The sequence below is a fragment of the Ruegeria sp. AM9 genome (assembly GCF_056540565.1).
The window spans coordinates 1-52516 of the sequence record NZ_JBQFWY010000018.1 but is presented as its reverse complement, the minus strand read 5'-3'; the positions used below and the strand labels follow the sequence as shown (position 1 = coordinate 52516).

At 58.9% G+C, this 52516-nt stretch carries 66 protein-coding genes and 1 tRNA gene; 52 read left to right on the top strand and 15 right to left on the bottom strand.

Annotation, left to right across the window (positions count from 1 at the left end; all coding sequences use genetic code 11):
• The 46 genes from ACR0DO_RS18670 to ACR0DO_RS18445 all read left to right on the top strand — a co-directional run.
• Positions 1-329, top strand: a 329-nt coding sequence (locus tag ACR0DO_RS18670) for an EF-Tu C-terminal domain-related protein (RefSeq protein WP_480558180.1), incomplete at its 5' end; no start/stop codon positions are given.
• Between the two features lie 232 nt (positions 330-561).
• A complete protein-coding gene (locus ACR0DO_RS18665; protein ID WP_480560965.1) occupies positions 562-2313 on the top strand; it encodes a DMT family transporter in 1752 nt (583 codons plus the stop codon).
• Between the two features lie 169 nt (positions 2314-2482).
• Positions 2483-2797 (top strand): 30S ribosomal protein S10, encoded by a 315-nt coding sequence (gene rpsJ, locus ACR0DO_RS18660; RefSeq protein ID WP_008756422.1) that lies wholly within the window; start codon positions 2483-2485, stop codon positions 2795-2797.
• Between the two features lie 15 nt (positions 2798-2812).
• Entirely contained in the window at positions 2813-3538 is a 726-nt protein-coding gene (gene rplC, locus ACR0DO_RS18655; RefSeq protein ID WP_170328778.1) for a 50S ribosomal protein L3, read from the top strand.
• Entirely contained in the window at positions 3535-4152 is a 618-nt protein-coding gene (gene rplD / locus ACR0DO_RS18650) for a 50S ribosomal protein L4 (protein ID WP_170334382.1), read from the top strand. Before rplC ends, rplD begins: the two co-directional genes overlap by 4 nt.
• Entirely contained in the window at positions 4149-4445 is a 297-nt protein-coding gene (locus ACR0DO_RS18645) for a 50S ribosomal protein L23 (RefSeq protein ID WP_008757532.1), read from the top strand. The genes rplD and ACR0DO_RS18645 overlap by 4 nt, the downstream gene beginning before the upstream one ends.
• 155 nt (positions 4446-4600) lie before the next feature.
• The gene (locus ACR0DO_RS18640; protein ID WP_480560964.1) at positions 4601-5305 is read left to right on the top strand and encodes a class I SAM-dependent methyltransferase; all 705 of its coding nucleotides are present in this window, start codon (positions 4601-4603) and stop codon (positions 5303-5305) included.
• Entirely contained in the window at positions 5302-6222 is a 921-nt protein-coding gene (locus tag ACR0DO_RS18635) for a hypothetical protein (RefSeq protein ID WP_480560963.1), read from the top strand. Before ACR0DO_RS18640 ends, ACR0DO_RS18635 begins: the two co-directional genes overlap by 4 nt.
• Positions 6223-6428: 206 nt before the next feature.
• Positions 6429-7271: a 50S ribosomal protein L2 gene (rplB, locus tag ACR0DO_RS18630; RefSeq protein ID WP_170356688.1), complete on the top strand. Its 843-nt coding sequence runs from the start codon at positions 6429-6431 to the stop codon at positions 7269-7271.
• Between the two features lie 3 nt (positions 7272-7274).
• On the top strand, positions 7275-7553 hold the full coding sequence (gene rpsS, locus ACR0DO_RS18625; protein WP_005980699.1) for a 30S ribosomal protein S19: 279 nt from the start codon (positions 7275-7277) through the stop codon (positions 7551-7553).
• 3 nt (positions 7554-7556) lie between these two features.
• Positions 7557-7937 carry a 50S ribosomal protein L22 gene (gene rplV, locus ACR0DO_RS18620; protein WP_039538267.1) on the top strand — a complete coding sequence of 127 codons (381 nt, stop codon included), beginning with the start codon at positions 7557-7559 and terminating at the stop codon, positions 7935-7937.
• Complete coding sequence (gene rpsC, locus ACR0DO_RS18615) at positions 7937-8647, top strand: 30S ribosomal protein S3 (RefSeq protein ID WP_008758042.1); 711 nt, start codon at positions 7937-7939, stop codon at positions 8645-8647. Before rplV ends, rpsC begins: the two co-directional genes overlap by 1 nt.
• Before the next feature lie 12 nt (positions 8648-8659).
• A complete protein-coding gene (rplP, locus tag ACR0DO_RS18610; protein WP_085823145.1) occupies positions 8660-9073 on the top strand; it encodes a 50S ribosomal protein L16 in 414 nt (137 codons plus the stop codon).
• 231 nt (positions 9074-9304) lie between these two features.
• The gene (locus tag ACR0DO_RS18605; protein WP_480560962.1) at positions 9305-9925 is read left to right on the top strand and encodes a 2OG-Fe(II) oxygenase family protein; all 621 of its coding nucleotides are present in this window, start codon (positions 9305-9307) and stop codon (positions 9923-9925) included.
• A 3-nt stretch (positions 9926-9928) separates the two neighbouring features.
• Positions 9929-10540, top strand: coding sequence for a hypothetical protein (locus ACR0DO_RS18600; protein WP_480560961.1), 612 nt, complete (start codon positions 9929-9931; stop codon positions 10538-10540).
• A gap of 235 nt (positions 10541-10775) precedes the next feature.
• Positions 10776-10982 carry a 50S ribosomal protein L29 gene (rpmC, locus tag ACR0DO_RS18595; RefSeq protein WP_010437082.1) on the top strand — a complete coding sequence of 69 codons (207 nt, stop codon included), beginning with the start codon at positions 10776-10778 and terminating at the stop codon, positions 10980-10982.
• 4 nt (positions 10983-10986) lie between these two features.
• Positions 10987-11217 (top strand): 30S ribosomal protein S17, encoded by a 231-nt coding sequence (gene rpsQ, locus ACR0DO_RS18590; protein ID WP_170440480.1) that lies wholly within the window; start codon positions 10987-10989, stop codon positions 11215-11217.
• Between the two features lie 76 nt (positions 11218-11293).
• Positions 11294-11662 (top strand): 50S ribosomal protein L14, encoded by a 369-nt coding sequence (gene rplN / locus ACR0DO_RS18585; RefSeq protein ID WP_008757934.1) that lies wholly within the window; start codon positions 11294-11296, stop codon positions 11660-11662.
• 2 nt (positions 11663-11664) lie between these two features.
• Positions 11665-11976: a 50S ribosomal protein L24 gene (gene rplX / locus ACR0DO_RS18580; RefSeq protein WP_170440482.1), complete on the top strand. Its 312-nt coding sequence runs from the start codon at positions 11665-11667 to the stop codon at positions 11974-11976.
• Complete coding sequence (gene rplE, locus ACR0DO_RS18575; protein WP_170440483.1) at positions 11969-12529, top strand: 50S ribosomal protein L5; 561 nt, start codon at positions 11969-11971, stop codon at positions 12527-12529. Before rplX ends, rplE begins: the two co-directional genes overlap by 8 nt.
• A 19-nt stretch (positions 12530-12548) precedes the next feature.
• A complete protein-coding gene (rpsN, locus tag ACR0DO_RS18570; protein ID WP_068340744.1) occupies positions 12549-12854 on the top strand; it encodes a 30S ribosomal protein S14 in 306 nt (101 codons plus the stop codon).
• A gap of 13 nt (positions 12855-12867) precedes the next feature.
• Positions 12868-13260: a 30S ribosomal protein S8 gene (gene rpsH / locus ACR0DO_RS18565; protein ID WP_010437099.1), complete on the top strand. Its 393-nt coding sequence runs from the start codon at positions 12868-12870 to the stop codon at positions 13258-13260.
• 11 nt (positions 13261-13271) lie between these two features.
• Positions 13272-13805: a 50S ribosomal protein L6 gene (gene rplF / locus ACR0DO_RS18560; RefSeq protein ID WP_170440485.1), complete on the top strand. Its 534-nt coding sequence runs from the start codon at positions 13272-13274 to the stop codon at positions 13803-13805.
• Positions 13806-13816: 11 nt separating this feature from the next.
• Positions 13817-14176: a 50S ribosomal protein L18 gene (gene rplR, locus ACR0DO_RS18555; protein WP_039523386.1), complete on the top strand. Its 360-nt coding sequence runs from the start codon at positions 13817-13819 to the stop codon at positions 14174-14176.
• 114 nt (positions 14177-14290) lie between these two features.
• Entirely contained in the window at positions 14291-14854 is a 564-nt protein-coding gene (rpsE, locus tag ACR0DO_RS18550; protein ID WP_170440487.1) for a 30S ribosomal protein S5, read from the top strand.
• A gap of 12 nt (positions 14855-14866) precedes the next feature.
• Positions 14867-15055, top strand: coding sequence for a 50S ribosomal protein L30 (rpmD, locus tag ACR0DO_RS18545; protein ID WP_050605831.1), 189 nt, complete (start codon positions 14867-14869; stop codon positions 15053-15055).
• Between the two features lie 114 nt (positions 15056-15169).
• On the top strand, positions 15170-15553 hold the full coding sequence (locus tag ACR0DO_RS18540) for a hypothetical protein (protein WP_480560960.1): 384 nt from the start codon (positions 15170-15172) through the stop codon (positions 15551-15553).
• Positions 15554-15740: 187 nt separating this feature from the next.
• Positions 15741-15956 (top strand): DUF1127 domain-containing protein, encoded by a 216-nt coding sequence (locus ACR0DO_RS18535; protein WP_170440491.1) that lies wholly within the window; start codon positions 15741-15743, stop codon positions 15954-15956.
• Positions 15957-16135: 179 nt separating this feature from the next.
• Entirely contained in the window at positions 16136-16996 is an 861-nt protein-coding gene (locus ACR0DO_RS18530; protein WP_480560959.1) for a hypothetical protein, read from the top strand.
• Between the two features lie 145 nt (positions 16997-17141).
• Positions 17142-17615, top strand: coding sequence for a 50S ribosomal protein L15 (gene rplO, locus ACR0DO_RS18525; RefSeq protein WP_170387765.1), 474 nt, complete (start codon positions 17142-17144; stop codon positions 17613-17615).
• A gap of 109 nt (positions 17616-17724) precedes the next feature.
• Complete coding sequence (secY, locus tag ACR0DO_RS18520; RefSeq protein ID WP_170440495.1) at positions 17725-19089, top strand: preprotein translocase subunit SecY; 1365 nt, start codon at positions 17725-17727, stop codon at positions 19087-19089.
• On the top strand, positions 19086-19730 hold the full coding sequence (locus tag ACR0DO_RS18515) for an adenylate kinase (RefSeq protein ID WP_480560958.1): 645 nt from the start codon (positions 19086-19088) through the stop codon (positions 19728-19730). The genes secY and ACR0DO_RS18515 overlap by 4 nt, the downstream gene beginning before the upstream one ends.
• A gap of 201 nt (positions 19731-19931) precedes the next feature.
• Entirely contained in the window at positions 19932-20300 is a 369-nt protein-coding gene (gene rpsM / locus ACR0DO_RS18510; RefSeq protein WP_170377641.1) for a 30S ribosomal protein S13, read from the top strand.
• A gap of 15 nt (positions 20301-20315) precedes the next feature.
• The gene (rpsK, locus tag ACR0DO_RS18505; RefSeq protein ID WP_008757289.1) at positions 20316-20705 is read left to right on the top strand and encodes a 30S ribosomal protein S11; all 390 of its coding nucleotides are present in this window, start codon (positions 20316-20318) and stop codon (positions 20703-20705) included.
• Between the two features lie 114 nt (positions 20706-20819).
• On the top strand, positions 20820-21836 hold the full coding sequence (locus ACR0DO_RS18500) for a DNA-directed RNA polymerase subunit alpha (protein WP_058276312.1): 1017 nt from the start codon (positions 20820-20822) through the stop codon (positions 21834-21836).
• Positions 21837-21954: 118 nt separating this feature from the next.
• Complete coding sequence (rplQ, locus tag ACR0DO_RS18495; RefSeq protein WP_170334079.1) at positions 21955-22374, top strand: 50S ribosomal protein L17; 420 nt, start codon at positions 21955-21957, stop codon at positions 22372-22374.
• 91 nt (positions 22375-22465) lie between these two features.
• A complete protein-coding gene (locus tag ACR0DO_RS18490) occupies positions 22466-23110 on the top strand; it encodes a YitT family protein (RefSeq protein ID WP_480560957.1) in 645 nt (214 codons plus the stop codon).
• Between the two features lie 60 nt (positions 23111-23170).
• On the top strand, positions 23171-24559 hold the full coding sequence (locus ACR0DO_RS18485; protein WP_480560956.1) for a trypsin-like peptidase domain-containing protein: 1389 nt from the start codon (positions 23171-23173) through the stop codon (positions 24557-24559).
• A gap of 1 nt (position 24560) precedes the next feature.
• Entirely contained in the window at positions 24561-25874 is a 1314-nt protein-coding gene (locus ACR0DO_RS18480; RefSeq protein ID WP_480560955.1) for a replication-associated recombination protein A, read from the top strand.
• 106 nt (positions 25875-25980) lie between these two features.
• On the top strand, positions 25981-27024 hold the full coding sequence (locus ACR0DO_RS18475; RefSeq protein WP_480560954.1) for an RluA family pseudouridine synthase: 1044 nt from the start codon (positions 25981-25983) through the stop codon (positions 27022-27024).
• On the top strand, positions 27021-27692 hold the full coding sequence (locus tag ACR0DO_RS18470) for an HAD-IA family hydrolase (RefSeq protein WP_480560953.1): 672 nt from the start codon (positions 27021-27023) through the stop codon (positions 27690-27692). Before ACR0DO_RS18475 ends, ACR0DO_RS18470 begins: the two co-directional genes overlap by 4 nt.
• A gap of 4 nt (positions 27693-27696) precedes the next feature.
• Positions 27697-28404 (top strand): ATP12 family chaperone protein, encoded by a 708-nt coding sequence (locus ACR0DO_RS18465; protein WP_480560952.1) that lies wholly within the window; start codon positions 27697-27699, stop codon positions 28402-28404.
• A 207-nt stretch (positions 28405-28611) separates the two neighbouring features.
• On the top strand, positions 28612-29628 hold the full coding sequence (locus ACR0DO_RS18460) for an amino acid ABC transporter substrate-binding protein (protein ID WP_170440508.1): 1017 nt from the start codon (positions 28612-28614) through the stop codon (positions 29626-29628).
• Positions 29629-29755: 127 nt separating this feature from the next.
• Positions 29756-31024, top strand: coding sequence for an ABC transporter permease subunit (locus ACR0DO_RS18455; RefSeq protein ID WP_170440510.1), 1269 nt, complete (start codon positions 29756-29758; stop codon positions 31022-31024).
• A 1-nt stretch (position 31025) separates the two neighbouring features.
• Positions 31026-32450, top strand: coding sequence for an amino acid ABC transporter permease (locus tag ACR0DO_RS18450; RefSeq protein WP_480560951.1), 1425 nt, complete (start codon positions 31026-31028; stop codon positions 32448-32450).
• Between the two features lie 12 nt (positions 32451-32462).
• The gene (locus ACR0DO_RS18445) at positions 32463-33254 is read left to right on the top strand and encodes an amino acid ABC transporter ATP-binding protein (protein WP_421596689.1); all 792 of its coding nucleotides are present in this window, start codon (positions 32463-32465) and stop codon (positions 33252-33254) included.
• A 45-nt stretch (positions 33255-33299) separates the two neighbouring features.
• Here the strand turns inward: ACR0DO_RS18445 and ACR0DO_RS18440 are convergent, their stop codons facing one another.
• The 12 genes from ACR0DO_RS18440 to rpmH form a co-directional block, all read right to left on the bottom strand.
• Entirely contained in the window at positions 33300-33797 is a 498-nt protein-coding gene (locus ACR0DO_RS18440) for a SixA phosphatase family protein (RefSeq protein ID WP_480560950.1), read from the bottom strand.
• Positions 33794-34480 (bottom strand): ferredoxin, encoded by a 687-nt coding sequence (locus ACR0DO_RS18435; protein ID WP_480560949.1) that lies wholly within the window; start codon positions 34478-34480, stop codon positions 33794-33796. The genes ACR0DO_RS18440 and ACR0DO_RS18435 overlap by 4 nt, the downstream gene beginning before the upstream one ends.
• A gap of 19 nt (positions 34481-34499) precedes the next feature.
• Positions 34500-35363: an acetylglutamate kinase gene (gene argB / locus ACR0DO_RS18430; protein ID WP_480560948.1), complete on the bottom strand. Its 864-nt coding sequence runs from the start codon at positions 35361-35363 to the stop codon at positions 34500-34502.
• Positions 35364-35423: 60 nt separating this feature from the next.
• On the bottom strand, positions 35424-36077 hold the full coding sequence (yihA, locus tag ACR0DO_RS18425) for a ribosome biogenesis GTP-binding protein YihA/YsxC (RefSeq protein ID WP_480560947.1): 654 nt from the start codon (positions 36075-36077) through the stop codon (positions 35424-35426).
• On the bottom strand, positions 36074-36811 hold the full coding sequence (locus ACR0DO_RS18420) for an MOSC domain-containing protein (RefSeq protein WP_480560946.1): 738 nt from the start codon (positions 36809-36811) through the stop codon (positions 36074-36076). Before ACR0DO_RS18420 ends, yihA begins: the two co-directional genes overlap by 4 nt.
• Positions 36808-38637, bottom strand: a complete 1830-nt coding sequence (gene yidC / locus ACR0DO_RS18415; RefSeq protein WP_480560945.1) for a membrane protein insertase YidC — start codon at positions 38635-38637, stop codon at positions 36808-36810. The genes ACR0DO_RS18420 and yidC overlap by 4 nt, the downstream gene beginning before the upstream one ends.
• Before the next feature lie 123 nt (positions 38638-38760).
• Positions 38761-40305: a putative bifunctional diguanylate cyclase/phosphodiesterase gene (locus tag ACR0DO_RS18410; protein WP_480560944.1), complete on the bottom strand. Its 1545-nt coding sequence runs from the start codon at positions 40303-40305 to the stop codon at positions 38761-38763.
• 72 nt (positions 40306-40377) lie between these two features.
• Complete coding sequence (gene ttcA, locus ACR0DO_RS18405; RefSeq protein ID WP_480560943.1) at positions 40378-41271, bottom strand: tRNA 2-thiocytidine(32) synthetase TtcA; 894 nt, start codon at positions 41269-41271, stop codon at positions 40378-40380.
• Positions 41272-41315: 44 nt separating this feature from the next.
• Entirely contained in the window at positions 41316-42932 is a 1617-nt protein-coding gene (locus ACR0DO_RS18400; protein ID WP_480560942.1) for an acyl-CoA dehydrogenase family protein, read from the bottom strand.
• Positions 42933-42999: 67 nt separating this feature from the next.
• A complete protein-coding gene (yidD, locus tag ACR0DO_RS18395; RefSeq protein ID WP_480560941.1) occupies positions 43000-43242 on the bottom strand; it encodes a membrane protein insertion efficiency factor YidD in 243 nt (80 codons plus the stop codon).
• Positions 43239-43664, bottom strand: coding sequence for a ribonuclease P protein component (rnpA, locus tag ACR0DO_RS18390; RefSeq protein WP_480560940.1), 426 nt, complete (start codon positions 43662-43664; stop codon positions 43239-43241). The genes yidD and rnpA overlap by 4 nt, the downstream gene beginning before the upstream one ends.
• A 25-nt stretch (positions 43665-43689) precedes the next feature.
• Complete coding sequence (gene rpmH, locus ACR0DO_RS18385) at positions 43690-43824, bottom strand: 50S ribosomal protein L34 (protein ID WP_005980833.1); 135 nt, start codon at positions 43822-43824, stop codon at positions 43690-43692.
• A 297-nt stretch (positions 43825-44121) separates the two neighbouring features.
• Between rpmH and ACR0DO_RS18380 the strand changes: the two genes are divergently transcribed.
• The 4 genes from ACR0DO_RS18380 (at position 44122) to ACR0DO_RS18365 (ending at position 47818) form a co-directional block, all read left to right on the top strand.
• Positions 44122-44853, top strand: coding sequence for a TVP38/TMEM64 family protein (locus ACR0DO_RS18380; RefSeq protein ID WP_480560939.1), 732 nt, complete (start codon positions 44122-44124; stop codon positions 44851-44853).
• Between the two features lie 4 nt (positions 44854-44857).
• Positions 44858-46276, top strand: coding sequence for a dihydrolipoyl dehydrogenase family protein (locus tag ACR0DO_RS18375; RefSeq protein ID WP_480560938.1), 1419 nt, complete (start codon positions 44858-44860; stop codon positions 46274-46276).
• An 18-nt stretch (positions 46277-46294) separates the two neighbouring features.
• The gene (locus ACR0DO_RS18370) at positions 46295-47677 is read left to right on the top strand and encodes an ATP-binding protein (protein WP_480560937.1); all 1383 of its coding nucleotides are present in this window, start codon (positions 46295-46297) and stop codon (positions 47675-47677) included.
• 64 nt (positions 47678-47741) lie between these two features.
• Positions 47742-47818 (top strand) — tRNA-Arg (locus tag ACR0DO_RS18365).
• 119 nt (positions 47819-47937) lie between these two features.
• Here the strand turns inward: ACR0DO_RS18365 and ACR0DO_RS18360 are convergent.
• Together ACR0DO_RS18360 and ACR0DO_RS18355 are read right to left on the bottom strand one after the other, a co-directional pair.
• Complete coding sequence (locus ACR0DO_RS18360; RefSeq protein ID WP_480560936.1) at positions 47938-48600, bottom strand: hypothetical protein; 663 nt, start codon at positions 48598-48600, stop codon at positions 47938-47940.
• 226 nt (positions 48601-48826) lie between these two features.
• Positions 48827-49762: a LysR family transcriptional regulator gene (locus ACR0DO_RS18355; protein ID WP_480560935.1), complete on the bottom strand. Its 936-nt coding sequence runs from the start codon at positions 49760-49762 to the stop codon at positions 48827-48829.
• Between the two features lie 153 nt (positions 49763-49915).
• Here ACR0DO_RS18355 and ACR0DO_RS18350 point away from each other — a divergent pair, with 153 nt between their 5' ends.
• On the top strand, positions 49916-50935 hold the full coding sequence (locus ACR0DO_RS18350) for an alpha/beta hydrolase (RefSeq protein ID WP_480560934.1): 1020 nt from the start codon (positions 49916-49918) through the stop codon (positions 50933-50935).
• Between the two features lie 97 nt (positions 50936-51032).
• Positions 51033-51911 carry a hypothetical protein gene (locus ACR0DO_RS18345; RefSeq protein ID WP_480560933.1) on the top strand — a complete coding sequence of 293 codons (879 nt, stop codon included), beginning with the start codon at positions 51033-51035 and terminating at the stop codon, positions 51909-51911.
• A 250-nt stretch (positions 51912-52161) separates the two neighbouring features.
• On the opposite strand, the gene ACR0DO_RS18340 is transcribed toward ACR0DO_RS18345, so the two are convergent.
• On the bottom strand, positions 52162-52516 hold a 355-nt coding region (locus ACR0DO_RS18340; protein ID WP_480560932.1), incomplete at its 5' end, for a TetR family transcriptional regulator C-terminal domain-containing protein.

Genomic DNA, 52516 nt, shown 5'->3' with positions numbered 1-52516 from the left:
GCGTTGAGCGTGGCCAGGTTCTGTGTAAGCCGGGTTCGGTTACACCGCACACCAAGTTCGAAGCCGAAGCCTACATCCTGACCAAGGAAGAAGGCGGCCGTCACACTCCGTTCTTCGCGAACTACCGTCCGCAGTTCTACTTCCGTACGACTGACGTGACCGGCACCGTGACCCTGGCCGAAGGCACCGAGATGGTCATGCCCGGCGACAACGTGTCGTTCGGCGTTGAGTTGATCGCGCCGATCGCGATGGAAAACGGTCTGCGTTTCGCGATCCGCGAAGGCGGCCGCACCGTCGGCGCCGGCGTTGTGTCGAAAATCATCGAGTAAGGCGCGCTTGCCGCGCCTGGTTGCGGCAGGCGGTTTTCCGACGGAAAATCCGCCGGGAGCAACTCGGTGAAGAGTAAAGAAGGGCGCCCCTCGGGGCGCCCTTTTTCGTGCGGCGAAGTTTTCAATCCTTGCCTGCAAAGTGTCAGCTTGCGGTTGAAAGAAAATGCGAAGAAAGTGGGCGCGTTTAGCAATCACTCTATAAGGTCAGCAGCCAGCTGGTGTCGGAACCACAATGAAATCGATTCTTCTGGCCTTGGTGGCCGTTGCAGTCTGGAGTACAGCTGCACCTGTAGCCGTTGGCGCATCAGTTTCAGTGAATTCACTTGAATTTGTGGCAATCATCCTTGTCGGAGCGGTGGTGTCGTTATCCATCCAATTGGCACCGCAAGGCCGCGCGTCCTGGCAGAGACTCGTCAGCTTGCCGCTTGACGCGAAACTCAAGGTTCTTCTCTTTGGTTGCCTTGTATCTCTGTACTATGTCTGTCTTTACACGGCGCTTTTTTATGCCCCGAGTGTTGAGGCCAATATCATCAATTACTTGTGGCCCGTATTCTACACAATTTTCGCGGGCTTAATGTTCAAGGAACAGTACCCGCTTACGCGCCAAAAAATCGGGTTCATGTTCATCGGCTTTGCCGGCGTGGTTTTATTGATGTTTGGCGGTAACGACGACCTTGGCTTCGATGTCTTCAATCCGTGGTATCTGGTCGCGCTCGCTGCGGCTGTCTTTGCAGGTTTGTACTTTGTGATCGTCCACCAGTTAGAGCCTTACAACATCGGAAACAGAGAGCTGTATCTATGGGGATTGGCGTTACCTGCAATCCTGACTGCTGCAGCAGTGGCCTGGATCGGGAAACCGGATACAAGCGGGCTGCTAGAGGCTGCGCCGTTTGCTTTGTATCTTGGAATGTTCGTAATCCCTGTTGGTCAAACGGCGTGGACCAGAGCGATCCGGCTGTTCACTCATCCCTCGATGAGTGCGTTGTCCTTCTTGACGCCAATTCTCAGTACGATTCTGCTGTTCATTTTTTTCAAGGAGCATTTTACTCTTTATGGCCTTGCAGGGGCGTGCCTGATTATTCTCTCGGCCCTGTTGGTCAGCAGCCGCCAAGTCCACACGACCGCGCAACTCGGTGCATCGATAGTGGCGATGCTGGCGGCCATTGCGATGCTGGTGAAGCCGGATGCGGAACTTGTCAGAATTGATCCGACAACGGTCGGGTCACTAGGTACCATTTTCAGCGTTTTGGCCGGTTTCACAATTTTTCGACTTGCTGACCGGGTTCACGAAAGAGAGGCGGCGCTCGTTCGGGTCGGGCACGTCTTTCGAAAGTTGGAGCAATTGGTTCCGGATGAGCCTGACATCCAGGAAAAAATGGCGAGCTTTCGGGATGCAGTCCTAATTGCGGATGGTTGTGGCGCAGACGATGAGTGCGCTTTGAATGACATTTTCCATATGGGTGACAATCACAAGGACCTTCCCCCCGAGGTTCTCGGAACGCTTGAGACGCTCGATAAAGAAACGCGGCTCTGGCTGACGATTCACCACAGTAAGGCAAATACCGGAGAGCTTGCCGTCATCGCTTCAATTGGTGGGCTTAGCATTCTTTTGGGCGCGCTAGGCGCACCAAAAGGATTCATCGAGACCATAGTCGTTTCCGCCAGTGCTGCCGCGGTGAGCTACATAGTTATGCTGGTAAGAGACTACGAAAACCTCAGAGCGGAACGCAATTTTCCGAAGATTAAAGCGATATATGGCTCTTTCTTCAAAGGTAATGCCGTTGTTTGGCCCTCTCGTGTCATTGAATCTCCGTTTTTGCCGCTCCCCTTGGATGACATCGCCGTTAACGTCTCGGAACATGGCGAAGTAAAACAAACGCGCCTGGATGGGATCGGCAGATTTGGAAAGAAATTCCTCTTGGTTTTCGTTTTTCTGTTTGTTGCTCTGGTGGCAACCGCAGTTGCGTATTCAGGCGCCAACTGAACCGCCGGAATATTTTGTCCCTTGCCAAACCCCACCAACCCCACTAATACGCGCGAGTTCTCAACAAGAACATCAAGGCGGGGTGATTCCCGCCTTTTGGGTTCGAAGAGGGTTGGCGATGCGCGTCTGTCCTCCTCTCAACCTCAACGCCTGATAAAAGGCTGTTAATATGCAAAGCCAAAACATCCGTATTCGGCTGAAGGCATTTGACTATCGCGTTCTGGATGCCAGCACGCAAGAGATCGTCAACACTGCCAAGCGGACCGGCGCGAACGTGCGCGGCCCCATCCCGCTGCCGAACAAGATTGAGAAGTTCACGGTTCTCCGTGGCCCTCACGTTGACAAAAAATCCCGCGACCAGTTCGAGATCCGCACGCACAAGCGTCTGCTCGACATCGTTGATCCGACCCCCCAGACCGTTGACGCGCTGATGAAGCTCGACCTCGCTGCTGGTGTGGACGTCGAGATCAAGCTGCAGTCGTAATCGGAGGGTATGAGAATGCGCTCTGGTATTATCGCAAAAAAAGTTGGCATGACCCGCCTGTTCATGGAAGACGGCAAGCAGATCCCTGTGACCGTTCTTCACCTGGACAACCTGCAGGTCGTTGCACAGCGTACCGCTGACAAAGACGGCTACACCGCCGTTCAGCTGGGCGCCGGTGCTGCCAAGGCAAAACGCACCTCGAAGGCCATGCGCGGTCACTACGCCGCTGCCAAGGTCGAGCCCAAGCGTAAGCTGGCCGAGTTCCGCGTCTCCGAAGATGGCCTGATTGATGTGGGCGCCGAGATTTCGGCAGAACACTTCCTGGAAGGTCAGAAAGTTGACGTTTCGGGTACCTCGATCGGTAAAGGCTTTGCCGGTGCGATGAAGCGCCACAACTTCGGTGGTCTGCGCGCTTCGCATGGTGTTTCGATCAGCCACCGTTCGCACGGTTCGACCGGTCAGTGTCAGGACCCGGGCAAGGTGTTCAAAGGCAAGAAGATGGCCGGTCACATGGGTGCTGCCCGTGTAACCACCCAGAACCTGGAAGTCGTCAAAACCGACGCCGACCGGAACCTGGTCTTCATCAAAGGCGCCGTTCCCGGACCGAAATCGGGCTGGGTCACCGTCAAGGACGCCGTCAAGAAGAAAGCACCGGAAGGCCTGCCTTTCCCGGCTGCTGTGAAATCGGCTGCAACCGAAGCACCTGCGGAAGAAGCTCCCGCGGAAGGTGGTGAAGCATGAAACTTGATGTAATCAAACTGGACGGCGGCAAAGCCGGCAACATCGAGCTGGATGCGGACCTGTTCGGCCTGGAGCCGCGCGCGGACATCCTGCACCGTGTGGTTCGTTGGCAGCGCAACAACGCGCAGGCCGGCACCCACAAGGTCAAGACTCGCTCGGAAACCAGCTACTCGACCAAGAAGATCTATCGCCAGAAGGGCACCGGTGGCGCACGCCATGGTGACCGTAACGCACCGATCTTCCGCAAGGGTGGTATCTACAAGGGCCCGACCCCTCGTTCGCACGGCCACGACCTGCCGAAGAAGTTCCGCAAGCTTGGCCTGCGCCACGCTCTGTCGGCCAAAGCCAAGGCAGGTGAACTGGTTGTGATCGAGAACGCCGAAGCCGAAGGCAAGACCGCCGCTCTGGCCAAACAGGTTGCAAACCTGGGCTGGAAACGCGCTCTGGTCATCGACGGCGCGACCGTGAACGAAGGTTTCCTGAAGGCGTCGCGCAACATCGAAGGTCTGGATATCCTGCCGTCGATGGGTGCAAACGTTTATGACATCCTCAAGCGTGACACCCTGGTGCTCACCAAAGCGGCTGTCGAAGCACTGGAGGCTCGTCTGAAATGAGCGCGAAGGCAGAACACTACGACGTGATCCGCAAGCCGATCATCACCGAAAAGTCGACCATGGCGTCCGAAAACGGCGCGGTTGTCTTTGAAGTGGCGATCGACAGCAACAAGCCGCAGATCAAAGAGGCCGTTGAGGCACTGTTTGGTGTGAAGGTCAAAGCGGTGAACACCACCGTGACCAAAGGCAAGGTCAAGCGGTTCCGCGGCCAGCTGGGCCGTCGGAAAGACGTCAAAAAAGCATATGTGACCCTGGAAGAGGGTAACACCATCGACGTGTCCACCGGTCTCTGATCGAACCCGTCTTTGGCGCAAGATAAAGGCCCCCGCGAAAGCGGGGGTTTTTTTATTCAAAGGCCAAAATTAACCAGCTGCACATAAAGGTGCCCGAAACTGATGCGCAAAGAAGCGATTGCAGTTGAGTTTGAGGTCTGACAGATTTCGCCTCAGTGCCGTTTAACCGTCTTGCGAAAGAAAAAATACCAATGATCCCCAAACCATCTCAGCAGGCCCGGTCGGACGGTCGCCGCGATTTTTGGAACCAGTTCTACGAGAATTCTGCCGAGTCGTGGGAATTGTCGCTGCCATCACAGTTTGCCGCGTTTGTGGCCAATGAAATTGATCGGAAGGCGCATGTAGTTGACATCGGGTGCGGCAACGCCCGTGACAGTTTCTTCTTTTCGCGGCACGGGTTCCTTGTGACCGGACTGGATGCATCAGAAGCCGCCGTTGCGTCAGCCAGAAAACACACAAAGACGCAGGGCGGGGATGGTCTTGAATTTGCCAGAACAAACCTCAAGGACGGGGTGGTTCAACAGGTGCTGTCCAATCGACGCGCGAAGGTGGTCTGTGTCTATGCGCGCTTCTTTTTGCACGCGATCACTGATGACGAAGAAGATGCCTTGATCGATGCCCTGCATGAGGGGTGCCAGCCGGGTGACATTGTTGCGTTCGAATACCGGACATTGGCGGACCGCGACACAACAAAAATAGCACCGCCGCATTTCCGGCGCTATCTGTGCGCGGCGGAGCTGGACGAAAAAATGAAGCAGTTTCAGTTCGCCAAACGATACGGTGTCGAAGGGGTAGGGTTCGCAAAATACAAGACAGAGGATGCGATCGTCGCCCGGGCAATCTATGAAAAAGACCTATGACCGAAACAGAAATCATCAAAAAGCTGGCGTCGCTTCGTGCTGTTGTGTTTGAACATGCAACGGCCCAGACTGCCCTGCCGCGTCCGCGCAAAACCCGTCTGGCTGTGCAGGCATTGCAAGATCCTGTTCGGGACTTGAACAACCCGGCATTGTTTGACGATTGGGAAGAAATCGATCTTCTGCTTTGTTGCCACCGGCGATCAAGGGCCGCGCGAACGCATGGCAGGCTCAAGCGGATGGAAAGGCGCTATGCGCGCAAAGGGCAGGAAGCGCGGTTTGCAGCGTTTTTCGAATGTGTCAAACAGGCTCTTCACCCCGATTTCATCACGCCGCATGGCTATAACAGAACCTTCGGTGAAATGAATGCCGACGATATTTTCCAGAAGCTCGAAGCTGAGTTGGCACCCGTCATCCAACTTGGCAAACCGATATTCCTGTATGCCGGTGCGTTGTTGGGCTACGTGCGTGATGGTCGGTTGATCGACCATGACGATGACGTGGATTTTGCGGTGCACATGGGTGAGTCCACGCTTGAAGAAATACCCGAGAAATGGGCCATGTACCAAAAAGCCCTGTTGGAAAGTGGCTGTCTGGAAGTCAGGCCATCGACCCGAAGCTCTCCGATATTCAAGTTAAAAAACGGCCTGGGGATTGATATAGACCTATTTCCTGCCTGGACTGAAAACGGGCGTTTCAATGTCTACCCATACTCTTTCAACGGCGTGCCCGACAGTTCGATCTTTCCGCTCAGGGCGTTGAATGACGGGCAGATTATGCTGCCTCAGGACCCGCCGGCCCTGCTGGCCCAGAGTTATGGGGAAAACTGGCGCATACCGGACCCGCTTTTTCACTTTGACTGGTCAGGCGCACGCCGCACGTTCGCGCCCTTGGTCCAACATGATTTCAGTATCAAGTGACTGTGCCCGCCAAGAGAATGTGCCGCACCCTATAGACACCCACCCCCAACCCTGTTACACGCTCCCAATCTTGCGGCCCCGGATTCGTTCCGGGGCCTCTGATATTTGTAACCGGGGACCTTCGGGGCCCTATACCCTTGGCACCTACGGGGGCCTATCACATAGCGGGGAAACTCCCTGCACTTGCTAAACGGAAGACAGAAAGCATGGCACTCAAGTCGTACAAGCCGACGACGCCGGGCCAGCGCGGGCTGGTGCTGATCGACCGTTCGGAGCTTTGGAAAGGACGTCCGGTCAAGTCTCTCACTGAGGGTTTGACCAAATCGGGCGGCCGGAACAACACCGGACGGATCACTTCACGCCGCCGCGGCGGTGGCGCAAAGCGTCTCTACCGGATCGTTGACTTCAAACGGAACAAATTTGATGTCGCGGCAACCGTCGAGCGGATCGAATATGACCCGAACCGGACCGCATTCATCGCACTGGTAAAATACGAAGACGGCGAGCAGGCATATATCCTGGCTCCGCAGCGTCTGGCTGTTGGTGACAAGGTCATCGCGTCGGCAAAAGCTGACATCAAGCCGGGCAACGCAATGCCGTTCTCGGGCATGCCCATTGGTACCATCGTCCACAACATCGAGATGAAGCCTGGTAAAGGCGGTCAGATCGCACGTGCGGCCGGTACTTACGCTCAGTTCGTTGGTCGCGATGGCGGCTACGCTCAGATCCGTCTGAGCTCGGGCGAGCTGCGCATGGTTCGTCAGGAATGCATGGCCACCGTTGGTGCCGTGTCCAACCCCGACAACTCGAACCAGAACCTCGGTAAAGCCGGTCGTATGCGCCACAAAGGCGTTCGTCCGTCGGTTCGTGGTGTTGCAATGAACCCGATCGATCACCCGCACGGTGGTGGTGAAGGTCGTACCTCGGGTGGCCGTACACCGGTTACTCCGTGGGGTAAGGACACCAAGGGTAAGCGTACCCGCAACAAGAACAAAGCGTCCCAGAAGCTGATCATCCGCTCGCGGCACGCCAAGAAGAAGGGACGTTAATCCATGTCTCGCTCTGTTTGGAAGGGTCCTTTCGTCGATGCTTACGTGCTGAAAAAAGCCGAAGCAGCGCGCGAGTCGGGCCGCAACGAAGTCATCAAAATCTGGTCGCGTCGTTCCACCATTCTGCCCCAGTTCGTGGGTCTGACCTTTGGTGTGTACAACGGCCAGAAGCATATCCCCGTAAACGTCTCGGAAGACATGATCGGTCAGAAGTTCGGTGAATACTCGCCGACCCGCACCTATTATGGCCACGCCGCAGACAAAAAAGCGAAGCGGAAGTAAGTCATGGGCAAGGAAAAGAACCCCCGCCGCGTGGCTGAAAACGAAGCAATGGCGAAAACCCGCATGCTTCGCACCAGCCCGCAGAAACTGAACCTGGTTGCGCAAATGATCCGCGGCAAGAAAGTCGAGAAGGCTCTGACCGACCTGACTTTCTCGAACAAGCGTGTCGCGCAGGACGTCAAGAAGTGCCTGCAGTCCGCAATCGCGAATGCCGAAAACAACCACAACCTGGACGTTGACGAGCTGATCGTCGCCGAAGCTTGGGTTGGCAAGAACCTGGTCATGAAGCGCGGTCGCCCGCGTGCCCGTGGCCGTTTCGGCAAGATCATGAAGCCGTTCTCGGAGATCACCATCAAGGTGCGTCAAGTTGAGGAGCAAGCCTAATGGGTCATAAAGTAAATCCGATCGGCATGCGCCTGCAGGTCAACCGCACCTGGGACAGCCGCTGGTACGCCGACACCAAGGACTACGGTGATCTTCTGCTGGAAGACCTCAAGATCCGTGAGTTCATCAACAAAGAGTGCAAGCAGGCCGGTGTTGCCCGTGTGATCATCGAACGTCCGCACAAGAAGTGCCGCGTTACGATCCACACTGCACGTCCCGGTGTCATCATCGGCAAGAAAGGTGCAGACATCGAAGTTCTGCGCAAAAAGCTTGCTCGTATGACCGACAGCGAACTGCACCTGAACATCGTCGAAGTGCGCAAGCCCGAGCTTGACGCGCAGCTGGTTGCCGAGTCCATCGCTCAGCAGCTGGAACGTCGTGTTTCGTTCCGCCGCGCAATGAAGCGGTCGGTTCAGAACGCCATGCGCATGGGCGCCCTGGGTATCCGGGTGAACGTCGCTGGTCGTCTGGGCGGCGCCGAAATCGCACGGACCGAGTGGTATCGCGAAGGCCGCGTGCCTCTGCACACCCTGCGTGCCGACATCGATTACGCACATGCCGAAGCGATGACCCCCTACGGGATCATCGGGATCAAGGTCTGGATCTTCAAAGGTGAGATCATGGAGCACGATCCGCAGGCACGTGACCGTAAAGCACAGGAACTCCAGGACGGCCCTGCACCTCGTGGTGCTGGTGGCGGTCGTCGCTAAGGAGGGAAAGATATGCTTCAACCAAAGCGTACTAAATTCCGCAAGATGCACAAAGGCCGGATCAAGGGTGAAGCCAAAGGCGGCTCTGATCTGAACTTTGGCACCTATGGTCTGAAAGCTCTTGAGCCTGAGCGTGTAACCGCACGCCAGATCGAAGCTGCACGTCGTGCCATGACGCGTCACATGAAGCGTCAGGGTCGTGTCTGGATCCGCATCTTCCCCGACACTCCGGTCACGGCTAAGCCGATCGAAGTTCGTATGGGTAAAGGTAAAGGTTCGGTCGACCGCTGGGCCTGCAAGGTCAAGCCTGGCCGCGTGATGTTCGAGATCGACGGCGTCAATGACGACATCGCCCGCGAGGCCCTGCGCCTGGCTGCGATGAAGCTGCCGATCAAGACCCGCGTCGTGGTTCGCGAAGACTGGTAAGCGATCCGGGGGCAACCCCGTTCGTGATAAGATTGACCCCCGTCGGGAAACCGGCGGGGGTTTTCGTTTGGGGGCGCTGCCCCCGCCGCCTCCGGCGACTCCCCCGAGATATTTATAGACAGATGAAGCGGGGGATCCGGTCTTCATCTGTCTATAAATATCCCGGAGCGCGAGGCAGAGCCTCGCAAAAGAGCCATCGCAATCGCGATGAGGCTGCGTTAAGAGGGCGCCATGGCACAGATTGAATCACTCTTCGTTACCCGTCTTTATCGCGCAGCTTTGTCCGAGTTCGACCCCAAGATCGACGCGGAAGAACTGGAAAATTCCTGCCTTGTCATCGCCGAGGATGATGAGGCCGGGCAGGAATGGTGCGAAGAGAACGGCTATCCCGGCTATACCAGCTATGCCTCGCTGACCGATCTGCCCTGGCGCTTCCCGATCTTTGCGGATCTGGTCACTGCGCTGGATCAGCACGTCGCGGCCTTTGCCAAGGATCTGGAGTTCGATCTGGGCGAGGGCGAATTGAAGCTTGAGGATCTGTGGATCAACATCCTGCCCGAAGGCGGCATGCACTCCAGCCACCTGCACCCGCACAGCGTCATCTCGGGCACAACCTATGTGGCGATGCCAGAAGGCGCGAGCGCGTTGAAGCTGGAAGACCCCCGCTCGGGCCGCATGATGGCCGCGCCGACGCGGCTGAAAGGCGGGCGGCGGGATTTGCAGCCGTTCATCTATATGAAACCACAGGTAGGGGACGTCCTGCTGTGGGAAAGCTGGCTACGCCACGAGGTGCCGATGAACATGGCCGAGGAAGAGCGGATTTCGGTAAGCTTCAACTACAAGTGGGAGTAAACCGTGTTCGCGCTATTTCCGGCCAAGGTCACGCAAGCATTTACGCTGTTCTTTGCGATAGCAGCCATGCCCGCACTTGCAAACTGTCCCACTCAAGGGGATGTTTCTAGTGGCATCTGGCTGAAGAATGGGGAAACGTGGCTGTTGCGAGAGCAAAGTCTTGTTGAGACGGGGATTGTCGTTGAGATGAAATCCCAGGACACCAGACGCATAGGTTTCGCTAACCACTACGCTCACCCTGTGTTGTTTAGTGAGCTCTTCATGAGCTTCACTTCTTCCAAACGTGCATATGAGCAGCCTGTCGCCCCTCTGGATGACCTAGAGAGCCTAAAAAAGTGGCAATCGGATTTTACTGTCACGGATGGTAGGAACGAACCTGAAATCGGCACTGTGTCGGTCGAGTTCGAGAAAAATCGCATAGAGCGGGTTGGAAGCTGCAAGTACAAAGTTTGGGAGGTTCTTGTCCGCGAGCATCTGGCGGGAACCGAAGACAGAGTTCAGAAAGTCTTGTACTCTCCAGAGCTCAAGATTGTTCTTAAGCGCTCTTTCACAATGCATAATTCTGCTTTGGTGTGGGATAGGGGCTATGATGGTATACGAACCAATAGCGAGTAAGCCTACTGTTTTGCGCCAATCTGAAGCCCCCATCAAAGATAGAGAAAAAGATCACACCAGGCAGGCTGCACTCTTCCAGAGCTTTCCTCTTGCCACCCACCCCCCAAACCCTTATACGGCGGCATCCTGCGGTCTCCCGGCGTTGTCGGGCGATTCGTATGTCTATCATTCATCCACCAGGTCCAAGGTGACCCTGTCAGGGGGCCTTCTGGTGTTTTGAGCAAAGGAAAAGGCGATGAACGCCCAAGAACTGCGTGACAAGACCCCGGACCAGCTCCGCGAGGAACTGGCCAACCTGAAGAAAGAAAGCTTTAACCTGCGCTTTCAACAGGCCACCGGTCAGCTGGAAAACACTGCCGGCATCAAAGCGGCCCGCCGCAATGCTGCCCGCGTCAAAACCATTCTGAACGAAAAGGCCGCTGCTGCGGCATCGGAGGAGTAATCCCATGCCCAAGCGTATCCTGTCCGGAATCGTAACCAGCGACGCCAACGAGCAAACCGTGACTGTTTCGGTTGAACGCCGTTTCAAGCACCCGCTGCTGCACAAAACCGTTCGTAAGTCCAAGAAGTACCGGGCTCACGACGAAAAGAACGCCTTCAAGGTCGGCGACTCTGTACGCATCATCGAATGCGCGCCGAAATCGAAGACGAAACGTTGGGAAGTTCTGGAAGCGTAAGCTTCCGGGATTTTCCCATTTGTCGAAACCCTGGGGGATCTAATCAGACCAGCCCCCACAGGTCGGGAGAAACCACATGATCCAGATGCAGACCAATCTGGATGTCGCTGACAACTCCGGCGCACGCCGAGTTCAGTGCATCAAGGTCCTGGGTGGTTCCAAGCGTAAATACGCCTCCGTCGGCGACATCATTGTCGTCTCGGTGAAGGAAGCCATCCCGCGCGGCCGCGTAAAGAAAGGGGACGTCCGTAAGGCCGTCGTCGTACGCACCGCCAAGGAAGTCCGTCGCGAAGACGGCACCGCGATCCGTTTCGATCGCAACGCCGCCGTCATCCTGAACAACAACAACGAGCCCGTAGGTACCCGTATCTTTGGCCCCGTTGTTCGTGAACTGCGTGGCAAGAACTTCATGAAAATCATCTCGCTGGCTCCGGAGGTGCTGTAATCATGGCTGCTAAACTCCGCAAAGGCGACAAGGTCGTCGTGCTGGCCGGTAAGGACAAGGGCAAAGAGGGAACGATTACCTCGGTTGACCCCAAAGCCGGCAAAGCTGTTGTCGACGGCATCAACATCGCCATCCGCCACACCCGCCAGACCCAGAACAGCCAAGGCGGCCGTTTGCCTCAGGCAAACCCGATCGAGCTGTCGAACCTGGCTCTGCTGGACAAGAACGGCAAAGCAACCCGCGTTGGCTTCCGCATGGAAGGCGACAAGAAGGTTCGTTTCGCCAAGACCACAGGGGACGTGATCGATGCTTGATTCCGCAACCTACACCCCGCGTCTGAAAGCTCAGTACGTTGAAACCATCCGTGCCGCTCTGAAAGAAGAGTTCGGCTACAAGAACGACATGCAGCTGCCCAAGCTGGAAAAAATCGTTCTGAACATCGGGTGCGGTGCTGAGGCCGTCAAGGACTCGAAGAAAGCGAAAGCTGCTGTCGAGGATCTGACCGCGATTGCTGGCCAACAGGCCGTTTCGACCAAGGCGAAGAAGTCGATCGCGGGTTTCCGCGTCCGTGAAGACATGCCGCTGGGCGCGAAAGTGACCCTGCGCGGTGACCGGATGTACGAATTCCTGGATCGTCTGATCACCATCGCGATGCCGCGCGTTCGTGACTTCCGCGGTGTGAAGCCGTCTTTCGATGGTCAGGGCAACTTTGCCATGGGCATGAAAGAGCACATCGTGTTCCCGGAAATCGACTTCGACAAAGTCGATGAGGTCTGGGGCATGGACATCGTAATTGCCACCACAGCGAAAACCGACGCTGAAGCAAAGGCACTGTTGAAAGCGTTCAACATGCCGTTCAACGCGTAAGCGCCGGAAGGATAGAGACATGGCTAAAAAAGCAATGATCGAACGCGAGAAGAAGCGCGAACGCCTGGTGGCCAAATATGCCGCAAAGCGTGCCGAGCTGAAAGAAATCGCGAATGACGAGAGCCGCCCGATGGAAGAGCGTTTCAAAGCGCGTCTGAAACTGGCGAAACTGCCGCGCAACAGCTCGGCTACCCGTCTGCACAACCGCTGTCAGCTGACCGGTCGTCCCCATGCTTACTACCGTAAGCTGAAGGTCAGCCGTATCGCGCTGCGCGAGCTGGGTTCTGCTGGTCAGATCCCCGGCATGGTGAAATCGAGCTGGTAAGGGAGACATAGATATGAATGATCCTATCGGCGATATGCTCACCCGTATCCGCAACGCGCAAATGCGCGGCAAGTCCACCGTTTCCACCCCGGCTTCCAAGCTGCGCGGTTGGGTTCTGGACGTGCTGGCGGACGAAGGTTACATCCGTGGCTACGAAGCGACGACCGGTGAAAACGGTCATCCGGCCATCGAAATCAGCCTGAAATACTACGAAGGCACCCCTGTCATTCGCGAACTGAAGCGGGTCTCGAAGCCTGGCCGTCGCGTCTACATGGGCGTCAATGACATCCCGCAGGTCCGTCAGGGTCTGGGCGTGTCGATTGTCAGCACTCCGAAAGGTGTGATGTCGGACGCAAACGCTCGCTCCAACAATGTTGGCGGCGAAGTGCTCTGCACCGTCTTCTAAGGAGGTCTGCAATGTCTCGTATTGGTAAAAAACCGGTCGAGCTGCCCAGCGGCGTTTCCGCCTCTGTGTCGGGTCAGACCATCGAAGTGAAAGGTCCGAAAGGCACCCGCAGCTTCACCGCAACCGATGACGTAACGCTGTCGGTCGAAGACAACGTCGTGCAAATCAACCCTCGTGGGATGTCCAAGCGTGCCCGCCAGCAGTGGGGCATGAGCCGCACCATGGTTGCCAACCTGGTAACCGGTGTGACCGAAGGCTTCAAAAAAGAGCTGGAGATCCAGGGTGTTGGTTACCGGGCGCAGATGCAGGGCAACACCCTGAAGCTGAACCTGGGCTACAGCCACGACGTTGATTTCACCGCTCCGGAGGGTGTCACCATCACCGCGCCGAAGCAGACCGAGATCGTTGTGGAAGGTATCGACCAGCAGCAGGTGGGCGAAGTCGCGGCCAAAATCCGCGAATGGCGCCGTCCCGAGCCGTACAAAGGCAAGGGCATCCGCTACAAGGGCGAGTTCATCTTCCGCAAGGAAGGCAAGAAGAAGTAAGGACGCAGACAATGGCAAACAGCAAAAGAACCCTGTTTCTGAAGCGCCGCCTGCGCGTTCGGAACAAACTTCGCAAAGTCAACGCCGGCCGTGTACGCCTGTCGGTTCACCGTTCGAACAAGAACATCAGCGTTCAGCTGATCGACGACGTTCGTGGCGTGACCCTGGCCTCGGCCTCGACCCTGGAAAAAGATCTGGGTGTTGTTGGCAAGAACAACGTCGAAGCGGCCACCAAAGTGGGCGCGGCCATCGCCGAGCGTGCCAAGAAGGCAGGCGTCGAAGAGGCCTATTTCGATCGTGGTGGCTTCCTGTTCCACGGCAAGGTGAAGGCAGTAGCCGACGCCGCGCGTGAAGGTGGTCTGAAGATCTAAGACCTGCGGGCAGCTTTGCGGCTGTCCCGATGATCCGGGAGCCCTGGCGTCAGTCGGGGCTCACTTGGATTGAACTAAACGGCGCCATGCGCCACATGAGAAAAGGGATGCCAAATGGCAGAACGTGAAAACCGTCGGGGCCGTGGCCGCGACCGTGAAGAAACACCGGAATTTGCCGATCGTCTGGTCGCAATCAACCGCGTGTCGAAAACCGTAAAAGGTGGTAAGCGCTTTGGCTTCGCCGCTCTGGTGGTTGTCGGCGATCAGAAAGGCCGCGTCGGCTTTGGCAAAGGTAAAGCGAAAGAAGTACCTGAAGCCATCCGCAAGGCGACCGAACAAGCCAAGCGTCAGATGATCCGCGTGCAACTGCGCGAAGGTCGGACCCTGCACCACGACATCGAAGGCCGTCACGGCGCCGGTAAAGTGGTTATGCGCACCGCACCTGAAGGTACCGGTATCATCGCCGGTGGTCCGATGCGTGCTGTGTTCGAAATGCTGGGCGTCAAGGACGTTGTGTCCAAGTCGCTGGGCTCGCAGAACCCGTACAACATGATCCGCGCCACCATCAACGGCCTGCAAAAAGAGCAGAGCCCGCGTTCGGTTGCCGCACGTCGTGGTAAAAAAGTTGCCGACATCCTGCCCAAGCGGGACGAAGCACCGGCTGAAGCCGAAGCGTAAGGAGAGCGAGCAATGGCAAAAACCATCGTCGTCAAGCAGATCGGTTCCCCGATCCGCCGCCCCGCCGAACAGCGCGCAACCCTGATCGGTCTGGGCCTGAACAAGATGCACAAGACCCGTGAGCTGGAGGATACTCCTTCGGTCCGCGGCATGATCCGCAAGATCCCGCATCTGGTAGAGATCGTCGAAGAGCGCGGCTAAGCGCACTTCCAACGAACAAAGAGACGCCTCCGATCCGTTCGGGGGCGTTTTTTTATTGCCATTTGAATAAGCCGGGGTACACGTTGATCGTGTTTTTTTGAATGGATGTTGAGTATGAAACTGTTTTTCGCTGCGCTTTGCGTATCTGCAATTGCTACGGCCACCTATGCCGAATGCCCGGCCAAATCTCCGAAGTTTTCGAAAAGCTATTTTTCCGATGGCGATCAGAAAGTGAATGCGGCCTGGCTTGAAAAGAAACTTTCCGGGCGCAAGGTCGTATATCCCGGGAAAGAATTTGAGACCTACTTTGCCAACGGGTCCTATTCTTACGCGGCCAACGGGCAAGCGTGGGACGCGAATTCCTACAGGTTCTACTACAACGGGGTGCGGTGCATCGGTTATGACAAGCCCCGATTTGATCTGTACGTTGTGAACAACGGCAAACTGGTCTTGGTGAACCAGCAAAAGCAACGCTACGTTGGAGAAATCCGGAAGTAGTTTGCAGATGCCCGAATAGCGTCAGCCTGTTTGGTGCAGCAGAATACACCCATGCATTATTTGCAAAGCGGCTAGACCGAAACTTCGGTTGTTAGCGCAATGTGCCCAGCCTATCTGAGCCCTGTCCCAAACAGGAACAGAACAAAGTCATCGGGGAATGCGCCCCGATCAGAAAAGGAATTCAGATATGGCTTACACAGCAACAACCACGCATGGCGGCATCAACCTGATCGCACGCGTCGCAGAATTCGCCGCAAAGGTGAAACAGGCCTATGCCCTACGTGCGATGTACAACCGGACCTATTCGGAACTGCAAGGTCTGACCGACCGCGAGCTGAACGACATCGGCGTACGCCGTTGCGATATCAAGGATATCGCGCATGATCACGTTTACTGCGCCTAAGCGCATTCCCTGACGCAGTCAGCCCGAGGCGCCAATTGGCGCCTCTTTTGGTTTCAGGGTCTATCCCGCCACAGGCAGCATATATTTGGGCAACAAGCATTGCGACGGTGCCTCTATTGAGTCACATGCGGATTGGACGGCTGTTTGAAGTCGCGACAACTGTGTGGAAAGACGTATTTATGGCGCGCGAATATCAGATCGGAATGCTGTGGGTCGATGGACCGCTGAGCTTTCTCGAGCAGTTATGCATCAAGTCCTATCTGGATGCCGGGCAACATGTACGTCTGTACACTTATGGAACCGTGACAGGTATCCCCGACGGCGTAGAGCAGCGCGATGCACGCGAGGTTCTGCCCGATTCCGAATTCATCACCCATGGCAGAACCGGAAGCCCCGCGCCGCATTCGGACAAGTTCCGGTATCGGATGCTGGCGCAGGAGCCTGACTTGATCTGGGCGGATACGGATGCCTATTGCCTCAAGCCGTTCACAACCGAAAGCGGACATTACTACAGCTATCTCGAGGGAGAGGTGGCCATCGGCGTGCTCGCCCTGCCTCAGGACAGCGACACGCTGGGCAAGTTGATCGAATATACCAACGATCCGTATATTATCCCGCCCTGGCTGCCCCCTCGGCGTCGCAAGCCGCTGGAAGAGGCGCTGGAGAACGGAGAGCCCGTGAACGTGCCCGAAGCGCTTTGGGGCGTTTGGGGGCCGAGCGCATTCACCTGGGCGTTGAAGCAAACGGGCGAGATAAAATATGCGTTGCCAGAGCATGTGTTCTACCCACTCAACTACACGCGCCGGCGGGCGTTGGCCCGGCCCGGGGCCAAAATCGACCATTTCTTCAAGGACGACACGGTTTCCATCCATCTTTATGGCAGACGGATGCGGGCGATCATGCGGGACAAATATGACGGCCAGCCCGATCCTGACAGCTTGGTCGGACGGCTGGTCGAAAAACACGGCATCGATCCGCTTGCCGCGCCTATTGCCAAACAGGTTGCGGATGAAGCCGAGGCACCGCAGGCCGGCAGCTGATCCTGCGCCGATCCACGGGCTTGCCAAGCGGGGGCAACGGGCCTATACGCCTCCGGTGGGTTTATGCCCATGAGAATCAAAACCAAGAAATGCCGTGTTTGGCCCATCACGCTTCGGGGGTCACATCCGGCTTAGGAGAAGCGAAATGAAACTGAATGAACTGCGCGACAATCCCGGCGCCAACCCGAAACGCACCCGCGTTGGTCGTGGTCCTGGCTCGGGCAAAGGTAAAATGGGTGGCCGTGGTATCAAAGGCCAGAAATCCCGTTCGGGTGTGGCTATCAACGGCTATGAAGGCGGCCAGATGCCGCTGTACCAGCGTCTGCCCAAGCGTGGCTTCAACAAGCCGAACCGCAAGGAATTCGCCGTTATCAACCTGGGCCTGATCCAGAAATTCGTCGACGCCGGCAAACTGGACGCCAAAGCTGCGATTACCGAGGACGCACTGGTTGCATCCGGTCTGGTCCGTCGCAAGCTGGACGGTATCCGCGTTCTGGCCAAAGGCGAAATCAGCGCCAAAGTGAACCTGGAAGTAACCGGTGCTTCGAAAGCTGCCGTTGAGGCAGTCGAAAAAGCGGGCGGTTCGCTGACGGTCACAAAAGCCGCTGCGGCAGAGTAAGCGCTTGTGAGCGGGCCAAGACCCGCTTACATAGACCTCAGAGTTTTCCAAGACGCCGCCCGAGCCGGAAAACGGTTCCGGGCGGTGTTTTCATAAGAGAGACCGATTTATGGTATCAGCAGCAGAACAAATGGCAGCCAACACAAGCTGGGCTGCTTTGGGCAAAGCCACCGATCTGCGCAACCGCATCCTGTTCACGCTGGGTTTGCTGATCGTCTATCGTCTGGGCACCTTCATTCCGGTGCCGGGGATCGACGGGCAGGCGCTGCGCGAGTTCATGGAGCAGGCGGGGCAGGGCATCGGCGGCATGGTTTCGATGTTCACCGGCGGGGCGCTGGGGCGGATGGGTATCTTTGCCCTCGGCATCATGCCCTATATTTCGGCCTCGATCATCGTGCAACTGCTGACCTCGATGGTTCCCGCGCTCGAACAGCTCAAGAAAGAGGGCGAGCAGGGCCGCAAGAAGATCAACCAATACACCCGTTTCGGCACCGTGGCGCTGGCTACCGTTCAGGCCTATGGTCTGGCCGTTTCGCTGGAATCGGGCGATCTGGCGACCGATCCGGGCATGTTCTTCCGCATGTCCACCATGATCACGCTGGTCGGTGGCACCATGTTCCTGATGTGGCTGGGCGAGCAGATCACCGCGCGCGGCATCGGCAACGGTATTTCCCTGATCATCTTCGTCGGCATCATCGCCGAGGTTCCGGCCGCGCTGGCGCAGTTCTTCGCCTCTGGCCGCTCGGGCGCGATCAGCCCCGCCGTGATCATCGGTGTGATCGTGATGGTGATCGCCGTGATTACCTTTGTGGTGTTCATGGAACGCGCGCTGCGTAAGATTCACATCCAATACCCGCGCCGTCAGGCCGGTATGAAAATCTATGAGGGCGGCTCTAGCCACCTGCCGGTCAAAGTGAACCCGGCGGGCGTGATTCCGGCGATCTTTGCGAGCTCGCTGCTGTTGCTGCCGGTGACGATCTCGACCTTCTCGTCGGGTGCCACCAGCGGGCCGATCATGTCCTGGCTGCTGGCCAACTTTGGTCCCGGACAGCCGCTGTACCTGCTGTTCTTCGCGGCCATGATCGTGTTCTTCGCCTATTTCTACACGTTCAACGTGTCGTTCAAACCGGACGATGTTGCGGACAACCTGAAAAAGCAGAACGGTTTTGTGCCGGGGATCCGTCCGGGCAAGAAAACCGCCGAATATCTGGAATACGTGGTCAACCGCGTGCTGGTTCTGGGCTCGGCCTATCTGGCGGCGGTTTGTCTTCTGCCTGAGATTCTGCGGAACCAGTTTGCCATCCCGTTCTATTTCGGCGGCACTTCGGTTCTGATTATCGTCTCTGTGACCATGGATACGATCCAACAGGTTCAGAGCCACCTGTTGGCGCATCAATACGAAGGGCTGATCGAAAAGTCCCAGCTACGCGGCAAAGGTAAGAAACGCAGCAGGAAGGGACCCGCTCGTCGATGAACATCATTCTTCTTGGGCCCCCGGGGGCCGGTAAAGGGACGCAGGCGCGTCACCTGGTCGAAACTCGGGGCATGGTTCAGCTGAGCACCGGCGACATGCTGCGCGAGGCCAAGACCTCGGGCACCGAGATGGGCCAGAAGGTTGCGGCGATCATGGACGCGGGCAAGCTGGTCACCGATGAGATCGTGATCGGCCTGATCGAAGAGAAGCTGACCACGGAAACCGGCGCCGGCTTCATCTTTGACGGCTTCCCGCGCACGCTGGCGCAGGCCGATGCGTTGGCGGCCCTGCTGACCAAACTGGGTCAGTCGCTGCATACCGTGATTGAGATGCGCGTTGACGACGAAGCGCTGGTTCAGCGGATCACGGCGCGTTCGACCTGTGGTGGCTGCGGTGAGGTCTATAATGACATCACCAAGCCGATCCCGGCCGATGGCAAATGCACCAATTGCGGCAAGGAAAATGACTTCCAGCGTCGTGCGGATGACAACGAAGACAGCCTGCGCACGCGCTTGATGGAGTACTACAAAAAGACCTCGCCGCTGATTGGGTATTACTATGCCAAAGGCGATCTTCGCCCGGTCAATGGCCTGGCCGAGATCAAGGAAGTCACCGCCTCGATCGAGGCGATTCTGGGCTGACTTCAGGTTGGGGCTTGACGGCCCCACCAAAACCCCATATCGACCCCCATCCCCTTGGGGAATCAAGACCGCAGGCGGGATTCGTCCCAACTGCCCCGACCACCTCGAATAATGCTGAACCCACTGGCGGCACTGCCAAGGTTAAGCGTTGTGAAAAAAGGTTCTGGAGTTACGGAACCGCAACGAAAAGGAAAGTGACACGTGGCACGTATTGCCGGCGTAAACATCCCGACTGCAAAGCGGGTACCTATCGCCCTCACATATATCACCGGTATCGGCAACACCTCGGCCAAAGCGATCTGCGAAGCCGTGGGCATTGAAGCGACCCGTCGCGTCAACGAACTGTCCGACGCCGAAGTTCTGAAAATCCGCGAGTTCATCGACGAAAACTTCACCGTCGAAGGTGACCTGCGTCGTGAAGTTCAGATGAACGTCAAGCGCCTGATGGATCTGGGCTGCTACCGCGGTCTGCGTCACCGTCGCAACCTGCCGGTTCGCGGTCAGCGCACCCACACCAATGCTCGTACCCGCAAAGGCCCCGCAAAGGCCATCGCTGGTAAGAAGAAATAAGGGAGGGTCTGACTGATGGCACGTGACAAGACTCGCGTTAAGCGCAAAGAGCGTAAGAACATCGCATCGGGCGTCGCCCATGTGAACTCGACCTTCAACAACACCAAGATCCTGATCTCGGACGTACAGGGCAACGCCATCTCGTGGTCGTCTGCCGGTACCATGGGCTTCAAGGGTTCGCGGAAATCGACCCCCTACGCCGCTCAGATGGCTGCAGAAGACGCAGGCAAGAAGGCGCAGGAACATGGCGTCAAGACGCTGGAAGTCGAAGTTCAGGGCCCCGGTTCGGGTCGTGAATCGGCTCTGCGCGCACTGGCTGCTGTGGGCTTCAACATCACGTCGATCCGCGACGTGACTCCGATCGCTCACAATGGCTGCCGCCCGCCGAAGCGCCGCCGCGTCTAAGCGATTTTGAATTGAGCTGGGGCTGTGTTTTCGCACGGCCCCAGCACGTCATTTTGAACCTCGGGCGTCTGCACCTTGTTGGTCATGGGGCGCGGACAGGAATGGAGGGATTACATGATCCATAAGAATTGGGCAGAATTGATCAAGCCGACCCAGCTGGAAGGCAAGCCGGGCAACGATCCCGCACGTCAGGCGACCCTGGTTGCCGAACCGCTGGAACGTGGCTTTGGTCTGACCCTGGGCAACGCTCTGCGCCGCGTTCTGATGAGCTCGCTGCAAGGTGCGGCCATCACCAGCGTCCAGATCGACAACGTCCTGCACGAGTTCTCGTCGGTTGCAGGTGTCCGCGAAGACGTCACCGACATCATCCTGAACCTCAAGCAGGTTGCCCTGCGCATGGAAGTCGAAGGCCCCAAGCGTCTGTCGATCAATGCCAAAGGCCCCGCAGTTGTTACCGCTGGTGACATCAGCGAAAGCGCCGGAATCGAGGTTCTGAACCGCGATCACGTCATCTGTCACCTGGATGATGGCGCCGACCTGTTCATGGAACTGACCGTCAACACCGGCAAGGGTTACGTCTCGGCTGAGAAGAACAAGCCGGAAGACGCACCCATCGGCCTGATCCCGATCGACGCGATCTATTCGCCGGTCAAAAAGGTAGCCTATGACGTTCAGCCGACCCGTGAAGGTCAGGTTCTGGACTATGACAAGCTGACCCTGAAGATCGAAACAGACGGTTCGATCACTCCGGAAGACGCGCTGGCCTTTGCCGCGCGCATCCTGCAGGACCAGCTGTCGATCTTCGTCAACTTCGACGAACCGGAATCGGCTGGCCGCCAGGACGAAGACGATGGTCTGGAGTTCAACCCGCTGCTGCTGAAGAAAGTGGACGAGCTGGAACTGTCGGTCCGTTCGGCAAACTGCCTGAAGAACGACAACATCGTTTACATCGGCGACCTGATCCAGAAGACCGAAGCCGAGATGCTGCGCACCCCGAACTTCGGCCGCAAGTCGCTGAACGAGATCAAAGAAGTGCTGTCCGGCATGGGTCTGCACCTTGGCATGGATGTCGAGGACTGGCCGCCCGACAACATCGAAGATCTGGCGAAGAAATTCGAAGACGCGTTCTAAGCGCGTCTTCCCCAATGCCCGGGCTGCCGGGGACCGTATGGGCACTTCCGCCCCAAGGAGAGCCGGTGACACGCATCGCCGGCCAGACAAAGCAAAACGCGAAAGAAGGAACTGAAAAATGCGTCACGCACGTGGTTACCGCCGCCTGAACCGTACTCATGAGCACCGCAAGGCGCTGTTTGCGAACATGGCTGGCTCGCTCATCGAGCATGAGCAAATCAAAACGACCCTGCCCAAGGCAAAAGAACTGCGCCCGATCATCGAAAAGCTGGTCACTCTGGGCAAGCGCGGCGACCTGCACGCCCGCCGTCAGGCCGCAGCACAGCTGAAAGAAGACAAAGACGTCGCAAAGCTGTTCGAAGTTCTGGGTCCCCGCTACGCTGAGCGTCAGGGCGGTTATGTCCGCATCCTGAAAGCTGGCTTCCGCTATGGCGACATGGCACCGATGGCGATCATCGAATTCGTTGATCGTGACGTCGACGCCAAAGGCGCGGCCGACAAAGCCCGCGTTGCTGCGGAAGAAGCTGCAGAAGAATAATTGATCAGGGATACCTGTTCATAGACCCCCGCTCGGTTGAGCGGGGGTTTTTCTTTGCCGACTGTTCAAGGTATGGGACGGCAATGATCTAATGAAGCTCCCGGAGATCCCATTGACCATCCGCATGTCCGTTTTTGATGTTCAGGGCCTTGCCTTCGGCATCGTCATGACAAGCCTGAGCGTCGTATTTCTGAAAGCCGCCGGACTGGTGACGGGGCAAACCGCAGGAATCGCTCTGCTGCTGTCCTATGTCTTGCCGCTTGGGTTCGGTCCGCTGTTTTTTCTGATCGGAATTCCGTTTCTGGTTTTGGCATGGGTCAAACGCGGGCCGGTTTTTGCAATTCGTACAATTGTCGTTGTGGTCGGGATTTCGGTTTTGTCCCAAATTCTCGGAAAGATCGTGTTGTTCGAGCGGCTGGACCCGCTTGTCGCTGCAGTTCTGGGCGGAGCCTGCAGCGGGATGGGGTTGATCGCCATCTTCCGCCACAATGCCTCGGCCGGAGGGATGACCATTCTTGGCATTATTCTGGAACATAAAACCGGATTCAAAGCGGGTTGGTTTCAGCTGTCCGTCGACGCCACGGTCTTTCTCGCCTCGGCCTTTGTGCTCAGCCCCGCGCAATTGTTTTACTCGTTTCTTGGCGCCTTGATCACCAATATGGCAATTGTCTGGAATTTCGACGTCGCCCAGAGCCGAACCGGGCGCCCCGGGTATGGGCGGCCAGCAAACGAATAGCGATCTTGCAAACGGTGTGGCTTGCGGACATATCAATCCTTGAACGTATAAGAGGGTCTCATGTTCCGCACGCTTTTGCTTTGTCTGCCGCTTGCACTCTTGACCGCGCCGGTGATGGCCCAAACGAAAGTACCGCAATCGCAGGCCGAGATTTCGATTGGCTTTGCGCCGGTGGTCAAGCAGGCCTCTCCGGCGGTGGTCAACATCTATGCCAAGATCGTGCGGCAGGGGCGGGCGAATCCGTTTTTCTCGGACCCGTTCTTTCAGGACTTCTTCGGTCGTGGGTTCGGTGAGCCCCGCCCGCGGGTGCAGAACTCTCTGGGGTCGGGCGTGATCCTGTCGGAAGATGGTTTCGTGGTATCGAACTATCATGTGGTGGGTACGGCCACCGAAATCCGGGTCGTGACCACGGACCGGCGCGAGTTTTCGGCGCAGGTGGTTCTGGGCGACAAGGAAAGTGACATCGCCATCCTGCGGCTGAAAGAAGCCGAGGACCTGCCCTACCTGCAGATGCGCGACTCGGACCATGTCGAGGTAGGTGAGTTGGCGCTGGCCATCGGAAATCCGTTCGGGGTGGGGCAGACAGTGTCGTCGGGCATCATCTCGGGGCTGGCGCGGACCGGGGCGGCCACGGGCAATGCGCGGGGCTATTTCATTCAGACGGATGCGGCGATCAACCCCGGGAATTCTGGCGGAGCGCTGATTGATGTGAATGGCGATCTGATCGGGATCAATACCGCGATTCTGACCCGCTCGGGCGGCTCGAACGGCATCGGCTTTGCTATCCCCGCCAATCTGGTGGCCGAATTCCTGCGGCAGGCGCAGGGCGGCAATGACAGTTTCATTAGCCCCTGGGCTGGAATGGCGGGCCAGCACATGAGCGCGGATATCGCCGAGTCTCTGGGTCTGGTGATCCCCCTGGGCGTGGTGATTTCCGACCTGCACCCCCTGAGCCCCTTGGCCAAGGCCGGATTGCGTGTGGGCGACGTGGTGACCCATGTGGACGGGGATGAGGTGAACTCACCCGCCGAGATGAAGTTCCGCATGGCGGTTGCCGGTGTGGGTGGCACATCCAGGGTAACCCGGCTGCGCGGGGAAGAACGCGCCGAGGTGGAAATCGCGCTGATCAAAGCGCCCGGCACCCCGGCGGCCGAGGAAACCACACTGGATGACCAGACCGTGATGCCGGGCCTGACGGTCTCGCGCGTCAACCCGGCGGTGATCGCCAAGATGGGGCTTGTGCTGTCTCAGACTGGTGTCGTTGTGATGGATGCCGGCCCCTATGGTGGCCGATCCGGGCTACGTGCGGGTGATGTGGTCAACAGCATCAATGGCACGCGGGTTGAAACTCCCGGCGACGTGGTCGATGCGCTGACCGACCCGGGGCGCCGGATCAATCTGGATGTTCTCAGAGGGGGCCGTTCGATCTCGCTTCGGTTCCGGTTGTGACGTGAGCGATCTGTTCGATACAGGGGCTGCCCAGCCCGCGCCACCCGCGCACCGCCCGCTGGCCGATCGGCTGCGCCCGCAGACTCTGGCCGAAGTGATCGGGCAAGAGCAGGTGCTGGGCCCCGATGCGCCACTGGGGGTTATGCTGGCCTCGGGCAGCCTGTCCAGTCTGGTGTTCTGGGGGCCTCCGGGTGTCGGCAAGACAACCATCGCGCGGCTGCTGGCGCAGGAGACCGATCTGCATTTTGTTCAGATCAGCGCGATTTTCACCGGTGTGCCTGACCTGAAAAAGGTGTTCGAGGCTGCGAAAATCCGTCGCCAGAATGGGCAGGGCACGCTGTTATTCGTGGACGAGATTCACCGGTTCAATAAAGCCCAGCAAGACGGGTTCCTGCCGCATATGGAAGACGGCACCATCCTGCTGGTCGGGGCCACGACCGAGAATCCGTCCTTCGAGTTGAACGCCGCTGTGCTCAGCCGGGCGCAGGTGCTGGTGCTGGAACGCCTCAGCCTTGTTGATCTGGAACGCCTGACCCAACGGGCCGAGAAAGAGCTGGATCGCGCGCTGCCCCTGACCGGACCTGCACGTGAGGCGTTGCAGGAAATGGCCGATGGCGATGGCCGCGCGCTGTTGAACCTGATCGAACAGATCGCGGCGTGGAAGGTTGATAAACCGCTGGACCCCGATGCGCTGTCGACGCGGTTGATGCGCCGGGCGGCGAAATACGACAAATCTGGCGATGAGCATTACAATTTGATCTCGGCCCTGCATAAATCGGTGCGCGGGTCGGACCCGGATGCGGCGCTTTACTGGTTCGCGCGGATGCTGACGGGGGGCGAGGACCCGCGCTATCTGGCCCGTCGCATCACCCGCATGGCGGTTGAGGATATCGGTCTGGCCGATCCGCAGGCGCAGGCGATCTGCCTGCAATCGTGGCAGACCTATGAACGGCTGGGCAGCCCCGAGGGCGAGCTGGCGCTGGCGCAGGCGCTGGTCTATCTGGCGCTGGCTCCGAAATCGAACGGCGCCTATGTGGGTTACAAGGCGGCGATGCGGCTGGCCAAGCAATCCGGTAGCGAGCCACCGCCCAAGCATATCCTGAATGCCCCGACCTCGCTGATGAAGGACCAGGGTTATGGCGCGGGCTACGCCTATGACCATGACGCCGAGGACGGGTTCTCGGGCCAGAACTACTTCCCCGAAGGCATGGAGCGGCCTGCGCTGTATCAGCCGGTTGAGCGCGGCTTTGAACGCGAGCTGAAAAAGCGGCTGGATTACTTTGCCAAACTGCGGGCGCAGCGGAACAAGGGCTAGCGCTGGCTTGACTCTTTCGGTGCGGCACGCCACAGACGCGCATGTTTTCTAAGGCACCTAAGGGCACACAATCCACGCGGAACCGCCGCGTGAAGGGGATATCGGCATGAGCGGCGTACAAATGATCACCGTGGCAGAGGGGGATGGCGACCAGCGGATCGACCGGTGGCTGCGCCGTCTGTTCCCGCATGTCAGTCAGGGCCGCATCGAAAAGATGTGCCGCAAGGGTGAACTGCGCGTCGAAGGCGGCCGGGTGAAGGCTTCGACCCGGCTTGAGGTTGGGCAGGTCGTGCGCGTGCCGCCCCTGCCCGATGCTGATCACAAGCCCGCCGAGGTCAAGCGGCGCATCTCGGATGCCGATACCAAGATGATCCAATCCTGCGTGATCTATCGCGACGACCACGTGCTGGCCTTGAACAAGCCCCACGGGTTGCCGGTGCAGGGCGGCAGCGGCCAGACCCGCCACGTGGACAGCCTGTCCGAGGCATTGCGCTTTGGCTATGACGAGAACCCCCGCCTGGTGCACCGGCTGGACAAGGATACTTCGGGCGTTCTGTTGCTGGCCCGCACACGTGAGGCCGCGAAGGGGCTGACGGCGGCGTTCCGGCATCGTGACACGCGCAAAATATACTGGGCTTTGGTGGCCGGGGTGCCGACCCCCTATCTGGGTGAGATCAAGACCGGCCTCGTTAAGGCCGCAGGTCACGGCAAGCACGGTGAGGGCGAAAAGATGATCCCCGTCCACGTGAACGAGATCAGCGACAATCCCGGCGCGAAACGGGCGCATACGCTCTATGCGACGCTCTATCGGGTCGCCGGGCGTGCCGCCTGGGTGGCGATGGAGCCGATCACCGGCCGCACCCACCAGTTGCGGGCGCATATGGCGGCAATTGGGCACCCGATCATTGGTGACGGCAAATACGGCGGTTCGGGACAGGAAAACCTGGGTGATGGCTGGGGCGCGCAGCTGGGCGGGATCATCAGCAAAAAGCTGCACCTGCACGCCCGGCAGGCGACGTTCCAGCATCCGATGACGCGCAAGACCATCACCGTCACCGCGCCGCTGCCGGATCACATGACGCACAGCTGGGACACCTTTGGCTGGACCGAGGACCTGGCCGCAGACGACCCGTTCGAGGAACTGCAATGAGCGCACCGCTGCGTCTGGTGCTGTTCGATGTGGACGGCACGCTGGTCGACAGTCAGGGCAGTATCGTTTCGGCGATGACCGCCTGCTTTGACGCTCAATCCCTGCCGGTGCCGGACCGCGATGCGATCCTGTCCATTGTGGGGCTGTCTCTGCCCAATGCCATGGCGCAGCTGGCGCCCCAGCATTCCGACAGCGTGCGGCATCGCTTGGTCGAAGGGTACAAGGAAGCCTATCACGCGCAACGGCTGGAGCAGGGTGCGGCAAGCTCTCCGCTGTATCCGGGCGCGCGCGCCGCCATCGAAGCCCTGCAGGCGGTGCCCGAGGTTCTGCTGGGCGTGGCCACCGGGAAATCGCAGCGCGGTCTGGACGCGCTGATCGAAGCGCACGGGTTGGAGCGTTACTTTGTGACCCGTCAGGTGGCGGATCACCACCCCTCCAAGCCGCACCCGTCGATGATCGACGCGGCGCGCAGTGAAACCGGGGTAGAGGCGGCCCATACGGTAATGATCGGTGACACTCGGTTCGACATGGACATGGCCCGCGCCGCCGGGGTGGCGGGCATCGGCGTGACCTGGGGCTATCATGACCGATCCGCCTTGAACGGCGCCACCTGCATTATTGAAACTTTTGACCAGTTGCCCCGCGCGCTGGACGATATTTGGACCTGACATCATGAGCGACTGGAAACCCAAGCGATTTTGGACCGAAAGCGCGGTGGTCGAAGCCGAGGGCGGCTATACCGTCGAGCTGGATGGCCGCCGTGTGAAAACCCCGGCCAAGGCCGCTTTGGTTTTGCCGACCCGCGCCATGGCCGATGAAGTTGCCGCGGAATGGGACGCTCAGGAGAAGGTGATCGACCCGGCGGTGATGCCGTTCACCCGGTCGGCGAATGCCGCCATCGACAAGGTCTGCCATCAACACGCCGAGGTTGCAGACATGCTGGCCGATTACGGCGATTCGGACCTGCTGTGTTACCGCGCGGTTCACCCGCAGGAGTTGCAGCAGCGTCAGGCCGAACACTGGGACCCGGTGCTGGATTGGGCCGCCGAAACGCTGTCGGCGCGGCTATTGCCTGTGGCCGGTGTGCTACACCAACCGCAGCCGGAGGCGGCGCTGAAAACGCTCAGGCAGCGTGTGCATGGGCTGAACGACTTTCAACTGGCAGCCTTTCACGATCTGGTCAGCCTTTCGGGCTCTCTCATCCTTGGATTTGCAGCGGCGCAAAACCGGGGCGATGCGGAAGAAATCTGGCAGATTTCAAGGCTGGATGAGCAATGGCAGATCGACCAATGGGGCCATGATGATGAGGCCCACGCCGTTGCCGAGACCAAGAAAGCGGCCTTTTTGCACGCCAAACGGTTCTTTGACCTCTCGATTTGATCCCTCAGGGCCTGATTTTCGAATGGTGGGCGAGTCATCTCTGGATTGACCCATCGTTTTCCCTGATCGAACCCTTGACGTTTGTTTATGAATGCGCCCAAACTCGTGGCCACTAAAGGGGAGACACCTTTGGGAAACCTTTCTGGTGCCAGAGGTGCCGGACAGAACCGTCCTTTGATCGGGGCGGAAAATCAGGAAGAGGTAAAAATGAAAAAATCCGTAATCTTGGGCGTGGCAACCATCGCCGGCCTGGCTGCTGGTGCAGCGGCAGCGGGGACTGCCGATGATGTCAAGGCGCGCGGCAAGCTGAACTGCGGCGTGGCGACCGGCGTTCCCGGCTTTGCCAGCCCGGATGCCAACGGTGTATGGCAGGGCTTTGACGTGGCTGTATGCCGCGCAGTTGCAGCCGCTGTTCTGGATGATCCGATGGCTGTTGAATTCATTCCGACCACCGGTAAAACCCGTTTCACCGCGCTGGCTTCGGGCGAGATCGACATGCTGGCCCGTAACACCACCTGGACCTTCAGCCGCGACGTCGACCTGAAGTTCGAATTCGTCGGCATCAACTACTATGATGGTCAGGGTTTCATGGTTCCCAAGGCTCTGGGCGTCAGCTCGGCCAAGGAACTGGACGGCGCCACCGTCTGCATTCAGACCGGCACCACCACCGAGCTCAACCTGGCGGATTTCTTCCGCATCAACAACATGAGCTACGAGCCGGTTCCGATCGAAACCAACGCCGAAGCGCAGCAGCAGTATCTGGCTGGTGCCTGTGACGTCTACACCACCGACGCATCGGGCCTGGCGGCGACCCGCGCCACCTTTGAAAACGCGGGCGACCACGTGATCCTGCCCGAAATCATCTCGAAAGAGCCGCTGGGACCGCTGGTCCGTCACGGCGACCACGAGTGGGGTGATGTTGTACGCTGGACCCTGAACGCACTGATCGCAGCCGAAGAGCTGGGCGTGACCTCGGCAAACATCGACGAGATGTCTGCTGGCACCGACAACCCCGAAGTGAACCGCCTGCTGGGCAGCGAAGGCACTCTGGGTGAGATGCTGGGTCTGGACGCAACCTGGGCACAGCGCGCGATCAAGGCCGGCGGCAACTATGGCGAGGTCTTTGCCAAGAACATCGGTGAGGAAACTCCGATCGGTCTGGCACGCGGTCTGAACGCACAGTGGACCGATGGCGGCCTGCTGTACGCACCGCCGTTCCGCTAAAATCCACGGAAAAGGGCGCAGGGCAACCTGCGCCCTTTTTCAATCAATAAGAAACACGCCCGGAACGTTCTGAGCAGAGACCAACTCTGCCACTGAGAACCGGGATGCACGGGGAAATACTTAGGTCATGACGACACTCACTGACCCGCCGAAGGAGCACTTCCGGCTGTCCATGCTCCTTTACGATACGCGGTATCGATCTGCGACCATTCAGGTCATCGCTTTGATCGGTTTCATGCTTTTGGCAGCCTGGCTGATCAACAACACCATTCAAAACCTGGAAGCGCTGGGTAAAACGGTCGAGTTCGGCTTTTTCGGCGAACCGGCCAGCTATGACATCAACCAGCGCCTGCTGGAATACAACTCGCGCGACAGCCATTTGCGAGCGGCCTTTATCGGGCTGCTGAACACGCTGGTTGTGGCGGTTCTGGGGTGTATCACGGCAACCATCGTCGGCGTCATGGTCGGTGTTCTGCGCCTGTCCAACAACTGGCTGGTCGCCCGGATCATGACCGTCTATGTCGAGATGTTCCGCAACGTGCCGGTGCTGCTGTGGATCGTTCTGGCCATGGCCATTCTGATCGAGGGCCTGCCCGCGCCACGCGCCTTCCGGGGGGAAGACCCCGAGGCGACGATGAAACTGTTCGAATCCGTCGCAGTGACCAACCGCGGGGTCTATATCCCCGAGTTCCTGTTCTCGCGCGGATTGGGTGACATCCACCTGTTCGGCACGTCGAGCCTGCGCTTTGACGTCTCGCTGGATCTGATCGCGTTCCTGATCGTGTTCGGCGGCAGCATCTTTGCCATGCGCAAGGTGACGGCCTGGGCCAACGCCACGCAGGAAAAGTCGGGTGACCGTCCGACCATCTGGTATATCCAGCTGGGTCTGTTCTTTGTGCCGTCGGCGATCCTGCTGGGCGCGCTGGGCTTCCACTTGGGTTACCCCGAGCTGAAGGGCTTTAACTTCAGCGGCGGTACTCACCTTCGGAACTCGCTGATCGCGCTGTGGTTGGCCTTGTCGCTGTATACCGCCGCCTTCATCGCCGAGATCGTGCGCGCCGGTATTCTGGCCATCTCCAAGGGTCAGACCGAGGCCGCATCCGCACTGGGCCTGCGTCCGGGCCGGACCATGCGGCTGGTGATCCTGCCGCAGGCGCTGCGGGTGATTATCCCGCCGATGATCTCGAACTATCTGAACCTGACCAAGAACTCGTCGCTGGCGATCGCGGTTGGATACATGGACATCACGGGGACCCTGGGCGGCATCACCATGAACCAGACCGGCCGCGAGCTGGAATGTGTTCTGCTGCTGATGCTGGTCTATCTGGCCATCTCGCTGAGCGTTTCGGCGGTGATGAACTGGTACAACAACCGTGTCAAACTGGTGGAGCGGTAATATGAGTGATGTTTCATTTGTCCGCACGGAAATGTTGCCCGAAAAGGCACCGCCCGCCTCTGAGGTCGGTGTCGTGGGCTGGGTCAGGCATAATCTGTTCTCAAGCTGGCTGAACTCGATCCTGACGCTCGTGTCGCTTTATGCGATCTGGTACGTGCTGGCTGGTGTTTTGCCGTGGATCTTCGAATCCGTCTGGAACGCCAACTCGCTGAACGAATGCCGCGAGATCATGATGGCCACGTGGGGCTCAACCCACGGTCATGCATGTTGGGGTGTCATCAACGACCGCTGGCTGCAGCTGCTGTTCGGCTTCTACCCGAGCCATCTGTACTGGCGTCCGATCCTGGCGCTGCTCCTGCTGCTGGTGGCTCTGGCGCCGGTGCTCTACTCGGACCGCGTTCCGACCAAGCTGCTGATCCTGACAGCGATCTATCCCTTCCTGATGCCATGGCTGATGTGGGGTGGCAGCATTTGGGGACCGGTTTGTGTCGGGTTGGCGATCGCGGCCTCGTTCTGGATTGCCAACATGCTTTCGGAAAAGCTTGGTAGCCTGATGGGTATCCTTTTGGGCCTCGTGTTCTTTCTGTTCATGTTCCTCGATCCTCTTGGTTTGGTTCTGACCATCATTGGCAAGTTCCTCGGGCTATTTGCCGGAGGGGTTCCCGCTTGGTGGGTCACGCTTCTGGTTTGGTATGAATCGTCGATTGGGAGCATATTCCCGTTCGCCACTAATCTGGCCGGTTGGATACAGGGCATTGTGCCTCTTGGCATCGAACCCGTGCAAAGCCGGGCCTTTGGTGGGTTCATGCTGGCGATCCTGCTGGGGGTTGTGGCCATTGGTGTGTCGCTGCCCATCGGCATCGTTCTGGCACTGGGCCGTCAATCCGATCTGCTGATCGTCAAATACCTGTGCGTGGGCTTTATCGAGTTCATCCGCGGCGTGCCGCTGATCACCTTGCTGTTCGTGGCCTCGCTGCTGCTGAACATCTTCATGCCGCCGGGCACCAATTTTGACATCATCCTGCGGGTGATGATCATGATGACCCTGTTCTCGGCCGCCTATATGGCCGAGGTGATCCGGGGTGGTCTGGCAGCCCTGCCGCGCGGCCAGTACGAAGGGGCCGACAGTCTGGGCCTGAACTATTGGCAGGCACAGCGCTTGATCATCATGCCGCAAGCCCTGAAAATCTCAATTCCGGGCATCGTGAGCACATTCATCGGGATCTTCAAGGATACGACACTGGTGTCAATCATCGGGCTGTTCGACGTGATCGGACTGGCATCTGCCATCCGCGCCGACACCGCCTGGAACGGCGTCTACTGGGAACTGTTCGCGTTCATCGCGGCGCTGTTCTTCGTCGTCTGCTTCTCTATGTCCCGTTATTCCATGTATCTGGAGCGCAAGCTTCAGACTGGCCACCGTTAAGGAGTTCAACACATGTCTGAACTTGCAATTGAACGCGAAATCGACCGCTCCAAGATGCAGGTGAGCGACGAGGTCGCCATCGAAATCACCAACATGAACAAGTGGTACGGGTCCTTCCACGTGCTGCGCGACATCAATCTGACCGTCAATCAGGGCGAGCGGATCGTGATCGCGGGGCCGTCGGGGTCGGGCAAGTCCACCCTGATCCGCTGCCTGAACGCGCTGGAAGAACACCAGCAGGGCACGATCGTGGTGGACGGGACCGAGCTGTCGAATGACCTGAAAAACATCGACAAGATCCGGTCCGAGGTTGGTATGGTGTTCCAGCACTTCAACCTGTTCCCGCATCTGACCATTCTGGAAAACTGTACGCTGGCCCCGATCTGGGTGCGCAAGACGCCCAAGAAAGAGGCCGAAGAGCGCGCGATGCATTTCCTTGAAAAGGTGAAGATTCCTGATCAGGCACTGAAGTATCCCGGTCAGCTTTCGGGTGGTCAGCAGCAGCGTGTGGCGATTGCGCGAAGCTTGTGCATGATGCCGCGGATCATGTTGTTCGATGAACCGACATCGGCGCTGGACCCCGAGATGATCAAAGAGGTGCTCGACACCATGATCGAGCTGGCCGAGGAAGGCATGACCATGCTGTGTGTGACGCACGAGATGGGCTTTGCCCGTCAGGTCGCCAACCGGGTGATCTTTATGGATGCTGGTCAGATCGTGGAGCAGAACGAACCGGAAGAGTTCTTCAACAACCCGCAGAGCGAACGGACCAAGCTGTTCCTGAGCCAAATTCTCGGCCATTAAGCCTAACGAAACAGATCAAAAGGCGGGGTTTTGCCCCGCCTTTTTTCATTCCAGCAGCTCGCGCGGAATGACAAATCCCTGCACGTTACCGCTGTGCCAGCGGACCTGCGCCCAATCGTCGATGTCGAACCGGATCACGGTCGTGGCGCAGGTCGGGTAATCGTGGAATCGCGCGTGGTCCGGGGCGTGCCGGACGATACGATTGGCAAATGCGGCAATGCCAGGGTTGTGGCCCAGCATCAGCACCGTGGGTTCCGTGGCGCCCGACAGCTCGATCAGCATGTCCTCGGGGGCTACGTGATAGAGCGTGCGGTGGAAACAGACCTTGTTCGCGTGCAGCCCCATCCGATCCCAGGTCTCGCGTGTGCGGGTCGAAGTTGAACTCAGCACCTCATCCGGCAGCCAGCCGTTTTCGCTTAGCCAGTTTGCAATGGCCGGGGCCGATTTGCGTCCGCGCTTGTTCAGGGGGCGGTCGTGATCGCTGAGGCCCAGGTTGCTCCAACTGGATTTCGCATGGCGGGTCAGGATCAGGGTGCGGGTCATGACGGGTGAAACGCTCTCATATGGTGGGCGGATTGCTCCGGGTCGCGCCCCGCACCTGCGCTGAGCGGGCAGGACAGCCGCGCGAGGCAGCCTCCGGTCATGCAGGTCTGCCCCTCTGGGGTGGAAAGATGTGCATGGCAGGCGGCTACGTCATAAAAGTCTCGGGTGTTCAGTGCCTGGACCGGGCAGGAGGTTGCACATGGGGCGGGGCAATCCATGCAGGGCGACGCGCTGCTGCCTTCGGGGATGTCGAATTCCCGCGCGAAATGCAGCGCCCCACGAAACGAGATCATCATACCCACGGTGTCATGCACCAAAGCGCCAACCGGGCTGCTGAAGGTGCGCCCGGATTTCAGCGCCCAGTCGATGAAAGGCGCATAGGGTGGTCCGCCAAACGGAAAATGTGCCTGCGCGCCCAGATCCTGCGCCATCTGACCAATGACGCGGCTGGACCAGCGGTCCACCGGGTCAGGCTCCGACCACTCCGGGGATGCCTTCAAGACAGGCCAGAAAGCTGAACCCGCGCCCAAAAGGATCAGAGTTCCCCCATCCAGACCCTTGGCGCCGCTTTTTCGCGGATGAGTCGCGCCCATGACGATCAGACCCGCTTGATACGCCGCGCGCATTACCCAGCCATAACTGATTGCTGCCGCGTACGAGGAGGGTGGGGGATGTCCGGTCATCTCACCTCCGCGGGCTGGGTCAATCGGGGCGGATCAGTGACCCGGCGCCGTGCTCGGTGAACAGCTCCAGCAGCACCGCATTGGGCGCGCGACCGTCCAGAATGACAACCGCCCGCACACCGCTGTGCAGCGCGTCCAGCGCAGTTTCGGTTTTGGGGATCATGCCGCCTGCAATCGTGCCGTCCATCGTCATTTCACGGATTTGACCGGCTTTAAGCTCGGTTACGACCTCTCCGGCGGCGTTCTTGACGCCCGAGACATCGGTCAACAGCAGCAGCCGGTCTGCCTTGAGCGCGGATGCGATGGCGCCCGCCGCCGTATCTCCATTGATGTTGAACGTCTCACCGTTCTTGCCTGCGCCCAGAGGGGCAATTACAGGGATCACATCATGCGCGAACAGGTCGTGCAGAATTTTCGGGTCCATTTTGGACGGAGAACCGACAAATCCCAGCGCCGGATCGGCCTGATCACAGACCATCAGGTTTGCATCCTTGCCCGACAGGCCCACGGCCGTACCGCCCTGTCCATTGATCGCCTGTACGATGCGCTTGTTCACAAGGCCGGACAGGACCATCTCAACCACCTCAACGGTGGCTTTGTCGGTCACCCGCTTGCCGTTCACGAATTCGGACTGGATATCCAACTGATCCAGCATTGCGTTGATCATCGGACCGCCGCCATGCACGATCACCGGGTTCACGCCGACCTGACGCATCAGCACGACGTCGCGGGCAAAGCTCTCCATCGCCTCGTCGCTGCCCATGGCGTGACCGCCCAGTTTGATGACGACAATCGCGCCGTCGTAGCGCTGCAGATAGGGCAAGGCGCTGTTCAAAGTGGCGGCGGTGGCGATCCAGTCCCGGTTCATATCTCTTGTCTTCATGGCTTAGGTCCCTTTGACGTTCCGTGTTAGGGCCTTTGCGCGGTGCTGCCAAGAGGCAAGCTATTCCAGATGCGCGATGATCGAACGTAGTGTCGGAATGCCGTCGCCCTTTTCAGACGAGGTCAGCACGATTTCCGGAAAGGCCGCCGGGTGTTTCGACAACGCTCCGCGCACCTGTTCCAGCACTTTTTCGCGATCCTTCGCCTTGACCTTGTCGGCCTTGGTCATCACGCATTGAAATGTCACGGCGCTGGTGTCCAGCAGCTTCATGATCTCGGCATCGACCGGTTTCACCCCATGGCGTGAGTCTATCAGGACAAAGGCCCTGCGCAGGGTCTGACGACCGCTCAGATACTGTTTCAGCAGCCGCTGCCATTTTTCCACCACCTTCACCGGCGCGTTGGCATAGCCATAGCCGGGCAGGTCGACCAGATAGAGCTCGGGGCCCTGGGTGAAAAAGTTGATTTCCTGCGTGCGACCCGGCGTATTCGACGCGCGCGCCAGCCCCTTGGTTCCGGTCAGTGCGTTGATCAGGCTGGATTTGCCCACGTTCGAGCGACCCGCAAAGCAGACCTCCAACCGGTCGGGCGCGGGCAGACCGTTCATGGCAACCACGCCTTTGACGAATTCGGACTCGCCTGCGAACAGCTTGCGACCACGCTCGGACGCGAATTCATCCGGGTCTTCAGCCAAAGGAAAGGGGAGGGTGCTCATAGCAGTTCTACCTTGTCGCCAACCGAGATTGCGCCGCCTTTGACGACCTCGGCATAGACACCGAAATCCTGATGGCCCCAGGTTTTCAGGGTGCCCAGGGTATCGGCATCACGTATGCCGGTTTCAGGGTTGGCCGTTGTGGCCAGACAGCGGGTGATCCGTTCGCGGACACGGAACACGGCGTCGCCGATCCGGACCTCTTGGCCCAGCCACTCGAATTCTTCCCACAGCGGCATACCATCGAACCAGACATTGCCGCGCCAGCGATGGATCGACAGGTCCTGTCCCAGCTTTTGCCCAACCGCGCGGTGAGACGCCATGTTGCAAAGGCTGATCGAGGGGAAATCGCTGTCGGTCATGCCACGCCCCGGAACCCGGATGATACGCGCCGAGGCGGCCCGGTCTGCGGGCATCAGGGGCTTGACCCAGTCCAGAAACGCCTGCTGTTCGCTGTCCGGGGCAAAGGTCAGGTCCGGGCGGTCCGGATGGGACAACGTCAGGGTCTCGCCGTTGGACAATGCCGAGATTGCCATCAGCTGCGGCGCTTTTGCACCCCGGCTGAAATTGGGGCAGGGGACCCATTCCGAGCCGTCCGCCTTGGATGCCTCATGCGCAACCGCCCAAACGCGATCCCCGGGCATGGTCTGCCCGGGGTTCACGGTTACGGTTTCGACGGCTTCGCGACCGTGGCTTTTGATCGGATGCCGCCAAAGCTGGGTTACTTCTGCTGTCATTTATCATCCGTTTTCGGCGTGCGCTTGAAGCCGGACTTGATGTTGCCGAATACGTCCGGCTTATAGCCTTGGCTGCGCATGATCAGGTATTGTTGGGTGAACGTGATCGTGTTGTTCGCGATCCAGTAAACCACCAGCCCGCTGGCAAAGCTGCCCAGCATGAACATGAACACCCACGGCATCCAGGCAAAGATCATCGCCTGTGTCGCGTCGGTTGGTGCCGGGTTCAGCTTTTGTTGCAGCCACATCGAGATACCCAGCAGCAGCGGCAGGATACCGATGAAGATCAGCGCCATGAGGCTGTCGGGCTGCGGTCCGGCAAAGGGCAGCAGGCCGAACAGGTTCATGATCGAGGTCGGGTCCGGCGCGCTCAGGTCCTGGAACGGGCCAAACCAGGGGGCCTGACGCAGTTCGATGGTGACGAAGATCACCTTGTACAGCGAGAAGAAGATCGGAATCTGCATCAGGATCGGCAAACAGCCCGCGGCGGGGTTCACCTTTTCCTTCTTGTACAGCTCCATCATGCCCTGCTGCATCTTTTGGCGGTCGTCGCCGGCGGCCTCTTTCAGGGCCTCCATCTGCGGCTGCAGCTCCTTCATCTTCGCCATCGAGACGTAGGATTTAAACGCCAGCGGGAACAGGATCGCCTTGATGATCAGCGTCAGGCCGATGATCGACCAACCCATATTGCCGATCAGGGCGTTGATGTTATGCAGCAGCCAGAAGATCGGCTTGGTCAGGAAGAAGAACCAGCCCCAATCGATGCTGTCGATGAACTTTTGCACGCCTTCCTTCTGATATTCACGGATGGTTTCCCATTCCTTGGCACCGGCAAACAGTTGCGTGGTGACCTCTTCCGTTGCGCCGGGGGCAACGGTCAGCGTCGGCAGAACCGTTTCGGTCTGATAAATCTTGCGGCGTGCGTCATATTTCGCGGCGGCCTTGAACGCGGTTCCCGGTTCGGGGATCAGCGTGGTCATCCAATAGTGGTCGGTAAAGCCGATCCAGCCGTCTTCCTTGACCTGATAAACCTCGGCCTGCGCGCGTTCATTCGGATCGATATCGAAATCGCGGACATCGCCGTAATCGATCTCGGCCAGCGTGCCGTCGGCCATGCCGATCACGCCTTCATGCAGGATGAAGAAATTCTTCAAGTCGGGCAGGTCGCCATCCTCGCCAATGCCGTGGCGTGCCAGAATGCCATAGGGCGCCATTCCAACTTCGGATTGCGAGTTGTTCTCGACCGACTGCGTGACCGAGAACATGTAGTTTTCGTCCACCGAGATCGTACGGCGGAAGGACAGCCCCTTGCCGTTATCCCATTTCAGGGTGATCGGAGTATCAACACCCAGCTTTTCACCCTGTTCTACCGTCCAGAGCGTGTTCGGGCCGGGTACGTCTGCACCAGCGACACCAGCGCCCGGAGCCCAGCCGTAAAGGGCGTAATAGGCCGAATCCGATCCAACTGGCGACAGCAGCTCAACAATCGGCGCATCTTCTTCGATCGAGACCTTGTAGTCCTTCAGGAACAGCTCATCGATGCGGCCACCCGACAGCGACAGGTTGCCCTTCAGGCGCGGCGTGTCGATCTCGACCCGCGGGGCCTGTTCTTCGGGCAGGGTTTCCTCGGCGGCGGTTGTCGCTTCACCAACGGTGCCGGTACCTGTGGCGCTTGGGGTTTGAACCTCATTGCCGTCGACGGCGGTAATCTCGGCCTGATCCGGTGTTGGCGCTTGTTCCGGCTGGGGGACCAGCAGGTACCAAACAAAGATCACGAGAAAGCTGAGCACGGTTGCAAGGATGAGATTCTTGTTCTGATCGTCCATCGGGGACAGCCACCTTAAGCAGTGAAACACACCCGGTGGGTTCAACAGAGTGCAGGCCCAAAGGTCAAGTGGAATCGCCTGTCAATTCGTCACGGATCGCCTTTCTGTGGCGTAAATCTGCGATTACGGACCGGTCTTGCGCCCGATTTTCGGCATTCCGTCGACCTTGTTCTGATGTGCCGCAACCCAGTCCAGCGTCTTTTCAAAGGGCATCGGCTTGCCAATCCCGAACCCCTGAACATGATCGCATCCCAACTGCGCCATCAAGGCATGTTCGCCCTGGGTCTCGACCCCTTCGGCCAGCGTTTCGACGTTCAGGCGTTCGGCCATGGTCAGGATGGCACTGACCAGCTGCTGCTGACTGGCGTCGCGATCCGCCTTGGCAACAAAGGACCGGTCGATTTTGATCCGCGAGACATTGAAGCGCTTGATCGATGCAATCGAGGCATGCCCGGTGCCGAAATCATCCAGATCAATGCAGCATCCCAGTTTGGACATGCTGGTCACGTTGCGGGTGATGACATCATCGGGCCGGCGCGAAAATACTGTCTCCAGGATCTCGACCGCAAGCCGGTCGGGCGTCAGGTCATTCTGGTCCAGCTCCCATTTCAGCCGGTCGATCAGGGCCGGATCGCGCAGCTCATCGGACGAGAAATTCACGCCGATGCGGGGTACCACGATCCCGGCGCGGTCCCAGTCGCGCATGGCGGCAAAGGCGTGATGCCGCATCGCCTGACCAAGCTTTTCCATCAATTCGGCCTGCTCGGCGAAGGGCAGGAAGACCTGTGGGCTCAGCACTCCCTTCTGTGGGTGCTCCCAGCGGGCCAGCGCCTCGAACCCCGTAACACGCCCTGTATCGGTCGAAACCTGAGGTTGATACCACGGGCGGATTTCACCATTGTCCAGCGCTGCTTCGAACTCTTTGCGCAGATTGGCGCGAATGCGCGAGCGGCGCTGTGTTTCGCTGGAAAAGGCGCGAATGGTCGATGGTCCGTTCCTTTGCGCTTCGCCCAATGCGGCCGAGGCGGCGTCGATCCAATCCTCGTACCGGCCATCTGCCGCGCTGGACAACTGGCTGAACCCGATCGAGCAGGACACATACACCCCGGTACCGTTGAGCGTGAAGGGCTCCTCAACAACGGACTGAATGCGCCCGGCCATCTGAATGCAGGCCTCAAGATCCAACTGGCTTGAAGGCTGCAGGCCGATTGCGATCTTGTTCTGGTCCAGCCGGGTCACGATGTCCTGCGTGCGGATGGCCGAAAGGATGCGGTGGCCGAACTGTTGGGACAGATGGTCGGCCGCGGCGTTGCCGTGAAGGTCCAGAAAATTCGGGTAATCATCCAGCGCAACCAGGATGCAGGCCGAATCTGCCCCACCGGGCGTGAATGTCTTGAAAACACCTTCCAGTTCGGTGGCGAAGGCGTCGATTGCCATCATGCCAACAGGCAGGTTGCGCCGCTGGCGCTGCCGGTCGGATCGGGCGTCAAAGGCGGCAGCACCTATGAATACCAGCGGCAAACAAAGGGCGGTGACCACCAATGCCCGCTCTCCGCCAATCCAGAACGCGGCCAGGCTGATCGCCGGGACAAAGGCCAAGGCGGCTGGGCCGCTCAGAACGGAAGTAAGAACATCGAGAACGCGTTCGACTGTGAGACGTTTCCACATCGGTTTTCTGGGCCTCTACGTTTAGGCATAGCACGTATTGGGCAACCGTAGAAAACCAATCTGAGTCAGACGTTAACGCAACTGTGGAATTTCACCCGAATTTTCGTCTTTTTTGCCGGGGTTTAGCGCGAGGCCCTGGAAATCGAACAGTTTCGGGTCCAGCAGGTGCGAGGGCCGCGCGTTGGTCAGGGCCCGGAACATCACCTGACGCCGACCGGGGCTGTTCTTTTCCCACTGGTCCAGAATCTGTTTCACCTGCTGGCGCTGCAGCCCGTCCTGACTGCCGCACAGGTCGCAGGGGATGATGGGATAGCTCATCGAGGTGGCGAATTTCTCGCAGTCGGCCTCGGCCACATGGGCCAGCGGGCGGAAGACGAACAGATCGCCTTCTTCGTTCACCAGTTTCGGCGGCATTGTCGCCAGACGACCGCCGTGGAACAGGTTCATGAAGAACGTCTCGAGGATATCGTCCCGGTGATGGCCCAGCACCACGGCGGAACATCCCTCTTCGCGCGCGATGCGGTACAGGTTGCCCCGGCGCAGGCGCGAACACAGGGCGCAATAGGTGCGGCCCTGCGGAACCTTGTCCATCACGACGGAATAGGTGTCCTGATACTCGATCCGGTGGGGCACGCCCATCCGTTCAAGGAATTCGGGCAGGACGGTGGCGGGAAAGCCGGGCTGGCCCTGATCCAGATTGCAAGCCAGCAGGTCGACAGGCAGAAGCCCGCGCCATTTCAGCTCATATAGCACCGCCAGCAGGGTATAGCTGTCCTTGCCGCCCGACAGGCAGACCAGCCAGCGGGGCGGTTTGCCGTCCTTGTCATGCGCCGACGGGTCCACCATCCCGTACTGCTCAATGGCTTCGCGGGTCTGGCGCACGATGCGTTTGCGCAGCTTCTTGAACTCGGTGGTCGAGGGCGCGCCGGCAAAGAGCGGGTGGATATCGTCAGCTTCGTCAAACATGCGCAGCCCCTACAGCAGTTGACGCAACCGGGCAAGGGGACGGGTCAGCCTAGGCGGGCCAGCAGGGCGTCCGTGTCCAGCCCGGCCACCGACCCGGGGATGCGCCCGCTGTCGCCCGAAAGACGCGTGGCGATGAACCCATCGGCAACCGCGCCGGGTGCATGGCGCAGAAGCTGCGAGGCAGTGAGCAGCAGCGCTGTGCGTTCGGCAAACCAGCGCGCCTCGGCCTCGGGTGGCCGGTTGGGCCAGCGGTCGCGATGCTCCTTTAGGGCCGCGTCAAAGGCGCGATCTACGCCCGTTGCGGCAGCCAGTTCTGCCTGCAGCACGTCCGCGGCCAGCGGCTCACGGGCAAGGGTGCGCAGGATATCCAGGCAGATGACGTTGCCTGACCCCTCCCAGATGCCGTTCAGCGGGGCCTCGCGGTAGAGCAGGGGCAGCGGGGTGTCCTCGACATAGCCCATGCCGCCCAACACCTCCATCGCCTCGGCCACAACCACGGGGCAGCGTTTGTTGTTCAGGAATTTGGCCAGGGCGACGCTGATCCGGGCAAAGGCCTTGTCCTCAGCGGTTTGCCCGTCGAACGCCTGCGACACGCGCATCCCCAGCGTCACCGCGCCTTCCCAGTCCAATACTAGATCGGCCAGAACTGCACGCATCAAGGGCTGGTCGATCAACCGGCGCTGAAAGGCGCTGCGATGGGTGACCCAGTGATTGGCCTCGGACAAAGCGGCGCGCATCAGGCCCGCCGGGGCCATAGCTGTATCGAGCCGCGTGTGGTGCACCATTTCAATGATCGTGTGCACACCAGCGCCTTCGTCGCCCAACTGATAGGCCAGCGCGTCGTGGTACTCGATCTCGGCCGAGGCATTGGACCTGTTGCCCAACTTGTCCTTCAACCGCATCAGGTGGATGGCGTTTCGCTCGCCTTCCAGCCAGCGAGGAACAAGGAAACAGGTCAGTCCGCCCGGTGCCTGCGCCAGCGTCAGAAACCCATCCGACATCGAAGCCGAGCAAAACCATTTATGCCCGCGCAGCCGCCAGTGATCGCCGTCTCGGGTGGCCGTTGTGGTATTGGCGCGCAGGTCCGAGCCGCCCTGTTTCTCGGTCATCGCCATGCCTAAGGTGGCGCTGGTTTTCTCGGCGACCGGCCTTGTCGACGGGTCGTATATGCGTGCCGTCAGCTTAGGCTGCCAGATGGCGGCGATATCCGCATTGACGTCCAGTACCGGAAAGGCCGCGTAGGTCATGGTCAGTGGGCAGCAATGGCCGGGTTCGACTTGACTGGCCATATAGTTCATCGCGGCATGAGTTACATGGCCACCCGGCTGCCCGTCCCATGGCAGGGCAGCGTATCCGGCGGATTGGCTGATCTGCATCATCTGATGGTAGGCGGGGTGAAAGCGAACCTCGTCCAAGCGTCGACCGCCCGAGTCGAACAGCTTCAGTTCCGGCGGGTGCCGGTTCGCTTCTCGCCCCAATTTCCGAGTTTCAGCGCGTCCCAGATGTGTGCCATATTCCTCCAGTGGCGCGGAGCGCCCTGCGGCGAAGCCAACCGCGTTGCGCAGCACCGGGTCCGCGCTACAAAGGTTGCAATCCCCGCGCGCGGACGGTTGATTAAAGACTTCATGCGTGGGCAGCGTTTGGCGCGCGTCGGATGTCATCTGGACCTCGGGCTGTGTGGGCCCAAGTGTTCAGCGCAGAATGTGATGGGTCAAGTCTGACCGGGGGTCACGCGGAATCGTCGCATTTACATTCGGGCACCGGATCGTAGCCATCACCACCCCACGGGTGACAGCGCCCGATCCGCCGGGCTGCCAGCCAAGCCCCTTTGACGGCATCGTGTTTTTCCAACGCCTCCAGCGCATAAGCCGAGCACGTGGGCTGATAGCGGCAGTTGAACCCGACCCAGGGGCTGAAGACCAGCCGATAGGCCCGGACGGGCAGGGCAAGGATATGCGCCAATAGGGTCACTTCCGCGGCCCGTGCACTTTGCGTAGGGCATAGCGCAGGTCATCCAACAGCGCCTCGAATGGGCGTGCGGCGGTAACCTCGGCGCGGCCGATTAGAACGTAATCCCACCCGTCCTGCCCTTGAACAGGCAGCACCGCACGGGCCGCTTCACGCAGACGCCGTTTGGCGCGGTTGCGGGCCACGGCGTTGCCGACCTTCTTGGAGCAGGTGAAACCGACGCGAATCCCAGACGCTTCGTCCGGGGCGCGTTTGCGGGCCTGCACCATCATCGATGCGGTGCCCTGCCGGCGTGCGCGCGCGGCTTTCAGGAAATCCGACCGTTTCTTCAGCACGGTCAAAGTTTCAGGCGCGCAAACGGACGCCGCCGGGGGCTTGACCCTCGGCTGGTTCCTACCATCCTCAGGGGCCTCCGGCGGCGTCATGTTCATAACCTGATCGGTGAGCGGTTTACGCGCTCAGCGATTTGCGGCCACGTGCGCGGCGCGCGTTCAGGATTTTGCGGCCGGCCTTGGTGGCCATGCGCGCGCGGAAACCGTGGCGGCGTTTGCGAACCAGGTTCGAAGGCTGATAGGTGCGTTTCATCGCTCCGTCTCCAATCAATAGCGGTGGGGTGCGGCGCGGATTCGCCTGGCCCTAGTGTTCGAAGCCCGTCCTCTACTGGGAAGCGGGGGGTAAGTCAAACCCCTAGGTGGGGGTTTTATCCCCTTTTGCAACAATTCTGTAACCGCAGCGGGCAAAAGGTTTCAAAATCGCTGTTTTGACGCCCGAAACCCTCACATTAACTGCCAATAACATCAAGGCCGCGTGAGGTCTCTGTTGTGCAGCCCTTTGGCGGCGCATGTTGGGGGCAGAATGAAACGAACGAAACCGGACAGCCTCATGAGCGATACAACTCAGGCGCCGCGCAGCGGGCTTGCGCGCCATATTCCATTGCTGGTGATTCTCGCCGTGGCTGCGGTGGGGTTCTTCACGCTGGGCGATTACCTGACCTTCGAGACCCTGCGCGACAACCGCGAGGCGCTGCTGGCGTGGCGGGATGCCAATTACTGGTCCATGGCAGCGGCTTTTGTGGCGATATATATCGTCATCGTCGCCTTTTCGCTGCCGGGTGCTGCCGTAGCCTCGATGACCGGAGGGTTTTTGTTCGGCCTGTTTGCGGGCACCGTCTTTAACGTCTTTGCCGCCACCATCGGCGCCTCGGCCATCTTTCTGGCAGCGCGCTGGGGGTTGGGAGAATCCCTGACGGCGCGGCTGGAATCCTCGGAAGGGGCGATCAAAAAGCTGAAAGACGGGCTGCGCGAGAATGAAATCTCGGTGCTGTTCCTGTTGCGCCTTGTGCCGGTCGTGCCCTTCTTTGTGGCCAATCTGGTGCCTGCGCTGGTGGGTGTGAAGTTCCGCAATTTCCTGATCACCACGGCGCTGGGCATCATCCCCGGTGGCATCGTCTATACGTGGATCGGCGTCGGGCTGGGTGGTGTGTTCGACCGGGGTGAAACGCCTGACGTCTCGCTGCTGTGGGAACCTTTCGTCATCGGCCCGATCATCGGCTTGTGCGTGCTGGCGGCATTGCCAATAGTGATCAAAGCCCTGCGTGGCCGAAAGGACGGCTGAGTTCATGCAAGAGTTAAAAACCGATATCCTGGTGATCGGAGCCGGGTCGGGCGGCTTGTCCGTGGCCGCCGGGGCCAGCCAGATGGGCGCCGATGTCATCCTGCTTGAAGGGCACAAGATGGGCGGCGATTGCCTGAACTTCGGCTGCGTGCCCTCCAAGGCGCTGATCGCCAGCGGCAAAGCGGCCTATAGGCAGGCCCATTCCGCCGCGCTGGGCGTGGCTGATGTGGTGCCGCAAGTGGATTATGCCGCCGCCAAGGATCATGTGCATGACGTGATCGCCCAGATCGAACCTATGGACAGTCAGGATCGGTTCGAGGGCTTCGGCGTCAAGGTGATCCGCGAATATGGTAGCTTTGTCTCTCCGACCCAGGTGCAGGCGGGCGATCACCTGATCACCGCGCGGCGGGTGGTGATTGCGACGGGCTCGTCGCCCTTGGTGCCGCCGATCCCCGGACTGGATCAGGTACCGTATTACACCAACGAAACCCTCTTTGATCTGCGCGAAAAGCCCGAGCATCTGCTGATCATCGGCGGCGGCCCCATCGGCATGGAGATGGCGCAGGCCCATGTCCGCCTGGGCTGCGAGGTGACGGTGATCGAGGGCCTGCAGGCGCTGGGCAAGGACGACCCCGAAGCGGCAGAAATCGTGCTGGACACGCTGCGTGCCGAAGGCGTGGCGATCCACGAACAGGCGATGGTCGCCCAGATTCGCAACAATAAGGGCCTGGTCGAGGTCGTGACCGAAAATGGCGACATCTATACCGGCTCGCACCTGTTGCTGGCCGCCGGGCGCAAGGCAAATACCGACCGCCTGAACCTGAAGGCTGCCGGGATCGAGCCGACCCGCACCGGGATCAAGGTGGATGACTCACTACGCACCACAAACCGCAAGGTCTATGCCATTGGCGACGTTGCAGGCGGGATGCAGTTCACCCATGTGGCCGGATATCACGCCGGGATCATCATCCGCTCCGCCCTGTTCGGCCTGCCGTCCAAGGCGAAAACGGCGCATATCCCCTGGGCCACCTATACCGACCCGGAACTGGCGCAGGTCGGCCTGACCGAGGCGCAGGCGCGCGACCAGCATGGCGAGAAACTCGAGATTGCGCGCTTTGACTATCACCACAACGATCGCGCCATCTCGGAACGCAAGACGAAAGGCTTCATTAAGGTCATGGTCGTAAAAGGCCGTCCCGTGGGGGCGACAATCGTAGGGCATCAGGCGGGCGAACTGATCAACTTGTGGTCGCTGGCCTTGGCCAATAACCTGAAGATGGGGCAGGTCGCTGCGATGGTTTCGCCCTATCCGACGATCGGAGAGCTTAACAAACGGGTGGCGGGTGCTTATTTCTCGCCAAGGCTGTTTGAGAATCAAATGGTTAAACGCGTGGTCCGGTTCGTCCAGCACTGGATGCCCTGACCGGGAAGGGAGAGCAGATTGAACTCGCTGTCGGGCCGATTTCTGATCCTGACGACGGTCTTCGTGATGTTGGCCGAGGTTCTGATCTTTGTTCCCTCGATTGCACGGTTTCGCGAGGATTTCCTGCTGAACCGGCTTGAGCGCGCCCAGATCGCGTCACTGGCCCTGCTGGCCGATGACATGCTGGCCGATGATCTTGAGGCCGAACTGCTGGCCAATGCCGGTGTCTACAACGTGGTGTTGCGCAGGGACGAGGTGCGTCAGTTGATGCTGTCCTCTCCAATCCCCGAGGCGATCACCAAAACCTACGACCTGCGCGATGCCGGGCCGTGGATATTGATCCGGGATGCCGTAGCGCGCCTGTTCACGCCGGAAAACGAGGTCATTCGCGTGATCGGTGAGCCTGTCAAAGGGGCGGGGCTGCTGATCGAGGTCACCACGGACAGCGAACCCCTGCGCATGGCGATGACCGACTATGGGTTGCGCATCCTGGGCCTGTCCTTTGTCATCTCGATCATCACCGCGTTTTTCCTGTTTCTTGCGGTTCGGGTGGTTCTGGTGAAACCCATCAAGGGCGTGGTGGGCTATATGCAGCGCTATGCGGGCGCCCCCGAGGATGCGCGGGGCATCATCTCTCCCAATTCCAAGGTGACCGAACTGCGCGAGGCGGAAGAGGCTCTGCAACAGCTGCAGACCGAACTGACGCAGGCGCTAAAACAACGCGAGCGTCTGGCACAGCTGGGGGGCGCTGTCGCCAAGGTCAGCCACGATCTGCGCAACATCCTGACCTCGGCACAACTGTTCACTGACCGGATCGAGGCCAGCGATGACCCGCTGGTGCGGCGCATGGCGCCAAAGCTGGTGAACTCGATCACCCGGGCGGTGTCCTTGTGCGAAAGCACGCTGGCTTTCGGTCGTGCGGAAGAGCCCGCTCCGACCCTGACAATGGTGCCCCTGCACGACGTGGCCGAAGATGTGGTGGCCAGTGAACGGCTGGCCGTTGCTGATGCCTGCGTCGAGATCGTCAACGAAGTGCCCGAGGATCTGATTGCCCGCGCTGACCCCGAGCAGATGTTCCGCGTCATGATGAACCTCGTGCGCAACGCGCGTCAGGCGCTGGTGGCGTCCGGCAAACCGGGCAGGATCACGATTGCCGGGTGCGAACACGAAGACGACTGGTGCGTTGAAATCAGGGATAACGGCCCGGGCCTGCCGCCAAAAGCGCGTGAGAACCTGTTCACGCCGTTTCAGGGCGGGGTGCGCAAGGGCGGCTCGGGGCTTGGGCTTGCGATCTCGCAGGAACTGGTGCGCGGGCATGGCGGCGATCTGGTGCTGTCCGAGACCGGACCGCAGGGAACGACCTTTGAAATCCGCCTGCCGCGGGGCGGCATGACTTTTTAGATTTTTTTTGAAGAATCGGCTTGCACGTCCCCAGAGGTGGGTCTACATAGCGCCTCACCAACGCGGACCGATAGCTCAGCTGGATAGAGTACTTGACTACGAATCAAGGGGTCGGGGGTTCGAATCCTCCTCGGTCCGCCACTTACACCACGTAAGTAATTGGTAATAAACGGAAAAGTCGACATCGTTAAACGTCGACCTACCAAAAAATCACCAAAAACGAACCCGCTTAAATCGCAAGCCAATAGTCGACGCGAACCTCACTCTACCAATGGTTCAGTCGAGTCGCCCACGTCTGTTTTGCCTTCTGTTGGGCCGAAACCTTCGATTTTGCGAACTTCTTCTGGCGTCAGCACCCGTGAGTCCAGGGCGATTTTGTGACCGGCCCAACGCTGCGCAGGATCAGCCCGAAGAAGGCCCGACATATCCAAATCCAGCCTGTAACCTTTTGCGCGTTCGTCAGCGGTAAACAAAGCGCGCGCCATTGCCGAAGGTCTCAACAGCGATTTCGCCGGTCGACAACAGGCGCTCTTGCGCTTCTCGGAATGCGGCCTTTGTAATGCCGCCTGCGTTCGGGTGCCGCGAAAAAACCGTAGGCGCATACTCAGCGCTTCGGCCATCGTGAACGATGATTTGCCGACACCGCCCGGCGAAATGGTCGCCGAAACGTATTTGCGAACGTAGTGCTTCCCGAACAAGAACTGGCGACGCGGAATGTTCGAGCCATCGCCTAGCGCGAAGGATGAAGGCCGATAGAACGCCTTTCGTTGCGGCATTCCCGCTGACGCGCCTTGGAACCCGGCAGCTTGCAAAGGCACGGCGCCGAAATGCACGATGCCGCCGGTTTCAGCTTCGGGTAACGCATCGACTCGGGCCAACCGGCCATTGGTCGAGGCGTTCCGTCGCTGCGCGCGGCCCGCCAAAGCTGCCGTTCGCTGCAATCGCAAAGCCGGAAAGTAGACGATGATCTGGAGCACGGCTCTGAGCAGAGATGTAACAGTAACGGTCGATGTTGTAGCTCAGCCAAACAAATCAGCCATTGTGGGATTGTGCTATTTGATGGGACCCAAATGCGGGTGTTGATGAGGATGGCCTTTATGTCCTGTGAAATTATCAGGTTCAAACCATCATCACGGCTCGAATATCTGATCAGTCGGACTTGGTGATCTCCTGTGCTTGTTCCCTCAACCAATTGACCGCTGGATTGAAGCGGCTACGCTCGTGGCGGATCAGGTAATAGGGGAAACCGTAACCCGGCTGAAACGGAGCTGAACAAAGAGAGGTCAATTTCTGGACTTGCTTTGCCAGCCGCTTGGGAACAGCTGCAACCGCATCCGTCTGCCCTACCAGGAAAGGCAGCGTGGTAAAGTAGGGCTGCTGGAACACTGCATTCGAACCATCTCCGTCTTGCCGCATAATCGTATCCGGTTTCAAACCCGTCGTGCCCGGAAAACTGAATTCGATTAACCGGAAAGGGGACACATCCTGCGGAGTAAGGGCCAGTCTTGATGCGGCCTGTTCCTCAAGCGGATGGCCTGGTCGGAAAAGAACTTTGTAGGTCTCATCAAATAGTTTCTGAGCGAGCAGATCGTCCCTGGTGTCCAAATCCGCGTATAGCAGCAGATCAATCGCTCCCTTTTCCAAGTCGCTAAAGCTTTGCGGCACCAGTGGCGAGACATCAAACCTTAATGCTGGTGCGGTAACGGCAAAGACTTCCATCATTGGCCCCAAGACAGCCGCAACGCCGTAATCTGTCGAGGCGATGCGATAGCAATGGTGGGATTGTGCCGGGTCAAAGGCGGAAGGCCTGAAGACATCAGCTATCGCCGACAGTGCTGCATCGACAGGTTCATTCAGGCCCAGAGCATGATCCGTTAACTTGTATCCAGACTGCGTTCGTATCAGCACTGGATCTCCTATCAGGTCGCGTACCCGGGCGAGGATTCGACTGGCGGCGGGCTGGCTGACCCCCAGATGCAGTGCCGTGCGTGTCACGCTGCTTGTGCGAAGCAGGAGCTGCAGGAACCGTAGAGTCCGCACATCCAGAGAAGTTAAACTGTCATTCATTTTTTGCATGTCCATCATGCTGTTTTCGTCATCCCAATTATGCCGGTCGCGAGCTACCTGACAAGCCAAGCCTAACCGGACGCCCCCGATCAGGCGCTCGTTCCAAGATCGTTTGGGTATCGAGACCATCAAACTGCATACGAAAGGGCAGTAGCCGTGATTACACGACGCATGTTCAACTCAATTGCGATTGCAACATCCATGACCGGTGCTTTCGCCGCCCGGCCCAGCAGTGCAGAAGCATCCGGTGACGTAGATCAATCGGCCCCTGGCGCTTACAATGTCCAGGCGGTGTCTTTCGAAAGCTCCGGGGAAACCCTTGTTGGAAAGTTGTTGAGACCTGCTTCGGAAGGACCTCACCCGGCAGTCGTGATCATCGGGCCCGTCGCTTTCGTCAAGGAACAGTCACCGGTGCAATATGCAACCCGTTTGGCATCACGCGGACTGGCTGTTCTGATATTCGATCCGCGCTATCACGGAGAAAGCTCAGGCGCCCCTCGACGCTATGAGTCTGGCGACGCCAAGGTTGAAGACTGCCAAGCGGCCCTCGGATTTCTCGCTGAACAGGACGGAATTGACGCTAACCGGCTTCATCTTCTCGGGATTTGCCAGGGCGTCAACTGGGCGATTGAAACAGCGGTGACAGACGATCGTGTGGCGTCTCTCGGGGTTGTTGCGGGTCACTATCTGACTGCGGAAACCGCCAGAATGTACCTTGGCAGTGATGCCGCAGTAGAAGCGCGTATGGAGCGTGCGATCAAAGCAGCCGCCGAATTCGAAAGAACGGGCGAAGCAAGCTACATTCCAATCGTCGGCTCCGAGGATGCCCTTTTGACCGCAACAGCGATCGCAGACTGGTACCTGCCCTGGGACAACAGGGCTCCTTGGCTAACTTTCAAAGGTGGGTGGGAAAACCGCATCACCGCGATGAGCGAAGCGGGCATTTGGGGTTGGCGGATCGACGAAACAGCCCCTCATTTGAACCAGCCTATATTGATGATCCATGGCGACAGGGCCGCAAGCGGTCAGGATATTCCGCGCCGCATTTTTGAAAACATCGCGTCAGAGCAGAAAACGCTGCACTGGATCGACGGTGCCAACCAGCTTCAGTTTTACGAAGACCCGCTGATCATTGACGCCGCCGTCACGGCACTGGCCCCGCACTTTCTGGCCTTCACCCGAGGTATCTGATGCCGACCGCTTGGTTCGTTACGACCGCCCCAGAGCAGTGGTCGCAGGGAAAAGGGTGGCAACATCGAAGCGCAGCTGCACAGGAGAGTTATTTGAGATGAAAGTTCTTTCGCTACTGGTTGCCTGCGTTGCAGCCTGCCCTGCCGTCGCCGAACACGAGCTGCCGCCCTTCACCGAAGCCGTCTTGCCAATTGGGGGCGATATCTATGCCGTATCGATTGGACCAGGTGGGCCAGATGAAGAGTTCGGCTCAGACGTCCCTAATGGCGGGCTCTACAAGCTCACTCCCGACGGCGCGACCAAAGAAATCAAACTCTCGGATGGGCAAGGCCTGCGCAATCCAACAGGAATGGTGCGTTCTGGCGACCAGATAGTCATTGTGGATGGCAACGAGGTTATCTCCACCGCCTCGGATGGCACAGTAAACTGGCGACAGGCTCTCGACGGCGAAGGTGTTTTTTTCTATGACATCGAAGCTCTTGACGAGAGCACCCTTCTCGTAAGTGATTTTGGGCGCGGCGCGTTCCTATCGGTTGCAACCCAAACCGGACAAATTCAACCTTACCTCGGCGATTTGCGTATCGGCGGGCTTGCCCGCTTTGCAATCGCAGAGACAGGAATTTATGCCGTGTCGTGGGGCGACGACGACGCATGGGACAGCGTCTTGTATTGGGTGCCGCATTCAGACAACGGGGCTACTGCTGCCATCATTTCAAACGGTTTCGGTAACCTGGAATCCGTTGAAATCGTCAACGGCACAGTCGTTGTCGGGGGTTATCGGGGTCACGAGAAGTACCCGAATGCGAGGCTCTTGCGCGTTGAAACGGATGGAACCATCCAACCGCTGCGCGCCGGATCTCATTCGAGCGGGGTTTCCGATATTTTCTTCGATGGGTCGTCACTTTGGCTAACATATTTCTATGACGCATCCTATGCGGAATTGCCGTCTCAGGCGGCACAAAATCTCGACGAATAGACAAATGTACTCTGGTTTCCATGGCGCCAGACTTTCGCTGTAGCATACTAAATGGCTGCTCAAAGCGACCACTGGAATTGCTGCAATGGCAGCACAGAATCCAGACATTCGCTACAGGTACGTAATGCTCACGCTGCCGGTGGTCAGATCAAATGAAGCCTACTGCTGCGCCTCAGTTATCATGTTCGTTCGGGTATCGGTCTTTTAAAATCAGTTTAAATCAACCAATCACGCCTGCATTTTTTATCACCTACCGATTTCTCCACCCGTCGATCAGCCCGACGGCTGCGTCTGCATAGGTCTGCGGGAACTGGTCCGAGGTTCGGGCTTTCATGATCGTATGCAGGCCCAGCAAAAGGCTGATCAGCACCCGGGCGGCCTCAGGTGGATCGACCTCGGAACGGATGGCCCCGTCTTTCTTTGCCCGGCTTAGAATCGCCGCAAACCGCCCTTCCAGCGCGGTCAGGTAGCGTTCGATTCGGGCATTGACCTCAGGGTCAGAGCGGGCAAATGAACTGATCGAATTGAAGGCAAGACACCCTGCATCCTCGATCTTCGGCATGCGGTCGATTGAGGCGATGCCTTTGAACCAATCCCCCAGATCA

What these genes read in the sequence shown, in the direction of transcription:
- ACR0DO_RS18515 (WP_480560958.1), top strand. Translation starts at nt 19,086, where the DNA reads ATGAACATCATTCTTCTTGGGCCCCCGGGGGCCGGTAAAGGGACGCAG.
- ACR0DO_RS18490 (WP_480560957.1), top strand. Translation starts at nt 22,466, where the DNA reads ATGAAGCTCCCGGAGATCCCATTGACCATCCGCATGTCCGTTTTTGAT.
- ACR0DO_RS18440 (WP_480560950.1), bottom strand. Translation starts at nt 33,797, where the DNA reads ATGACCCGCACCCTGATCCTGACCCGCCATGCGAAATCCAGTTGGAGC.
- rpsQ (WP_170440480.1), top strand. Translation starts at nt 10,987, where the DNA reads ATGCCCAAGCGTATCCTGTCCGGAATCGTAACCAGCGACGCCAACGAG.
- ACR0DO_RS18500 (WP_058276312.1), top strand. Translation starts at nt 20,820, where the DNA reads ATGATCCATAAGAATTGGGCAGAATTGATCAAGCCGACCCAGCTGGAA.
- ACR0DO_RS18485 (WP_480560956.1), top strand. Translation starts at nt 23,171, where the DNA reads ATGTTCCGCACGCTTTTGCTTTGTCTGCCGCTTGCACTCTTGACCGCG.
- rplP (WP_085823145.1), top strand. Translation starts at nt 8,660, where the DNA reads ATGCTTCAACCAAAGCGTACTAAATTCCGCAAGATGCACAAAGGCCGG.
- ttcA (WP_480560943.1), bottom strand. Translation starts at nt 41,271, where the DNA reads ATGTTTGACGAAGCTGACGATATCCACCCGCTCTTTGCCGGCGCGCCC.
- rplD (WP_170334382.1), top strand. Translation starts at nt 3,535, where the DNA reads ATGAAACTTGATGTAATCAAACTGGACGGCGGCAAAGCCGGCAACATC.
- ACR0DO_RS18460 (WP_170440508.1), top strand. Translation starts at nt 28,612, where the DNA reads ATGAAAAAATCCGTAATCTTGGGCGTGGCAACCATCGCCGGCCTGGCT.
- rplF (WP_170440485.1), top strand. Translation starts at nt 13,272, where the DNA reads ATGTCTCGTATTGGTAAAAAACCGGTCGAGCTGCCCAGCGGCGTTTCC.
- ACR0DO_RS18380 (WP_480560939.1), top strand. Translation starts at nt 44,122, where the DNA reads ATGAGCGATACAACTCAGGCGCCGCGCAGCGGGCTTGCGCGCCATATT.
- rplO (WP_170387765.1), top strand. Translation starts at nt 17,142, where the DNA reads ATGAAACTGAATGAACTGCGCGACAATCCCGGCGCCAACCCGAAACGC.
- yidC (WP_480560945.1), bottom strand. Translation starts at nt 38,637, where the DNA reads ATGGACGATCAGAACAAGAATCTCATCCTTGCAACCGTGCTCAGCTTT.
- ACR0DO_RS18450 (WP_480560951.1), top strand. Translation starts at nt 31,026, where the DNA reads ATGAGTGATGTTTCATTTGTCCGCACGGAAATGTTGCCCGAAAAGGCA.
- rnpA (WP_480560940.1), bottom strand. Translation starts at nt 43,664, where the DNA reads ATGACGCCGCCGGAGGCCCCTGAGGATGGTAGGAACCAGCCGAGGGTC.
- ACR0DO_RS18455 (WP_170440510.1), top strand. Translation starts at nt 29,756, where the DNA reads ATGACGACACTCACTGACCCGCCGAAGGAGCACTTCCGGCTGTCCATG.
- ACR0DO_RS18635 (WP_480560963.1), top strand. Translation starts at nt 5,302, where the DNA reads ATGACCGAAACAGAAATCATCAAAAAGCTGGCGTCGCTTCGTGCTGTT.
- yihA (WP_480560947.1), bottom strand. Translation starts at nt 36,077, where the DNA reads ATGAGCACCCTCCCCTTTCCTTTGGCTGAAGACCCGGATGAATTCGCG.
- rpsN (WP_068340744.1), top strand. Translation starts at nt 12,549, where the DNA reads ATGGCTAAAAAAGCAATGATCGAACGCGAGAAGAAGCGCGAACGCCTG.
- ACR0DO_RS18475 (WP_480560954.1), top strand. Translation starts at nt 25,981, where the DNA reads ATGAGCGGCGTACAAATGATCACCGTGGCAGAGGGGGATGGCGACCAG.
- ACR0DO_RS18470 (WP_480560953.1), top strand. Translation starts at nt 27,021, where the DNA reads ATGAGCGCACCGCTGCGTCTGGTGCTGTTCGATGTGGACGGCACGCTG.
- ACR0DO_RS18645 (WP_008757532.1), top strand. Translation starts at nt 4,149, where the DNA reads ATGAGCGCGAAGGCAGAACACTACGACGTGATCCGCAAGCCGATCATC.
- rpsE (WP_170440487.1), top strand. Translation starts at nt 14,291, where the DNA reads ATGGCAGAACGTGAAAACCGTCGGGGCCGTGGCCGCGACCGTGAAGAA.
- rpmD (WP_050605831.1), top strand. Translation starts at nt 14,867, where the DNA reads ATGGCAAAAACCATCGTCGTCAAGCAGATCGGTTCCCCGATCCGCCGC.
- ACR0DO_RS18445 (WP_421596689.1), top strand. Translation starts at nt 32,463, where the DNA reads ATGTCTGAACTTGCAATTGAACGCGAAATCGACCGCTCCAAGATGCAG.
- ACR0DO_RS18350 (WP_480560934.1), top strand. Translation starts at nt 49,916, where the DNA reads ATGTTCAACTCAATTGCGATTGCAACATCCATGACCGGTGCTTTCGCC.
- rplR (WP_039523386.1), top strand. Translation starts at nt 13,817, where the DNA reads ATGGCAAACAGCAAAAGAACCCTGTTTCTGAAGCGCCGCCTGCGCGTT.
- rplN (WP_008757934.1), top strand. Translation starts at nt 11,294, where the DNA reads ATGATCCAGATGCAGACCAATCTGGATGTCGCTGACAACTCCGGCGCA.
- ACR0DO_RS18435 (WP_480560949.1), bottom strand. Translation starts at nt 34,480, where the DNA reads ATGACCGGACATCCCCCACCCTCCTCGTACGCGGCAGCAATCAGTTAT.
- ACR0DO_RS18400 (WP_480560942.1), bottom strand. Translation starts at nt 42,932, where the DNA reads ATGACATCCGACGCGCGCCAAACGCTGCCCACGCATGAAGTCTTTAAT.
- ACR0DO_RS18465 (WP_480560952.1), top strand. Translation starts at nt 27,697, where the DNA reads ATGAGCGACTGGAAACCCAAGCGATTTTGGACCGAAAGCGCGGTGGTC.
- rplQ (WP_170334079.1), top strand. Translation starts at nt 21,955, where the DNA reads ATGCGTCACGCACGTGGTTACCGCCGCCTGAACCGTACTCATGAGCAC.
- ACR0DO_RS18530 (WP_480560959.1), top strand. Translation starts at nt 16,136, where the DNA reads ATGGCGCGCGAATATCAGATCGGAATGCTGTGGGTCGATGGACCGCTG.
- rpsC (WP_008758042.1), top strand. Translation starts at nt 7,937, where the DNA reads ATGGGTCATAAAGTAAATCCGATCGGCATGCGCCTGCAGGTCAACCGC.
- rpsJ (WP_008756422.1), top strand. Translation starts at nt 2,483, where the DNA reads ATGCAAAGCCAAAACATCCGTATTCGGCTGAAGGCATTTGACTATCGC.
- secY (WP_170440495.1), top strand. Translation starts at nt 17,725, where the DNA reads ATGGTATCAGCAGCAGAACAAATGGCAGCCAACACAAGCTGGGCTGCT.
- ACR0DO_RS18420 (WP_480560946.1), bottom strand. Translation starts at nt 36,811, where the DNA reads ATGACAGCAGAAGTAACCCAGCTTTGGCGGCATCCGATCAAAAGCCAC.
- ACR0DO_RS18535 (WP_170440491.1), top strand. Translation starts at nt 15,741, where the DNA reads ATGGCTTACACAGCAACAACCACGCATGGCGGCATCAACCTGATCGCA.
- rplC (WP_170328778.1), top strand. Translation starts at nt 2,813, where the DNA reads ATGCGCTCTGGTATTATCGCAAAAAAAGTTGGCATGACCCGCCTGTTC.
- rplE (WP_170440483.1), top strand. Translation starts at nt 11,969, where the DNA reads ATGCTTGATTCCGCAACCTACACCCCGCGTCTGAAAGCTCAGTACGTT.
- rpsK (WP_008757289.1), top strand. Translation starts at nt 20,316, where the DNA reads ATGGCACGTGACAAGACTCGCGTTAAGCGCAAAGAGCGTAAGAACATC.
- rpmC (WP_010437082.1), top strand. Translation starts at nt 10,776, where the DNA reads ATGAACGCCCAAGAACTGCGTGACAAGACCCCGGACCAGCTCCGCGAG.
- ACR0DO_RS18665 (WP_480560965.1), top strand. Translation starts at nt 562, where the DNA reads ATGAAATCGATTCTTCTGGCCTTGGTGGCCGTTGCAGTCTGGAGTACA.
- ACR0DO_RS18355 (WP_480560935.1), bottom strand. Translation starts at nt 49,762, where the DNA reads ATGATGGACATGCAAAAAATGAATGACAGTTTAACTTCTCTGGATGTG.
- ACR0DO_RS18605 (WP_480560962.1), top strand. Translation starts at nt 9,305, where the DNA reads ATGGCACAGATTGAATCACTCTTCGTTACCCGTCTTTATCGCGCAGCT.
- rplX (WP_170440482.1), top strand. Translation starts at nt 11,665, where the DNA reads ATGGCTGCTAAACTCCGCAAAGGCGACAAGGTCGTCGTGCTGGCCGGT.
- rpmH (WP_005980833.1), bottom strand. Translation starts at nt 43,824, where the DNA reads ATGAAACGCACCTATCAGCCTTCGAACCTGGTTCGCAAACGCCGCCAC.
- ACR0DO_RS18410 (WP_480560944.1), bottom strand. Translation starts at nt 40,305, where the DNA reads ATGTGGAAACGTCTCACAGTCGAACGCGTTCTCGATGTTCTTACTTCC.
- argB (WP_480560948.1), bottom strand. Translation starts at nt 35,363, where the DNA reads ATGAAGACAAGAGATATGAACCGGGACTGGATCGCCACCGCCGCCACT.
- rpsH (WP_010437099.1), top strand. Translation starts at nt 12,868, where the DNA reads ATGAATGATCCTATCGGCGATATGCTCACCCGTATCCGCAACGCGCAA.
- ACR0DO_RS18375 (WP_480560938.1), top strand. Translation starts at nt 44,858, where the DNA reads ATGCAAGAGTTAAAAACCGATATCCTGGTGATCGGAGCCGGGTCGGGC.
- ACR0DO_RS18345 (WP_480560933.1), top strand. Translation starts at nt 51,033, where the DNA reads ATGAAAGTTCTTTCGCTACTGGTTGCCTGCGTTGCAGCCTGCCCTGCC.
- rplB (WP_170356688.1), top strand. Translation starts at nt 6,429, where the DNA reads ATGGCACTCAAGTCGTACAAGCCGACGACGCCGGGCCAGCGCGGGCTG.
- ACR0DO_RS18540 (WP_480560960.1), top strand. Translation starts at nt 15,170, where the DNA reads ATGAAACTGTTTTTCGCTGCGCTTTGCGTATCTGCAATTGCTACGGCC.
- rpsS (WP_005980699.1), top strand. Translation starts at nt 7,275, where the DNA reads ATGTCTCGCTCTGTTTGGAAGGGTCCTTTCGTCGATGCTTACGTGCTG.
- rplV (WP_039538267.1), top strand. Translation starts at nt 7,557, where the DNA reads ATGGGCAAGGAAAAGAACCCCCGCCGCGTGGCTGAAAACGAAGCAATG.